Consider the following 56561-nt stretch of genomic DNA (forward strand, 5'->3'; position numbering starts at 1 on the left):
ACCCCGCGAAAACGTGTCGCTGGTGCGTACCAAACACGCACGCGTCACTTTCGTTTTGGCCGACGTGGCCGAAGCACGATGCAGATCCAGTCGCTGCGTTAACCAACACCACGTTCGCAATCAAGACACGCAATCGTCCGAATCATTGCGCCACCTCGAACATGCGCATCTGAGCGATGCGCGTGATCGTAGATGGGGCCGTGGACATCGATCACTGATGACGCAGGACCGCGACGACCACGCCATACGATGTGGCGATCTCGGATATCCACCCAACCAGCCAGACCCCGCGCAGATCTCGCTACAGTTGAGTAAATGGTGATTGCGACGAGAGTGTCGTGGAGATCGTTGCGGCACCGATGCAGCAGCGCAGTTTTGTAATCGTCTACGACACTTCATGCGTACATGGGCAGACAACTGCTCGCTCAACAATGCCGCAGGATGTGCGGCGCCGACGCGTACAACACGTGCGACTGCTTGTGTGCGTCACTTCAACGACACCCGAATTTAATGACTTTTTTTCGGTCCCAGATAACGCGTGCAGCCAGCGTGAAAGCAGAACTCATCAACGATCCAGCTGCGCCATCTGCATAATGTCAAAACACGACCAACGCACATGATCCCCTGTCGCCGCGCGAATGCGACGCGCATCGCATGGTGCGATGCGTGAGGCATCACTGACGCAACCTAGACGCAGCCGAGGCAAGCCCGCGTCAACCCCGCCCATTCAGCCAAGATTGTGTGATTGGCGCCTACCTTGCGCCAACTTTTTGACCCACCTCATTTGGTGGGCACCTTCGGTAGATCTCTCTTTCACCGAAGACCGGGCGGCCCGTGACAGGTCGCCTCCCCATGACGCCAAGCCTTTCGTACTGGTGCATCCACTTTGGATGCTCTACGAACCGGCCCATACGGAGCAAGGAGTTGTATGAAGATGATTTGGATATTCTGGCTGGCGCAGTTGATGCCGCAGCCAGCTGCAGATTCGCTGTGTTTGAGCACGACCGTTTATCTGGAAGCGCGCGACCAGACCTTGCGCGGCCAGCAGGCTGTTGCGGAAGTTGCGTTGCGTCGACTGGACAGCGGTTTGTGGGGCGACTCGATGTGCGAGGTAGTCACTGCACGCAAGCAGTTCGCACCGACAATCGTCGCGCCGGGCACGCAGTTGAAGAACGACGATGCCTGGAACAAGGCATTGGGCGTTGCACTCGCCGCAGAACGTAACTGGGCGTTGCCTGTGGGTCAGCGCGAGGAGATCGTGCCTGGCGCCAGCCACTTTGCCGCAAGCGCGATTGCTAGCCCGAGTTGGCGGAATGCGTACCAGGTTGCCACCATCGGCGATCACACGTTCTACCGTGTGCAGAAGTTAAGGCCGCGCACTGCGTCGTAAAGACGTAGTGGACCGATAGCGCGTTGCAACGTGTCCATACCGTTGCGATACCGCATTCGGCTAGTAACGCGGCGTTGTCGCACCAGCCGATCAGTGCGCTGTTCTACGCACGGTGTCTCGCGATGCACGCAAGCGCCACTTGTGCGCTGCCGGCAAATCGCTACTCGTATGACGCCGATGACGCGCAGCATTTGTGGCGCGACCGCGACAACAAGCACCCAACATCGGCGCCGGCCATGTGATCGGCTGCGTCGCGTAGCGAATGCTGTTCGCCCATGACAACGGCCGCGCCGCACGTGCGCGATTGCAGCACTGATGCGATCGCCATCGACGCGGCAACAGCGTCAGTGCACGCGGCCATGTCGTCTCGAACGAAAACGCTTTTCCACGTTACGCAGTGCGCTACACGTCGCGCTGCAGGTCGCAGTGCGCCGAGCGTTACAGCGCATTGCCGTTGATCTCATGGCAGCACAGCTGGCCGCCCAACCCGGCTAAGCTTGCATCCCCTAGTCCTCCCTGGATGCACATGAAGCTCTACACCAAGCCCGGCGCCTGTTCACTTGCAGACCACATTGTGCTGCGTTGGTCCGGGCTGCCGTTCGACCTGGTCGTGGTCGATGCAGCCACCATGAAGTCGCCCGAGTATCTGCAGCTCAATCCCGCAGGCGCCGTGCCGTTGCTGGTAGTCGATGATTGGGCGTTGACCCAGAACGCGGCCATCCTGAATTACGTCGCCGATGTTGCGCCGCTCACCAGCCTGGGCGGTGACGGCAGTGCGCGTAGCCGCGCCGAAATCAATCGCTGGATCGCCTTTTCGAATGCCGATGTGCATCCGACCTTCAAGCCGATCTTCGGCAGCACCGCGTATCTGCAGGACGAGGCATTGATCGCGCGCAGTCACGACGATGCACGCAGCAAGTTGCGCGCGCTCTACACGCGCGTCGATGCGCATCTGCAGGGCCGCGAGTGGTTGGCCGGCGACAGCCATACCGGCGCCGATGCCTATCTGTTCGTGACCTTGCGCTGGGCCAATAAGGCAGGCGTGGACCTCAGCGGCCTGACCGCACTGGATGCGTTCTTCAAGCGCATGCAGGCCGATGCGGATGTACAGGCCGCGCTGAACGCCGAAGGCCTGTCGTAATCGGCACTGCGGTGTAACGGGTGACGTGATGCCACGTCACACGATAAGGCAGCGCATCGCAGCGCGTGCAGATCATCGCGCTGTGTCGCCCGCAGACCATCGCAGCAGATCGAACTCCGCATGCACGTTCATCGCCTGCATGCAGACAAAAAAACGCCGGGCAGTGCCCGGCGTTCTTGTAGCAACTACAGCTGCGAACCTCAGCCCAGCAGGTGCGACACGCCGCTGCGCTCTTCTTCCAGCTCGGCCAGGGTCTTGTCGATGTACTTCTGGCTGAAGTCGTCGATCGGCAGATCCTTGACCAGGGTGTACTGGCCGTTTTCGGTGATCACCGGGAAGCCGAAGATCACGCCTTCCGGAATCCCGTAGGAGCCGTCGGACGGCACGCCCATGGTGACCCACTTGCCGTTGCTGCCCAGCACCCAATCACGCACGTGATCGATGGCGGCATTGGCAGCCGATGCGGCCGAGGACAGGCCGCGCGCTTCGATGATCGCCGCGCCGCGCTTGCCCACGGTCGGGATGAAGGTAGACGCGTTCCATTCCTGGTCGTTGATCGCATCGCCGATGGACGCGCCATCGGAGGTTGCGAAACGGTAGTCCGGGTACATGGTCGGGCTGTGGTTGCCCCACACCACCAGCTTTTCGATGCCGCCGACCGGCTTGCCAAGCTTGAGCGAGAGCTGGCTCAGGGCGCGGTTGTGGTCCAGACGCAGCATGGCGGTGAAGTTCTTCGGGTTCAGATCCGGCGCCGACTTCATCGCGATGTAGGCATTGGTGTTGGCCGGGTTACCGACCACCAGCACCTTGACGTCACGCTTGGCCACCTTGTTCAACGCCGCGCCCTGCGCGGTGAAGATCTTGGCGTTCTCCAGCAGCAGGTCCTTGCGCTCCATGCCCGGGCCGCGCGGACGCGCACCGACCAGCAGGGCGACGTCGATGTCCTTGAACGCCACTTCGGCGTCGTCGGTGCCGACCATGCCGGCCAGCAGCGGGAACGCGCAGTCTTCCAGCTCCATCATCACGCCCTTGAGCGCGGCCTGGGCCTTCTCGTTGGACAGTTCCAGCAATTGCAGGATCACCGGCTGATCCTTGCCCAGCATTTCGCCCGAAGCGATACGGAACAGCAGGGCGTAGCCGATCTGGCCGGCAGCGCCGGTCACAGCAACACGAACAGGTGCTTTCATGGGGTGTTTCCTCTGCTAAAAAGCGTTGGTGGGGGTCACGCGCTGGCGTGGCGCAAGGCCTGGCGGCGCGCTTTGACAAGCAAACGGCCGCACATGGCGGCCGTTCGATGGGGTGCGATCAGGCGGCGAGGATCTTGTTCCACTCCGCAACGCGGTCGGCCTTGGCGGCCAGCACGGCGTCGGTGTCGCCTTCGATGGTGAGCGTGTTGATGGTGTCGCCCTGGGCAACGCTATCCACCACGTCCAGGCCCTGGGTAACCTTGCCGAACACGGTGTGCTTGCCGTCCAGCCACGGGGTGGCGGTGTGGGTGATGAAGAACTGGCTGCCATTGGTGTTCGGGCCGGCATTGGCCATGGACAGCACGCCGCGCTCGTGGCCGACGCCATTGTTGGTTTCGTCTTCGAAGCGATAGCCCGGGCCGCCGCGGCCGGAACCTTCCGGGCAACCGCCCTGGACCATGAAGTCGGCGATGACGCGGTGGAAGCTCAGGCCGTTGTAGAAGCCGCGCTTGGCCAGGTTGACGAAGTTGGCGACGGTGAGCGGTGCCTTCTCCGGGTACAGCTCAACAACGATCGGGCCGCGGGACGTGTCGAAAGTGGCGATCAGGGACATGGAAATCCTTGCAGGTTCTGGGGTGATCAACAGCCCATTAGGATACACCCGGGCGCGTGGACGACCGCGCAGTTACGACCATGGTCCAAGGCCGTCGCCGGGCCTGGATCCGCCCGCCGTCACGCTGCCTGAATGGGGGATCTGAATTGCCTTCAGCTAATCCGCAACGGCAGCGCAACGAAACCGCTATAATATTCGGCTTACCTCATCTCAAGACTGGCGCCAGACAGGGGCCCTTTCCGCATGTCCATTGAAAAACTCCGCAATATCGCCATCGTCGCGCACGTCGACCATGGCAAGACCACCCTCGTCGACTGCCTGCTGAAGCAGTCCGGCACCCTGTCCGAACGCACCGTCTTGGCTGAGCGTGTGATGGACAGCAACGATCAGGAAAAGGAACGTGGCATCACGATCCTGGCCAAGAACACGGCCATCACCTGGCAGGGCAACCGCATCAACATCGTCGACACCCCGGGACACGCCGACTTCGGTGGCGAAGTCGAGCGCGTGCTGTCGATGGTGGATTCGGTGCTGATCCTGGTTGACGCGATGGACGGCCCGATGCCGCAGACGCGCTTCGTGACCCAGAAGGCCTTTGCGATGGGCTTCAAGCCGATCGTGGTGGTCAACAAGATCGACCGTCCCGGCGCACGTCCGGACTGGGTGATCGACCAGGTGTTCGACCTGTTCGACAAGCTCGGCGCAACCGACGAGCAGCTGGACTTCCCGATCGTCTATACCTCCGCATTGAACGGCTACGCCAGCCTGGATTCGGACGTGCGCGACGGCGACATGACCCCGCTGTACGAAGCGATCATGCAGCACGTGTCGGCACCGGACGTTGATCCGGACGGTCCGTTCCAGATGCGCATCAGCCAGCTGGATTACAACAATTTCGTCGGTGTGATCGGCATAGGCCGCATCCAGCGCGGCGTGTTGAAGAAGAACATGCCGGTCAGCGTGATCGACCGCGAAGGCAAGAAGCGTCAGGGCAAGGTGCTGCAGGTGCTGGGCTTCCTGGGCCTGGAGCGCATCGAGCAGGACACCGCCGAGGCCGGCGACATCGTCGCCATCTCCGGCGTGGCCGAGCTGACCATCTCCGACACCGTGTGTGCGCTCGACGCCCCGGAAGGCCTGCCGCCGCTGACCGTGGACGAGCCGACCATCTCGATGACCTTCCAGGTCAACAACTCGCCGTTCGCCGGCAACAAGGACCTGTCCGGTGGCAAGTTCCTGACCAGCCGCCAGCTGCGCGATCGTCTGGACCGCGAGCAGGTGCACAACGTGGCACTGAAGGTCGAGGAAGGTTCCGACGCCGACAAGTTCCTGGTCTCCGGCCGTGGCGAACTGCATCTGTCGGTGCTGATCGAAAACATGCGTCGTGAAGGCTACGAACTGGCCGTGTCGCGTCCGGAAGTGATCATCAAGGAGATCGACGGCAAGCAGATGGAGCCGATCGAACAGCTCGTGGTGGACATCGAAGAACAGCACCAGGGCGGCGTGATGGAAAAGCTGGGCAGCCGCAAGGGCCAGCTGAAGAACATGGAATCGGACGGCAAGGGCCGCGTGCGTCTGGATTACATGATCCCGGCGCGTGGCTTGATCGGCTTCCAGAACGAGTTCCGCACCCTGACCCAGGGCTCGGGCCTGCTGTTCCACGTGTTCGACCATTACGGCCCGAAGGAACAGGGCGCCATCGCCAAGCGCCAGAACGGCGTGATGATTGCCAACGCACCGGGCGCCACTCCGGCCTATGCGCTGGGGCCGTTGGAAGAGCGTGGCCGTCTGTTCGCCGCTGAAGGCGACAACGTGTACGAAGGTCAGCTGATCGGTATCCACTCCAAGGACAACGATCTGACCGTCAACGCGATCAAGACCAAGCCGCTGACCAACATGCGCGCTTCGGGCAAGGACGATGCGATCAAGCTGACCCCGGCGATCAAGTACACGCTGGAGCAGGCACTGGACTTCATCGAGGACGACGAGCTGGTCGAAGTCACCCCGAAGGAAATCCGTCTGCGCAAGAAGGGTTTGACCGAAAGCGACCGTAAGCGCTCTGGCCGTTCGGGCTGAGTTACTGACTAAGCCACAGTCGTGAGCAACAAGCCTTACAGCCCGGATCCGCGCGCGCATCCGGGTCTCCACGCGATCGCCTTGCTAGAGGCGGTCAAGGGCGGGCTTGCGCTATTGGCGGCGACGGGCCTGGAAATTCTGGGCCCGCTCCCGCTGCAACATGCGGTCAGTACGCTGATTCGCCGTTTCAATCTGGATCCGGACCACGGCGCATTGCCGTCGTTACTCAAGACCATCAGCCCCGATGCGGTGCATCTGGCGGCCGCCGCAATGCTGGCCTACGGCCTGCTGCATGTGGTGGAAGCCTGGGGTCTGTGGCGTGCCAAGGCCTGGGCCTCGGTACTGGGCTGCCTGTCGGCGGCCATCTATCTGCCCTTCGATATCTACGCCATCGTCCGCCATCCTGGCTGGACCGCTTGGGCCGTGCTGGCGATCAACCTGATCGTGGTCGGCGTACTGGCACGCGATCTGGTCAAGCGCCGACGTCGCTGACCCTGCCTGCCCGTCCACGGGCGCGCGATCACGTTGTCACCCCGACGCAGCGACGCTAGCCTGCGGAAGGTCCCCCGCGGAAAACCTCCCATGCGCTCCACCACCCTGTCTTTTGCGCTGCTGCTGGCGTTGTGCGGCTGTGCGCATGCCGATGACACGATGCGTCCGGCAACCGACGCCGCTTCGGCTGCCAAACCGCTCGACCTGATCGATGCCGACGTCGCCGGCCTGCAAGCGCGCATGGCCCGTGGCGACACCACCAGCCTGGCACTGACGCGCGCCTATCTGCAGCGCATCGACACCATCGACCGCGCCGGCCCAACGCTCAACGCCGTGATCGAGCGCAATGCGCAGGCCGAAACGGACGCCCGCACCCTGGACGCAGAGCGCGCCGCCGGCCGCGTGCGCGGACCGCTGCATGGCATCCCGGTGCTGCTCAAGGACAACATCGACGCGCTGCCGATGGTCAACAGTGCCGGCTCGCTGGCACTGGCCGAGTTTCGCCCTGCTCGCGATGCGTTTCTGGTGCAGCGCCTGCGCGCGGCCGGTGCGGTGATCCTGGGCAAAACCAATCTGAGCGAATGGGCCAACTTCCGTTCCACCCAATCCAGCTCCGGCTGGAGCGCCCGCGGCGGGCTGACCCGCAATCCCTATGCGCTGGATCGCAATCCGTGCGGCTCCAGCGCCGGCACCGGCGCAGCGATCGCTGCCAGTCTGGCCACGGTAGGCATCGGCACCGAAACCGACGGCAGCATCACCTGCCCTGCTGCGGTCAATGGCCTGGTCGGGCTCAAACCCACCGTCGGCCTGGTCAGCCGCGACGGCATCATTCCGATCTCGGCCAGCCAGGACACCGCCGGCCCGATGACCCGCAGCGTCGCCGACGCCACCGCGCTGCTGCAGGCGATCGCCGCGCCCGATCCGCAGGACCCGGCCACGCGCCATGCGCCGTCGTCCACACCAAACTATCTCGCCCACCTCAAGCCCGATGGCCTGCGCGGCGCGCGTCTGGGCCTGCTGCGCAATCCACTGCGCGAGGATCCCGCGATCGCCGCAGCTTTGGATCGCGCCGTACAGACCTTGCGCGCGGCCGGCGCCACGGTAGTTGAGACCGCCCTGGTCACGGATGGCAAGTGGGATGCTGCTGAGCAGACGGTCTTACTGGTCGAATTCAAGGCCGGTTTGAATGCCTATCTGCGCAGCCACGCTGCGCCGATCAAAGATCTGGACGCGCTGATCGCCTTCAATCGCGCCAATGCACAGCGTGAAATGCCCTACTTCGGACAGGAATTGTTCGAACAGGCGCAGACTGCGCCCGGCCTGAAGGACCCGGGCTATCTGAGCGCGCGCGCCAGCGCCAGGCGGCTCGCTGGCGAGCAAGGCATCGACGCAGCCCTGAAAGCCGATCGCCTGGACGCACTGATCGTGCCGACCACCGGCGCGGCCTGGGTCACCACGCTCGGCAAGGGCGACACCTTTCCCGGCGCCGGCTACGGCGCCGCGGCAGTGGCCGGGTATCCCAGCCTGAGCGTGCCGATGGGGCAGACACAGAGTCTGCCGCTCGGATTGCTGTTCATGGGCACCGCCTGGAGCGAGCCGCGCCTGATCGAACTGGCCTACGCCTATGAGCAACGCAGCCACGCGCGATTTGCGCCCAGCTACGCGCCCAGCGCACCGCTGGCGACACCGGCTGCACCGCAGCCGAAGGCGCCCGACTGACTGAGAATCTGCAAAGCAGCACTGGTCATCGATTGATACGCATGCCGCACGCCTCACAACCGAACCTGGCGCAGCCTGTCGGCAGGCACAGCTAGATCGAAGCCGCAGGCTCGCCGTCTTCTGCACCTGGCGAACGCACGCTGTCCGGTGCGATCGGCTTCTTCGCGCCTGATGACGGCTTTTCCTGCGTTGCAATTTCGGCGCGGATTCTGGGCAGCGCATAGGCGTGCTCGCGGGTCAGAAAATCGATCATGCGTTCGCGCACCAGACAACGCAGATCGAACGCATCGCCGGAATTGCGCGCGCTCACCAGCAAACGCACCTGGATGGTGTTGTCGCTGGTGTCGGTGATCTGGGTGACGCAGACGCGCCCATCCCATAGCGGCTCGCTGTGGCAGATGCGCTCCAGTTCCGCGCGCACTGCCGCAATCGGCGTGCGGTAATCCAGCCACAGGAACGCGGTACCGAGCAGGTCCGCACTGGCGCGCGTCCAGTTCTGAAACGGGTTTTCGATGAACCAGGTCAATGGGACCACCATGCGCCGTTCGTCCCAGATCCGCACCACCACGTACGAACTACCGATCTCTTCAATACGGCCCCATTCGCCTTCCACGATTACCACGTCGTCCAGGCGGATCGGCTGAGTCAGCGCAATCTGCAAGCCGGCGATCAGGTTGCCGAACACCGGCTTGGCCGCAATACCGGCCACCAGCCCGATGATCCCGGCCGACGCTAGCAGCGTCTTGCCGATCTGGCGCACCTGCTCAAAACCGAGCAGCACCACCGAGATACCGAGCAGGATCACCGTGCCCATCACCACGCGACTCAAGACCCGTGTCTGGGTCTGGATACGCCGCGCGGTGAGATTGTCCGATACCTCGATCGGATTGCTGCGCAGGATCGCCATTTCGCCGGCGGCAACCGCACGCACCAACAACCAGGTGACGCAGCCGACAATGCCGACATGCAACAAGTGCTGCACCGCGGCCAGCGCCTTGCCGGATAACGGCGTGGCCTCGGTGGCGATACCCAGAAACAGCAGCGGCAGAATGAAGGCCGCCGGCAGCGTGACCACGCGAATGATGCGTGCGCGGCGGTAATCGCGGCCCTGCATGCGGCGAAACAGCCACAGCATCAGCGACCAGGTAACGACGCCCGCCAGCAGCGCGGCGCCCAGCGGGATTGCGTATTCGCGGATGACGTTCCAATCGGCAGTCAAACCGTTCCTCCTGTGGGGGGAAAGAGGGATGGCTGCAAGAGCATGCCGCATGCGGCATGAGCGTCACGTCATACGCACACTGACTTCATGCGCCCAGCGGCTGCGATGCCACCTGTTGCTGCTTGCGTACGATCGCCATCGCGATTTCCAGCGACTGCTCATAGTTCAAGCGCGGGTCCACGCTGGAGCGATACGCACGCTCCAGATCGCGCTCGGTCAACTCGCGCGCACCGCCAGTGCATTCGGTGACATCTTCGCCGGTGAGTTCCAGATGCACGCCACCCAGCCGCGTGCCGGCCGCCGCATGCAGATCGAAAGAGGTTTCCACTTCGCTGCGAATATTGTCGAAACGCCTTGTTTTATAGCCATTTCCGGTGCTTTCGGTGTTGCCATGCATCGCATCGCAGACCCATAGCACGCGTCGGCCATCGCGCTTGACCGCATCCAGCAACGGCGGCAGTTTCTCGGCAATCTGCGTGGCACCCATGCGATGGATGAAGCTCAGGCGGCCAGGTTCGTCTTCCGGATTGAGCACATCGATCAGGCGCAGCAACTGGTCCGGCTGCACCGACGGCCCCACCTTGATCGCGATCGGATTGCGCACGCCACGCAGATACTCCACGTGCGCGCCATCCAGCGCCGCGGTACGCATGCCGATCCACGGGTAGTGCGTGCTGAGATTGAACCAGCCCCACTGGCGCGGCACCTGCCGGGTCAGGCCTTCTTCGTACGGCAGCAACAATGCTTCGTGAGACGTGTAGAAATCGATGCGATTGAGGTTGTACACCTCCGATCCGGACAGGGTTTCCATGAAGCGCACTGCGTCGCCGATCGACGCCACCATCTTCTGGTAGTCCGCCGCCAGCGGCGAATAGCCCACCCAATCCAGATTCCAGTATTCGGGGTGATGCAGGTCGGCGAAGCCGCCATCGATCAACGCGCGCACGAAGTTCATCGTCATCGCCGAACGCGAGTGCGCAGTGATCATGCGGCGCGGGTCAGGCACACGCGCCGCTTCGGTGAAGGCCGGCGCATTGATCACATCGCCGCGGTAGCTGGGCAAGGTCACGCCATCGCGCGTTTCGGTATCGGCCGATCGCGGCTTGGCGTACTGCCCGGCAAAGCGCCCTACCCGCACCACCGGCAGGTGCAGGCCATGCACCAGCACCAGGCTCATTTGCAGCAGCACTTTCAGCCGATTGGAAATCGTGCCCGACTCGCAATCGCTGAAGTTCTCCGCGCAATCGCCGCCCTGCAGCAGGAAGCGCTTGCCCTCCTGCGCTTCTGCCAGCTGGCGTTTGAGCGCGAAGATCTCCCAGGAGGTCACCAACGGTGGCAACTGCCCCAACTCGTCCATGGCGCTCTGCAATGCAGCTTGATCCGGATACACCGGCAGCTGCAGCGCGGGTTTGCCACGCCAGCTACCGGGCGCCCACACGGAGGCAGCGGAATCGGAAACGGGAGAAGGGGCGGAAAGATTCATGGCAACAGCACTCCTGGACAGCCTGCGATGGTGGCAGAGCCGGCGCGTCCCGCAAAGCGCTCTGCACCGATGCCGCCCAGGGACGAAAGCACTGTTGGCGCGGCAATGCCTGCCAAGCGGTCGCGAGCGACTGAACGGCAAGCAAAGCCGTCGGGACAGGCATGACTTTCGGCCTACGCTAGCGCCCGCCCGTAAGCAGAATGTTACGAGGTAACACCCTCCTCCCTAGCCGTCCTGCGACCGCCATGACCCCTCGCCGCCTCCCAGCCGCCATCGTTTCCATCCTGCTGTCTTCCTGTGCCGGTACCGCAATCGCCGCAGATGCCGTTGCCGACCAAACCACCGATCTGGACACCGTCAACGTCATCGCCAAGCTTGAGGCGGCGCGCAACGCCTTGTCCCCGGATATCGGCAGCAGCCAGTACACCATCACTGCCGAAGACATCGACCGCCTTCCACTCGGCGCCTCCACACCGCTCAACCAGGTGCTGCTGCAAGCGCCGGGCGTGGTACAGGACTCGTACGGCGGCATTCACGTGCGCGGCGATCATGCCAACCTGCAGTACCGCATCAATGGCGTGATGCTGCCCGAATCCATCTCCGGCTTCGGCCAGAGCCTGGAGCCACGCATCATCAAGAACCTCAAACTGCTCGATGGCGCCTTGCCCGCGCAGTTCGGCGACCGCACCGCCGCAGTTGTGGACATCACCACCAAGAACGGCGCCGAGCTGGGCAATGGCGGCAGCGTCGGCATCACCGGCGGCTCCTACGACACCGTCAATCCGAACGCCTCGCTGTGGGGCAGCAGTGGGCGCTGGAGCTGGTTTGTGACCGGCGACTACGAACAGAACAGCCACGGGCTGGAAAACCCGGTCGACAGCCGCTCGCCCGACCACGACAAGACCCATCAGGGCAAAGGCTTTGCCGATCTGAGCTATCTGATCGACGAAAACACCCGCCTCAGCCTGTTGGTCGGCTATGCCAACAATCGCTTTCAGATTCCCAATAATCCCGGCCAGACTCCGGCGTTCGATTACCTTGGCACCATCGATTTCGATTCCTCGCGTCTGGACGAAAACCAGCGCGAAACCACCCGTTTTGGCACCTTGGCACTGCAGGGCATGCTCGGCGACACCAGCTATCAGCTGTCGGCTGGCCAGCGTTACAGCAGCGTCGCCTTCTCGCCCGATGTGGCCGGCGATCTGATCTTCAACGGCATCGCCTCGCAGGTGGACCGCAGCAATCGCGCCAACACCGTGCAGGCAGATTTCTCCACGCCTTGGGGCAATGCGCACACGCTGCGCTATGGCCTGTACGGCAACTTTGAACATGCCATCGCCAGCAACAATTCCTTTGTTTTCCCGGCCGATGCCGACGGCAACCAGAGCAGCAACGTGCCGGTGTTCATTGCCGATGGCAGCCGCTTCCACGCCAGCACGTACGCGCTGTATCTGCAGGACGAATGGAAGATCGGCGACGACTGGACCGTCAACTACGGCGTGCGTGGCGACCGCTACAAGGCCTTCGGGGCAAGCGAGGGCCAGCTCAGTCCGCGCCTGGGCGTGGTCTGGACGGCAAGCGACAGCACCACCGTGCATGCGGGCTACGCGCGCTACTTCACGCCGCCTGCCAGCGAGCTGATCTCTACCAGCGATATCGCGCTGTACGACGGCACCACCAACCAGCAGTCCACCGGCGGCGGACCGACCACGCCGCTCAGCGAACGCAGCGATTACTACGACCTCGGCATCTCGCAAGTGGTGAGCGAGCACCTGACTTTGGGCCTGGACACTTACTACCGCAAAGCCGACCGGTTGCAGGACGAAGGCCAGTTCGGCGCCGCTTATGTCTATTCCACCTTCAACTACCGCAACGGCCGCATCCGTGGTGCCGAGTTCAGCGCTGACTACAGCAATGGCCCAGTCACCGCATATTTCAATCTGGCCTACAGCAAGGCGATGGGCAAACAGGTCCTGACCAGTTTGTACAACTTCGACCCGGACGCATTGGCGTACGCGCAAAACAACTGGATTCATCTGGACCACGACCAGAAGCTGACCTCCTCCGGCGGCATCAACTACGCCATCAGCGACAGTAGCCGGATCGGTGCGAATTACCTCTATGGCAGCGGCCTGCGTACCGATACCGACACCGTGCCTAATGGCGGCGAACTGCCCTCGTACTTCCAGTTGAATCTCAGCGCCGGGCACGATTTCGCGCTTACCGCGCATCCGCTGCACGCGCAGCTGGCCGTCCTCAACGTGCTCGATCGCAGCTACCAGCTACGCGACGGCGGCGGCATTGGCGTGTTCGCACCGCAATGGGCGCCGCGCCGTGGTGTTTATCTGAGTCTGCAGCAGACATTCTGAGCGCAACACGCGGCGCACCGGTAACTGCGCAACGCAGCAGAAGGAACCGGTCGATTCCGGGTCCTTCTGCTTTTTCAGGCACAACGAAAATCAGGGTATTGGATCTGAATGGTCAAACGCCTGTACCTGCCATGTCGTGGGCTCAAGCTCAGCGCTTCGGGGCGTCATAACGTCCATCAACGTAACGCCTTGCCCACGCCCCGACCAGCGCGTGCCGGTGCCATCGCTGACGCAATCGGCCGACCTCACGGAGGCGACATGCTCAACCAAACCAGCCGCATCACCTATGCGCAACCCACGGCACAGGCTCACGCCACGAGTAACGGCCAGCGAGCGGAGAGTGAGCGCGCAGCGGACTGCGCACAGAAGCGGACTGCTTACAGAACGCGATTTCGCGCATCTGCCCTACTGCCCCGGTCACCGGAGCAGTTCTATCGCCGGCAATCAACGCCCGTCAGTGATGCACAGACGTCCGGCGTGCTTTGAAGCCGGCGTACAGCGCCCACAAGGCAAGCGACACGAACCAGACCATGCTCCACATCGGCATGCTCAAGCCCAGAAACCGCCAGTCGATATTGCCGCAATCCCCGGTGCCGGTCAGCACGGTGCGGAACACTTCGAACGGCCCCATCGTCTCGCTCAGAAAGCTCAGCGGCGGGCCGCATGACGACATCATGTCCTTGGGCCGGATCTGCACCCACACGTGCCGTGCCGCGATACCCATACCCACACCGGCGGCGATGAAACTCAGCACGCCATACACCTTGCGCCCTCCGGCAGCACGCGGCCCATGCAGCGCACCCAGCAGGAAAAACACCGCCAGCGCCGCAAACGCGATCCGCTGAAAAATACACAGCGGGCAAGGCTCGAGCCCCAGGTGCAATTGCACATAGATCGCGTAGGCCAGCAGTCCTGCGCAAGCAACAAACCCCAACAGAAACTGTGCCCGGAAACCCCAACGGAATGGATTCATCGTGACCGCTTGCCTAGGACCAAGGCGTCGATTATCAGCCATGACCGCCGCCGTGACCACGGATGCATGCGTCTGACGGAGCGCCTGCTGCGAAGCGCTGCAACACCTCTGTGGTGCTGCCGGCCTTATCGCCTAGGTGCAGAGCACTCAGGCGAACCCAAAGATGGTGGAGCCATCCAGATCACTCGGCGTGGATGATGATCGGGGTCAGGCATGAACAGGTGCCGCACATTGACCACATCACCGCTAACTGCCTGACACGGACACAGATGAAGGCGCTACACGTGGAATCCGCCACATCCCCATCTCTGCGCTCTCCACTAGGTCCTTTGGAGTACAACGGATGTCGACAACAAGTCGACAACAAGCCGTCGACCCACGCCCGCCCGAGACGTCGGTGGCTCTCACTTGATCTGCGGCGCGTCGCTCCAGCGCCCCAATACGGCCTCGCCTATCCCCACACACCCCGACTTCCCCGGGTTCCAAACTCGCATTTCTGCCTTCAAACCCATGCGACACGAACTGGCGGATTCTTCAACCCACGCAGGCAGTACCGCAGCGCCGCGTAATTGCACCAAACCAGCCGCGCACCCCAAGCCGCGTCCATCGATAACCCAAACGCCCCAATAAAAAAGCCCGGCGTGAGCCGGGCTTTTTCGAGAATCTGTGTGAAGCGATCCGATTACTCGGCCACTTCTTCTGCCACGACCGGACGGTCGACCAGCTCGACATACGCCATCGGCGCATTGTCACCGGCACGGAAGCCGGCCTTCAGGATGCGCAGGTAGCCGCCGGGACGGGTCGCGTAACGCGGGCCCAGTTCGACGAACAGCTTGCCCACGGCTTCCTTGTCGCGCAGGCGAGCGAACGCCAGACGACGATTGGCCACGCCATCGACCTTGCCGATGGTGATCAGCGGCTCGGCGACGCGACGCAGTTCCTTGGCCTTCGGCAAGGTGGTCTTGATCAGCTCGTGCTTGAACAGCGAAGCCGCCATGTTGCGGAACATGGCTTCGCGGTGCGCGCTGGTGCGGTTGAACTTACGACCGGATTTCTGGTGACGCATGAGTGTGATTTCCTAAGGAATGTTGAGACTACTGAGAGACGTTGTCGCCATCCTGGCGCTGTTGAATGGACTGCGGTTGGTCCGAACCGGCCGTCCTTCGACCGGGTGTCATCGCGGGCTTTGGCCCGTCGATGTGGAAACACAAACATGGGCGCCCGAAGACGCCCATGCCTTGAAACATTAACCAAGCATGCCGTGCTGGGCGACACCGGCCGGCGGCCAGTTTTCCAGCTTCATACCCAATGCAAGGCCGCGCTGTGCCAGCACTTCCTTGATTTCGGTCAGCGACTTCTTGCCCAGATTCGGGGTCTTGAGCAGCTCCACTTCGGTCTTCTGGATCAGATCGCCGATGTAGTAGATGCTCTCGGCCTTGAGGCAGTTGGCCGAACGCACGGTCAGCTCGAGGTCGTCGATCGGGCGCAACAGCACCGGATCCACGCCGCTGGCAGCCGGCTTGGCCGCACCGCGATCGCGGTGGGTGAAGTCACCGAACACCGACAGCTGATCGCTGAGGATGTCGGCGGCGGTGCGCACGGCTTCCTCGGCATCGATCGTGCCGTTGGTTTCGATATCGATGACCAGCTTGTCGAGGTCGGTGCGCTGTTCGACGCGTGCAGCTTCCACGGCGTAGGCAACGCGACGCACCGGCGAGAACGACGCATCCAGCATCAGGCGACCGATGGTACGGGTCTCTTCGTCCGGACGACGACGTGCAGCAGCCGGCTGATAGCCGAACCCACGCTCGATCTTCAAACGCATGTTCAGTGCGGTGTCTTTGGTCAGGTGGCAGATCACGTGGTCACCGTTGATGATCTCAACGTTGTGATCGGTCCTGATGTCGGCCGCAGTGACCGTACCCGGACCCTGCTTGGACAGCGAAAGCGTGGCGCTGTCGCCACTGTGCATCCGAATCGCCACGTCTTTCAGGTTCAGCAGGACGTCAAGCACGTCTTCCTGCAAACCCTCGACCGTGGTGTACTCGTGCAGCACGCCGTCGATTTCGACCTCGGTAATCGCAAAACCGGGGATCGACGACAACAGCACACGACGCAGGGCATTGCCCAGCGTGTGCCCGTAACCGCGCTCCAAGGGCTCGATCACGACCTTGGCACGGTTGTCGGTAAGACGTTCGATCTGCGGACCACGAGGGCGCAGAACCTGGTTGGCGGTAACCGTCATGTTGCGGGGTCTCCTGCGAACCTCCGGCAGTGCCGGAGGCTCTCCAATGTGAATTACTTCGAATACAACTCGACGATCAGCGCTTCGTTGATATCCGAAGGCAGGTCAGCGCGATCCGGCACGGCCTTGAACACGCCGCTGAACTTCTTCGAATCGACTTCGACCCACGACGGCGTCATGTCGTGCTGCTCAGCCACGGTCAGGGCTTCCTGCACGCGGAGCTGCTTCTGTGCCTTTTCCGACAGCGTGATCGCATCGCCAGCCTTGATCTGGTAGGAAGCCAGATTCACCGACTTGCCATTGACCAGCACGCCACGGTGCGACACCAGCTGGCGCGCGGCCGGACGGGTGACGGCAAAGCCCATGCGGTAGCAGACGTTGTCCAGACGGGTTTCCAACAACTGCAGCAGGTTCTCGCCGGTGTTGCCCTTCTTGGTCGAGGCCTTCTTGTAGTAGTTGCGGAACTGACGTTCCAGCAGACCGTAAATACGCTTGACCTTCTGCTTTTCACGCAGCTGGGTAGCGTAGTCGGAGAGCTTGCCCTTGCGAGCCGCGCCGTGTTGGCCGGGCTTCTGCTCAAGCTTGCACTTGGAGTCCAGCGCACGCGCCGGGCTCTTGAGGGAAAGGTCGGCGCCTTCACGGCGCGCGAGCTTACAGGTAGGACCGATATAACGAGCCATTTCTTATCGCTCCCTTTAGACGCGACGCTTCTTCGGCGGACGGCACCCGTTGTGCGGGATTGGCGTCACGTCGATGATGTTGGTGATCTTGTAGCCCACGTTGTTCAACGAACGCACGGCCGACTCACGGCCCGGACCCGGACCCTTGATACGTACTTCCAGCGACTTCACGCCGTAGTCGAGCGCAGCGCGGCCAGCCTTTTCGGCGGCAACCTGAGCAGCGAACGGGGTCGACTTACGCGAACCACGGAACCCGGCGCCGCCGGACGTAGCCCACGACAAGGCATTGCCCTGGCGATCGGTGATGGTGACGATGGTGTTGTTGAACGAAGCGTGGACGTGAGCGACGCCGTCAGTGATGACGCGCTTGATCTTCTTCTTCGTTTTCTTTTCTGCTGGCTTTGCCATGATCTATCCCTTACTTCCTGATCGCCTTGCGCGGACCCTTACGGGTGCGGGCGTTGGTACGGGTGCGCTGACCACGCAGCGGGAGACCACGGCGATGACGCAGACCGCGATAGCAGCCCAGGTCCATCAGTCGCTTGATCGCGATACCGATTTCGCGGCGCAGGTCGCCTTCGACGACATACTTGCCGACTTCGGCGCGCAGGCGCTCGATTTCGGGTTCGGACAGATCACGAATCTTCGTGGTCGAGGTAACGCCTGCGGATTCGCAGAGCTTCTTCGAACGGGTACGGCCGATGCCGTAGATGCTTTGCAACCCGACCCAGACGTGCTTCTGGGCTGGCAGGTTGACGCCTGCAATACGCGCCATGACGCGATTCTCCAACTGAGTGATGGCCCGACAGCGCCCAGGCGCCATCCGGCAGGATGGATCAAAAAGTGAACTCGGAATTATAGCAAGGCCTCGGATTGCTTTGAAGCCCGTGGAACCAGAAGTTCCATGGACCCGGCGTGGGGAGTGTGCCCTCGCTCCGGCGCCGGACGGTGTTGATCCAGAAAACTTCTCCGAATCGCCTGTGCTACTCCCGCACAGGACCACCCCGTCACACCCGCGCGCGAGACGTCGCGCGAGCCGCCCTTCTGATCGGAAGATCGTGGCCCGGGAACCAGGCCGTCTTCACGTAATGAAGATCTAGTGTATCACTTAACCGCGAGCGAGACCGCCGCGCGAGCCGCCCTTCAGGTTGGCCTTCTTCAGCAAGCTCTCATATTGATGCGACATCAGGTGCGCCTGGATCTGCGCTATGAAATCCATCACCACCACCACCGCAATCAACAGCGAGGTGCCGCCGAAGTGAAACGACGTGCCGAGCTGCGTGCGCATAATTTCCGGCAGCAGGCAGACGATCACCAGGTACAACGAACCCGCCGCCGTCAGCCGCGTCAGCACGCCATCGACATAATCAGCCGTGGCCTTGCCCGGACGGATACCCGGAATCAACGCGCCAGACTTCTTGAGGTTGTCGGCGGTTTCCTGCGAGTTGAATACCAGCGCCGTGTAGAAGAACGCGAAGCCGATGATCAGTGCCGCGAACACCAACATGTGCACCGGCTCACCCGGCCCAAGCGCATTGGCGATCTTCTGCAGCCACGAACCAACACCACTACCCGATGCAGCCTGACCGGACCACATCGACAACGTGGCGGGAAATGCCAGGATGCTCGATGCGAAGATCGGCGGAATCACGCCCGCCATATTGAGCTTCAACGGCAGGAACGAGGTCTGATTCATGTACGCATTGCGACCGCCCTGACGGCGCGCGTAGTTGACAGTAATACGCCGTTGCCCGCGTTCGACGAACACCACAAACAGCGTAAACGCCAGGATGGTGATAACGATCAGCAACAGCGAGATGAAGCTCAGGTTGCCTTCGCGGAATGCTTCAACGGTTTGAATCGCGCCCGACGGCAGACCAGCAACGATGCCGGCAAAGATGATCAGCGACACGCCGTTACCGATACCGCGTTCGGTAACCTGCTCGCCAACCCACATCAAAAAGATAGTGCCGGCGGTCAACGCAATGACTGCGGTCAACACGAAGCCCATGCCTGGCGCGTAGACAACCGGAGCGCCGCCTGGCGCCGTCTGGTTCTGCAACGCGAGCGCGATACTGCCGCCCTGCACTACTGCCAGAAGCACCGCGCCGATACGCGAATATTGGGTGATCTTGCGTCGACCCGACTCGCCTTCCTTCTGCATCGCCTTGAGGGCGGGAAAGATGTGCGTAGCCAACTGAATCACGATCGATGCCGAAATGTACGGCATGACGTTCAATGCAAAAATGCTGAAACGGTGCAGGGCGCCGCCCGAGAACATGTTGAACATGTCCACGATGCCGCCACCCTGCGCCTGCATCAACGAAAGCATGGCATCGGGATTCACGCCCGGCACCGGCACATAGCAGCCGATGCGATAGACGATCAATGCCCCGAGGACGAACAGTAGCCGCTGACGAAGTTCCGTGAACTTGCCGAGCCCGCCACCGAGGTTACCAATGCCAGCCTGCGCCATCTGCCGATTACTCCTCTACGCTGCCGCCGGCAGCTTCGATTGCTGCCTTGGCGCCTGCGGTAGCCGCAACGCCCTTCAGCACGAACTTCTTGCTCAGCTCGCCCTTCAGCACGATCTTCGCCTTCTTGGCGCGGCTCGGGACCAGATTGGCCGCACGCAGCGCTGCAAAGTCGATTTCACCTGCTTCCAGCTTATCCAGCTGGTAGGACAGCACTTCTGCGCTGTCGCGCGCCATCTTGGAGCGGAAACCGATCTTCGGCAGACGACGCTGCATCGGAGTCTGGCCGCCTTCGAAGCCAGCCTTGATCTTGCCGCCGCCCTTACGCGCGAACGAGCCCTTATGGCCACGGCCACAGGTCTTGCCAAGGCCAGAACCGATACCGCGACCGACGCGCGTACGCTCGGTACGGGCGCCATCGGCGGGCTTGAGGTCATTGAGATGCATAGTCATTGGATTAGTCCTCAACCTTGACGAGGTAGTGAACCGTATTGATCAGGCCACGCACCTGCGGGCTGTCCTTGAGTTCACGCACATCGTTGATCTTATTCAGGCCCAACGCGTGCACCGACAGGCGGTGACGCGACTGGGTACCACGCAGGCCGCGCACCAGGCGCACCTTCACAGTCTTGCCAGTGTCCTTAGCCATGGTTGAGCTCCTCCACCTTCTTGCCGCGCTTGGCCGCAACACGCGCCGGCGACTGCACTTCCGACAGACCCTTCAGGGTTGCGCGGACCAGGTTGATCGGATTACGCGAACCAACTGCCTTGGCCAGCACGTTCTTCACGCCAACCGCTTCCAGCACAGCGCGCATGGCGCCACCAGCAATGACGCCAGTACCTTCCGACGCGGGCTGCATGTAAACACGCGCTGCGCCATGGCCGGACTTGACGGCGTGCCACAAGGTGCCGTTATTCAGATCGACGCTGGCCAGGTTCTTGCGCGCCTGTTCCATCGACTTCTGGATGGCGACCGGCACTTCGCGCGCCTTGCCATAACCGAAACCAACCTTGCCCAGACCATCGCCGACCACGGTCAGCGCGGTAAAGGTGAACTGACGACCGCCCTTGACCGTCTTGCTGACGCGATTAACCGCGACCAGCTTTTCGATCATGCCATCGTCGACTTTCTCTTCGCGGTTACGGTCGCGATCACGACCCCGCGGTGCACGTTCTTCTGCCATCTTGATTCCTTGATTGATTGAGTATGTACGGCTCTAGGCCGCTTATGGTTGTTGAGTGAAACGGTGTTCCCGTAGCCGTTGCAAAAGAACGGGACGGTCCGGCATCTCCCTGCCGGCGGAAACGCGGATGCAGCCGATGGCCACATCCGCAGCAGTGCTTAGAACTGCAAGCCGCCTTCGCGCGCTGCATCGGCCAGCGCCTTGATGCGGCCGTGGTAGCGGTAGCCCGAGCGATCGAATGCGACCTTCTCGATACCGGCAGCCTTGGCGCGCTCGGCGATCAACCTGCCAACCTTGACGGCTGCATCGCTGTTCTTGCCGTTCTTCAGACCATCCTTGACGTCGGCCTGCAGGGTATTCGCCGCAGCGATCACCTTGGAACCATCGGCAGTGAAGACCTGTGCATACAGGTGCTGACCGGTGCGCAGCACCGACAGACGGGCGACACCCAGTTCGCGGATGTGCGAGCGGGTGGATTTGGCGCGACGCAGACGGGCGATGTTCTTGTTGATGCTCATGATATTTATCCTACGGAAGCTGAAGGAAAAGCGCGCTCCTGTTAAAAGTCCGCACATGAATGTGCGGGCTCCTGCGAGGGACTCGCCATTAAGCCTTCTTGGCTTCCTTGCGAATGATGACTTCACCGGCGTACTTCACACCCTTGCCCTTGTAGGGCTCCGGCGGACGGAAACCGCGAATCTTGGCGGCGACTTCGCCGACGCGCTGCTTGTCGGCGCCCTGGACCAAAATTTCGGTCTGGGTCGGGGTCGACAGCGTGATGCCTTCCGGCGCCACAAACACCAGCGGGTGCGAGAAACCGAGCGCCAGGCTCAGATCCTTGCCCTGCATGGCAGCACGGTAACCGACGCCGACCAGCTCGAGCTTGCGCTCGAAGCCTTCGGACACACCCTTGACCATATTGGCAAGGATGGCGCGCACAGTGCCGGTGATGGCGAGCTGCGACGGATCGTTGGCCGACAGCGTTGCAACATCGCCGTCGATGGCGATTTCCACGCCCACCGGCTTCGGCAGGGTCAACGTGCCCTTCGGGCCCTTGACGCTAACCAGCTCAGGCTGGACGTTGAGCTCAACACCCTTCGGAAGGGACACAGGCTTCTTGGCTACACGGGACATGTTCGATTCCTTCCCTTAGGCCACGAAGCACAGGACTTCACCACCAACGCCGGCTTCGCGAGCCTGCGCATCGGTCATGATGCCCTTCGACGTGGAGATGATGGCGATACCCAGGCCACCGAGGACCTTGGGCAGCTCGGTCTTGCCGCGGTACTGACGCAGACCCGAGCGCGAGAAACGCTTCAGGGACTCGATGACCGGACGGCCTTCGAAATACTTCAGCACGATTTCCAGCTCCGATTTATTGTTCTCGGTGGCCGTTACGCGCAGGTCGGTGATGTAACCCTCGTCCTTCAGGACTTGGGCGATCGCAACCTTGATCTTGGATGACGGCAATTTCACCGTCTGTTTACCAACCGCGGCCGCATTCTTGATGCGAACCAGCAGGTCGGCGATGGGATCAGTCATGCTCATGTGAGTACCTTTGAGTGCACCGATATCCGCTTTCGCGAAAATCTTGTGTTTTCCTGGGGATGGGCCAGGACCCTTGACGCTACGCCGAGCCCGTACGGGCAAGACAGAAGCGGAAGTATACGACAAAAGAGCCCGACTTGCGTCGGACTCCCTTGTTGAACAGAACAATCCTGCTCAAACCGGCCGCGAACGGCTGGAATGCTGTTACCAGCTTGCCTTACGCAGACCCGGAACGTCACCGTTCATCGTGGCCTTGCGGAGCATGTTGCGACCCAGACCGAACTTGCGGTACACACCGCGCGGACGACCGGACAGCTCGCAACGGTTGCGGTGGCGGCTCGGCGACGAATCGCGCGGCAGCTTCTGCAACTTGGTCGAAGCATCGATCTTCTCTTCGTAGGACGCATCCTGACTGGAGAGGATCTTCTTCAGCGCATCACGCTTGCCGGCGAATTTCTTCGCCAACTTTGCACGCTTGATGTCGCGGTGGATCATGGAGGTCTTTGCCATTTCGGATGTCCTCGACGGTCAGTTACGGAACGGGAACTTGAACGCTGCCAGCAGCGCCTTCGCTTCCGCATCCGTCTTGGCGGTGGTGGTGATGGCGATATCCATACCGCGAATCGCGTCGACGGCGTCGAAGTCGATTTCCGGGAAGATGATCTGTTCCTTCACACCCATGTTGAAGTTGCCACGACCGTCGAAGGAACGACCGGACACACCACGGAAGTCGCGCACGCGCGGCAACGAGATGTTGATCAGGCGATCCAGGAACTCGTACATCTTGGCGCGACGCAAGGTGGTCTTGCAGCCGATCGGCCAACCGTCACGAATCTTGAACGATGCGACCGAAACGCGCGACTTGGTGACCACCGGCTTTTGACCGGAGATCTTGGACATGTCGGCGACCGCATTTTCAAGAATCTTCTTGTTGGTAGCCGCCTCACCCACGCCCATGTTGAGCGTGACCTTGACCAGCTTCGGCACTTCCATCGGATTGGAGTAGCCGAATTCCTTCATCAGGGCCGGCACCACGTTTTCCTTGTAAAACTTTTCGAGACGAGTGTTCATGATCTCATTCCTCAGGCGTCGAGCGCCTCACCGCTGGAGCGGAACACACGCAATTTGCGTCCATCCTCCAGCACCTTGAAGCCAACGCGCTCGCCCTTGCCCGTTGCCGGGTTGACGATATTGACGTTGGAGATATGGATCGACGCTTCACGCTCGACCACGCCGCCGGCGACACCCGCCTGCGGGTTCGGCTTGGTGTGGCGCTTGATGATGTTGGCATTGGAGACGATCACGCGATCGCCATCCACACGCACAACTTCACCCTGCTTACCCTTGTCCTTGCCGGTGTTGATGACGACCTGGTCGCCCTTCTTGATACGGTTAGCCATGTGTATGTCCTCCGCTCACAGCACTTCGGGAGCGAGCGAGACGATCTTCATGAACTTCTCGGAACGCAGCTCGCGCGTCACCGGCCCGAAGATGCGGGTCCCGATCGGCTCCTGCTTATTGTTCAACAGCACAGCGGCATTGCCATCGAAGCGGATCAACGAACCGTCGGGACGGCGCACACCCTTGCGGGTACGCACCACGACGGCGTCGTAGACTTCGCCTTTCTTGACCTTGCCACGCGGAATGGCGTCCTTGACGGTCACCTTGATGATGTCACCAATGTGTGCGTAGCGGCGCTTCGAGCCGCCCAGCACCTTGATGCACATCACTTCCTTGGCACCCGAATTGTCGGCCACATCGAGGTAGCTCTGCATCTGGATCATGATTCAGATCTCCCTTAGCCGGCCGAACGGGTGACGATTTCGACCACCCGCCAGTTCTTGGTCTTGGACATTGGAGCAATCTCGGTCACACGCACGACGTCGCCTTCATTACAGGCATTGTCGGCATCGTGTGCGTGCAGCTTGGTCGAGCGCTTGATGTACTTACCGTACAGAGCATGCTTGACCTGGCGCTCCACCAACACGGTGACCGTCTTGTCCATCTTGTTGCTGACGACACGGCCTTCGACCGTGCGCAGCGCTTGCTTTTCGTTGTTGTCGCTCATCGCGGCCGTCCTTACTTGGTGCTGCCGAGCAGGTGCTTGACGCGAGCAATCTCGCGGCGCACCCGGCGGGTATCGTGGGTCTTCGGCAGCTGGCCGGTGACCTGCTGCATGCGGAGCGAGAACTGCTCCTTACGCAGATCGGTCAGGTGGGCCTTCAGTTCGTCAGCCGACTTCTCGCGGAGTTGTTTGATATCCATCAGCGCACCGTCCGGGTCACGAAAGTGGTCGTCACCGAAAGCTTGGCAGCGGCAAGGCGGAACGCCTCACGTGCAGTCTCTTCGGGAATACCCTCGATTTCATAGATCATGCGGCCCGGCTGAATCTGCGCGACCCAGTACTCCACGTTGCCCTTACCGGAGCCCATGCGGACTTCGATCGGCTTCTTGGTGATCGGCTTGTCGGGGAACACACGGATCCACATCTTGCCGCCCTTTTTGACGTGGCGGCTGATCGTGCGGCGTGCTGCTTCAATCTGGCGTGCGGTCAGCTGACCGTGCGCCGTGGCCTTGAGACCGTATTCGCCGAAGCTGACGGCGTTTCCGCTCCATGCCAGGCCGTCATTGCGGCCCTTGTGCATCTTGCGATATTTGGTTCGCTTGGGTTGCAACATTGCCGTTACCTCGCTTCACGAGCCGGGCGCGACGGGCGGTCACCACGGTCGCCGCGATCGTTACGATCGTTGCGCGGGCTGTCGTCCTGCTTTTCCTGGCCAACCTGAGAGAAGTCGAAGACTTCGCCCTTATAGATCCAGACCTTGATGCCGATGATGCCGTACGTCGTGGACGCCTCGGCAAAACCGTAATCAATGTCGGCACGTAGCGTGTGCAGCGGCACGCGGCCTTCGCGGTACCACTCCGAACGGGCGATTTCTGCACCGTTGAGGCGGCCAGCCACATTGACCTTGATGCCCAGGGCACCCAAGCGCATCGCGTTACCGACCGAGCGCTTCATTGCGCGGCGGAACATGATGCGACGCTCAAGCTGCTGCGCGATTGATTCAGCGACCAGCTGCGCATCCAGCTCCGGCTTGCGCACTTCGGTGACGTTGATGTGGGCCGGAACGCCCATCAGCTCGCTCACTTCCTTACGCAGCTTTTCGATGTCCTCGCCACGCTTGCCGATCACCACGCCCGGACGGGCAGTGTGAATCGTCACGCGGGCGGTTTTGGCAGGGCGCTCGATCAAGATCTTGCTGACACCTGCCTGCGCGAGCTTCTTGCGCAGCATTTCACGCACTTTCAGGTCGGCTGCCAGATAGGCAGCGAAATCGCCCTTGTTTGCGTACCACTTGGAATTCCAGTCTTTGGAGATACCAAGACGGATTCCAGTCGGATGAACTTTATGACCCATGGTCTTTTCCTTTCCGCTTACTTGGCGGCGCCAACAATCACAGTGATGTGACTGGTGCGCTTGAGGATGCGGGTACCGCGGCCTTTCGCCCGCGCCATGAAACGCTTCAGGGACGGACCTTCATCAACCATGATGGTCTTGACCTTCAGCTCGTCGACATCCGCGCCCTGATTGTTCTCGGCATTGGCAATAGCCGACTCCACAACCTTTTTGATCAGGTGTGCAGCCTTTTTGTCCGAGAACTTCAGCAGATTGACCGCACGCTCGGCGGACAAACCACGCACCTGGTCAGCGACCAGGCGGGCCTTCTGCGGGGAGATGCGCGCGGTGCGCAGGATTGCTTTCGCTTCCATCGTCATCTCTCCTTACCTGCTCGACTTCTTGTCGCCACCGTGACCCTTGAAGGTCCGGGTGACGGCAAATTCGCCGAGCTTGTGGCCGACCATATTCTCGTTGACGAGCACCGGAATGTGGTTCTTGCCGTTATGCACGGCGATGGTGATGCCTACCATTTCCGGCAGGATCATCGAACGGCGCGACCAGGTCTTGATCGGCTTCTTGCTACCCGCAGCGGACTCCACCTTCTTTGCAAGGTGGTGATCGACGAACGGGCCCTTCTTAAGTGAACGTGCCATGGTCGATTAGCCCCTACGATCGCGGACGATGAATTGCTGGGTGCGCTTGTTCTTGCGCGTCTTGTAACCCTTGGTCGGAACACCCCACGGGGTGACCGGATGCGGATTACCCTGACCAGCCTTCGCTTCACCACCACCGTGCGGGTGATCGACCGGGTTCATGGCCGCACCGCGAACGGTCGGGCGAACACCGCGCCAACGCTTGGCGCCGGCCTTGCCCAACTTCTCGAGGTTGTGCTCGTCGTTGCCGACTTCACCGATGGTGGCACGGCATTCGACAGGCACTTTGCGCATTTCGCCCGAGCGCAGACGCAGCGTGGCATAGATGCCTTCGCGAGCGACCAGCTGGACAGCTGCACCGGCAGCACGTGCGATCTGAGCGCCCTTACCCGGCTTCAGCTCGATACCGTGCACCGTCGTACCGACCGGGATGTTACGCAGCGGCAGCGTGTTACCGGTCTTGATCGGTGCATTGGCACCGGCAATAACCTGGTCGCCAGCCTTCAGGCCCTTGGGGGCGATGATGTAGCGACGCTCGCCGTCGACGTAGCACAGCAGGGCGATATGAGCGGTACGGTTCGGATCGTATTCGATCCGCTCCACACGCGCCGGAATACCTTCCTTGTTGCGCTTGAAGTCGATGATGCGGTAGTGCTGCTTGTGGCCACCACCGACGTGACGCACGGTGATGCGGCCATGGTGGTTACGACCACCGGACTTGCTCTGCGAATCGAGCAGCGCCGCGTGCGGTGCGCCCTTGTGCAGATCGGGAGTAACCACGCGCACGGCGGAACGACGGCCGGGAGAGGTGGGTTTGAACTTCATCAATGGCATGGGATGGACCTCAGGCCTTGGCCGTTACGTCGATGGACTGACCATCAACCAGGCGGACGTACGCCTTGCGCCAATTGCCACGGCTGCCAGCACGGTTACGGAAGGACTTGCTCTTGCCCTTGACGTTGACCACGTTGACTGCCTTGACCTTGACGTCGAACAGCTGCTCAACCGCGGCCTTTACATCGGCCTTGGTGGCTTCGTTCGAAACTTCGAAGACATACTGGTTGGAGATTTCCTGCAGGCGCGCGGTCTTTTCAGAGACTCGCGGAGCACGCAGCACGCTGAAGATTTTTTCGTTGCTGCTCATGCCAGCCACTCCTCGATCTTCTTGACCGCATCGGCGGTGATCACGACCGTATCGGCCCCGACCAAAGCGACCGGATCCAGACCCTGCACATCACGCACCTGCACATACGGCAGATTGCGAGCGGACAGATACAGGTGCTCGGAAGCTTCTTCGGTGACGATCAGCGGGCGCTTGCCCACATCCAGTCCCTTCAACTTCTCGATCAGACCCTGGGTCTTGGTGGTTTCGACGTCAAACGCATCGACGATCATCAGGCGACCCTGGCGATTAAGCTCAGAGAAGATCGCGCAGATGGCCGCACGGTACATCTTGCGGTTGACTTTCTGCTCGAAGCTGCGCGGCTTGGCCGCGAAGGTCACGCCGCCGCCGACGAAGATCGGAGCCGTCAACGCGCCGTGACGCGCGCCGCCGCCCTTCTGCTTCTTCGACTTCTTGGTCGTGCCCGCAACTTCCGAACGCGTCTTCTGTGCCTTGGTACCAGCGCGACCGGCATTGCGATAAGCGACGACGACCTGGTGAACCAGATCTTCGCTGAATTCGCGACCGAACACGGCATCGGAGACCGAGACCTTGTTATTGCTACCCGTGATAACGAGTTCCATCGTCATCTCTCCTTATGCCTTGCTCGCCGGACGGACGATCACGTCGCCACCAGCTGCGCCAGGCACGGCGCCGCGGATAGCAATCAGACCACGCTCGACGTCGACCTTGACCACTTCCAGGTTCAGCGTGCTTTGCTGCACGGCGCCCATGTGGCCCGACATCTTCTTACCCGGGAAAACGCGACCCGGGGTCTGGCGCTGACCCAGCGAACCCGGCGCGCGATGCGACAGCGAGTTACCGTGAGTTGCATCGCCCATACGGAAGTTGTAGCGCTTGATGGTGCCCTGGAAACCCTTACCCTTGGTGACGCCCTGGACGTCGACCTTTTGGCCGACCTCGAAGATGTCCGCCTTGATTTCGCCGCCGACGGCGAAATCGCCGAGCTGCGCATCTTCAACGCGGAATTCCCACAAGCCGCGACCCGCTTCGACCTTCGCCTTGGCGAAGTGACCGGAGGCCGGCTTGTTGACCAGTGCGGCGCGACGCGCGCCAACGGTAATCTGCACTGCGCTGTAGCCGTCGGTTTCAACGGTCTTGATCTGCGCGATGCGGTTCGGAGTTGCTTCGATCAGCGTAACCGGCACGGAGCGGCCATCTTCAGTGAAGACGCGGCTCATGCCAGCCTTGCGGCCTACGAAGCCCAACGAATATTTCTTCGTCATGGTCGTAGTCCTCAGGTCAACTTGATCTGTACGTCGACGCCAGCCGCGAGTTCGAGCTTCATCAGCGCGTCCACGGTCTTGTCGTTCGGGTCGACGATATCGAGCACACGCTTGTGCGTGCGGGTTTCGTATTGGTCACGCGCATCCTTGTCGGCATGCGGGGATACGAGGATGGTGTAACGTTCGATCTTGGTCGGCAACGGGATCGGGCCACGCACTTGCGCGCCGGTCCGCTTAGCCGTTTCGACGATCTCGCTGGCCGAACGGTCGATCAAACGATGATCGAACGCCTTCAACCGAATCCGGATCTTTTGTTCCGACATGACGGAAGCTTCCTTCGTTAAAAGAGCGACGGGCAAGGCCTCTGGGATACCTGCCCCGGTATTCCTGCATTGGTGAAATCGCCAGGCATCCTGCCGACGAGGGCTTTCCTCCGCCCAAAAACTGAGGCAGCCCGGTAAACCGGCCTGCCCAGACGGAAAAGTATAATGCGCAGCTAGAGCACGGTCAACAACGACTGAGTTGTTGAGTGCTCCATGCAACGCGACCTTCCCGGTCTGGCGAACACGAGCGGCTTCCTGCCGTTCTTTTCGCTGTGAACTCAGCGCCCTACCCAGGGACACCGAGCCGCGCATTATAGCGAGCGATGCTTAGCTGCGCAAGCGTCCATTCAATTAATCCTGCTTCTCGCCCACCTCGCCCACCTGCAGCCAAAAAAAAGGGCCGGCTTACGCCGACCCTTTTTGATTGCGCCGGCGACCAGAGTCGCCGAACTGCAGGCATTGCTTACTTGACGATCTTGGCAACCACGCCGGCGCCGACGGTCCGGCCGCCTTCGCGAATTGCGAAGCGCAGACCTTCATCCATCGCGACCGGGTTGATCAGCGTCACGACCATCTTCACGTTGTCGCCCGGCATCACCATCTCCACGCCTTCCGGCAGCTGGCAGGCGCCAGTGATGTCGGTGGTACGGAAGTAGAACTGCGGACGGTAGCCCTTGAAGAACGGGGTATGACGACCACCCTCATCCTTGGACAGCACGTAAACTTCGGCTTCAAACTCGGTATGCGGCTTGATCGAACCCGGCTTGCACAGCACCTGGCCGCGCTCGACGTCGTCACGCTTGGTGCCGCGCAGCAGCAGACCGGCGTTGTCGCCTGCCTGACCCTGATCCAGCAGCTTGCGGAACATTTCCACGCCGGTGACGGTGGTCTTCTGCGTATCGCGGATACCGACGATTTCAATTTCGTCGCCAACCTTGATGATGCCGCGCTCGATACGACCGGTCACCACAGTGCCGCGGCCGGAGATCGAGAACACGTCTTCGACCGGCATCAGGAACGGGCGGTCCACATCGCGGGTCGGATCCGGAATGAAGCTGTCCAGTGCATCGACCAGCTTCAGGATCGCCGGCACGCCGATTTCGCTCTGATCACCGTCCAGCGCCAGACGCGCAGAACCATGAATGATCGGGGTGTCGTCGCCCGGGAAGTCGTACTTGCTCAGCAGCTCGCGCACTTCCATTTCGACCAGCTCGAGCAGCTCGGCGTCGTCGACCATGTCAGCCTTGTTCAGGAACACCACGATGTGCGGCACGCCGACCTGACGCGACAGCAGGATGTGCTCACGGGTCTGCGGCATCGGGCCGTCAGCGGCCGAACACACCAGGATCGCGCCGTCCATCTGCGCAGCACCGGTGATCATGTTCTTGACGTAGTCGGCGTGGCCGGGGCAGTCAACGTGTGCGTAGTGACGGTTCGGGGATTCGTATTCGACGTGTGCGGTCGAGATCGTGATACCACGCGCCTTCTCTTCCGGCGCTGCGTCGATCGCGTCGTACGCCTTGAACTCACCACCGAAGCGCTCAGCACCGATCTTGGTCAGCGCAGCGGTCAACGTGGTCTTGCCATGGTCAACGTGACCAATGGTGCCGACATTGACGTGCAGCTTGTTGCGCTCGAATTTAGCTTTTGCCATGACTTGCTACCTCTAATTAGAAAATTTTTGAAGCGGCTGAGCGAACTCAGCCCTTCTTGGTGACGGCGTCGGCGATGTTGGTCGGCGCCTCTTCGTAATGGTCGAATTCCATCGAGAACGTTGCACGCCCCTGGCTCATCGAGCGCAGCGAGGTCGCGTAACCGAACATCTCACCCAGCGGAATCATCGCATTGATGATCTTGCCCGACGGGCTGTCGTCCTGACCCTGCAACACGCCGCGACGGCGGCTCACGTCGCCCATCACGTCGCCCAGGTAATCCTCCGGGCTGACGATCTCGACCTTCATGATCGGCTCGAGCAATACCGGGCTAGCTTTCGCAAAGCCCTGCTTGAACGCCATCGACGCGGCCAGCTTGAACGCCATTTCCGAGGAGTCGACATCATGGTACGAGCCGAACACCAGCTTGACCTTGACACCCACCACCGGGAAGCCAGCGATCGGACCACTAGTGATCGTTTCGCGCAGGCCCTTCTCGACCGAGGGGATGAATTCCTTCGGAATGATGCCGCCGGTGATGTCGTTGATGAAGAGGAAATCGTCCTTGACGCTATCGTTCTTACGATCTTCTTCGGTCATCGGCGACAGCTCGATCACGACGTGACCGTACTGACCCTTACCACCGGACTGCTTGGCGTGCTTGTAGTCGGACTTGACGTCGGTCTTGCGGATCGTTTCGCGATACGCAACCTGCGGCTTGCCAACGTTGGCCTCGACATTGAACTCGCGACGCATGCGGTCGACGATGATGTCCAGGTGCAACTCGCCCATGCCGGAGATGATGGTCTGGCCGGATTCTTCGTCGGTCTTGACGCGGAACGAGGGATCTTCCTGCGCCAGGCGACCCAGCGCCGTACCCATCTTTTCCTGGTCCGACTTGGTCTTGGGCTCCACCGCCATCGAGATCACCGGCTCCGGGAAAATCATGCGCTCCAGGGTGATGATCTTGTCCTGCGCACACAGCGTGTCGCCGGTGGTGACGTCCTTCAGACCCACGGCCGCGGCGATGTCACCAGCGCGCACTTCCTTGATCTCTTCGCGATTGTTGGAATGCATCTGCAGGATGCGGCCCACGCGCTCTTTCTTCGACTTGACCGGGTTATAGACCTGGTCGCCGGAGTTCAGCGTGCCTGAGTAGACACGGAAGAACGTCAGCGAGCCCACGAACGGATCGGTCATGATCTTGAACGCCAACGCCGAGAACGGCGCGGTGTCGGTCGCAGGACGGCTGTCTTCCTTCTCGTCTTCGTCGATGCCGGCAACCGGCGGACGGTCGGCCGGCGAAGGCAGCAGATGCACGACGCCGTCGAGCATGGCCTGCACGCCCTTGTTCTTGAACGCCGAGCCACAGAACACCGGCACGATCTCGACCTTCAGGGTGCGCTCGCGCAGACCCACCAGGATCTCTTCTTCGCTCAGGTCGCCTTCGTTGAGGTACTTGTCCATGAGTTCTTCGCTGGCTTCTGCAGCCGCTTCGACCATGAACGAACGCGCCTCGGTCGCAATCTCGACCAGGTCGGCCGGGATGTCGCCGTATTCGAAGGTGGTGCCCTGCGACGCGATATCCCAATGAATCGCCTTCATCTTCAACAGGTCGACCACGCCCTCGAAACCGTCTTCGGCGCCGATCGGCACCTGCATCGGCACGGCATAGGCACCCAGACGGGCCCTCAGCTGCTCAACGACCTTGTCGAAGTTGGCACCGGTACGGTCCATCTTGTTGACGAAGGCCATGCGCGGCACGGAATACTTGTTGGCCTGGCGCCACACAGTCTCGGACTGCGGCTGCACGCCACCCACGGCGCACAGCACGAACACCGCACCGTCGAGCACGCGCAAGGAGCGCTCCACTTCGATGGTGAAGTCGACGTGCCCAGGGGTGTCGATGATGTTCAGGCGATGCTGCGGCATGGACTTGTCCATGCCCGACCAGAACGCAGTGGTCGCAGCGGAGGTGATGGTGATACCACGCTCCTGCTCCTGCTCCATCCAGTCCATCACTGCAGCGCCGTCATGGACTTCGCCGATCTTGTGACTGACACCGGTGTAGAACAGGATGCGCTCGGAAGTGGTGGTCTTGCCGGCATCGATGTGGGCCATGATGCCGAAGTTGCGGTAACGCTCGATAGGGGTGGTGCGGGCCACGGGGAGCCTCTCAATTTCTTGGATTTCGGATGGCCGAACGCCGCCTTTCGGCGGCCTTCGGATTGAATGCGACGCGAGACGCGTCGCAAACAGCACTCATATGGTGCTGAAGGGCCCCGTTACCAAGGCCCCCGAGGTCACCAGCGGTAGTGTGCGAACGCCTTGTTCGCTTCCGCCATACGGTGAGTCTCTTCGCGCTTCTTTATCGCGCCACCACGGCTTTCCGAGGCGTCCAACAGTTCTGCAGCCAGCTTGCGCGGCATGGTGTTCTCGCCACGCTTGCGCGCGGAATCGATCAACCAGCGCATTGCCAGCGCCGTGCGACGGGAGGAGCGCACTTCGACGGGCACCTGATAGGTAGCACCACCAACGCGACGCGATTTAACTTCGACAGCCGGGGCCACGTTGTCCAGTGCTTTCTGCACTAGCTCGACGGCATTCGGATTCTTTTCGCCAATGACGTCCATCGCGCCATAGACAATTTTCTCAGCAACCGACTTCTTGCCACTTTGCATCACCATATTGATGAAGCGGGCAATGGTTTCGCTGCCATGCTTTGGATCAGGCAGGACGGTGCGCTGCGGAGTAGAACCTTTACGGGACATTGGAGTATTTCCTTAGCTCTTCGGGCGCTTGGCGCCGTACTTGGAACGACCTTGACGGCGCTTTGCGACGCCGGCGGCGTCCAGCGAACCACGGACGGTGTGATAACGCACACCGGGAAGATCCTTGACGCGGCCACCACGAATCAGGACCACGGAGTGCTCCTGCAGGTTGTGACCTTCACCACCGATGTAGCTGATGACCTCTTCCTGATTGGTCAGGCGCACTTTGGCAACCTTACGCAGGGCCGAGTTCGGCTTCTTCGGGGTAGTGGTATAGACGCGTGTGCAGACGCCGCGGCGCTGCGGACACTTGTCCAGTGCCGGGGAGGCACTCTTGTAGGTGGTCGCTTGCCGAGGCTTGCGGACCAGCTGATTGATCGTCGTCATCAGTTGATTCTTCTGATTAGAGAGGCCGAGACGGCCTTGCACGAAAACGAAGGCAGGCCGAAAAACGGCCCGCCGAGACAGGGAAGTATAGCTGGCAGGACGAAACTCCGTCAACTTCACGGAAACCCAACCCTGCTGGCCCGTCCAAAGGCCGGAAAACGGAAGGCCTCCTGCCCTCCTCTCGCTTGGCTGACGGCGCTCTCGCGAGCGCCGTCGCAAGCGCTTACTCCTCGTCCGCGCCGGCGTCCGCCACCGCGACGACCGGTTCGGCAACCGTCGGCTTGCCCGACAAGGTTTCCATTTCCGAGTCGGTCAGACCGGACGATTTACGACGCCCGGCGTGGTAGGCCAGACCGGTACCGGCCGGGATCAGGCGACCCACGATCACGTTTTCCTTCAGGCCGCGCAGGTTGTCGCGGGTACCGCGCACGGCAGCCTCGGTCAACACACGCGTGGTCTCCTGGAACGAGGCCGCCGAGATGAACGACTCTGTGGCCAGCGAGGCCTTGGTGATACCCAGCAGGACCGGATCGTACTTGGCCGGCAGTTCGTTGCGCTTGACCAGGCGGACATTTTCCTCGATGACGCGCTGGCGCTCGACCTGCTCGCCATTGAGGAACTTGCTGGTGCCCTGGTCGGTGATCTCGACCTTGCGCAGCATCTGGCGAGTGATCACCTCGATGTGCTTGTCGTTGATCTTCACGCCCTGCAGGCGATAGACGTCCTGGATTTCCTTGACCAGATACGCGGCCAGCGGTTCGACACCCAGCAGACGCAGGATGTCCTGCGGGCTCGGCTCGCCGTCCACCACGGTCTCGCCCTTGGTCACATGCTCGCCTTCGAACACGATGATCTGGCGGTACTTCGGGATCAGCTCTTCGTGTTCGCTGCCATCGGTGTCCTTGATGATCAGACGCTGCTTGCCCTTGGTGTCCTTACCGAAGCTGATGATGCCCGAGCGCTCGGCCAGGATCGCCGGATCCTTCGGCTTGCGTGCTTCGAACAAGTCGGCAACGCGCGGCAGACCACCGGTGATGTCGCGGGTCTTGGACGCTTCCTGCGGGATCTTGGCGACCACGTCGCCCACGCCGACAGCGGCGCCGTCCTGCAGGTTGACGATGGAGCGCGGCGGCAACAGGTACTGCGCCGGCAGATCCGTATTGGGGATCGTCAGGTCGTTGCCCTTGCCATCGACGATGCGCACGATCGGGCGCAGTTCCTTGGCATGCGCACCGCGACGCTTCGGGTCGGTGATTTCGCGCGAGGCCAGGCCAGTCAGTTCGTCGGTCTTCTCGATGACGGTGACGCCGTCGACGAAGTCGATGAAGCGAATGAAACCGGCCACTTCCGACACGATCGGGTGGTTATGCGGATCCCAGTTGGCAACGCCCTGCCCGGCCTTGACTGCATCGCCGTCTTTGGCGGTGATGGTGGCGCCATACGGCAGCTTGTAACGCTCGCGCTCGCGGCCATGGCCATCGAGCACGGACAGTTCGCCAGAACGCGAGACCGCAACCAGTGCGCCGCTGGCATGCGCCACCGACTTGAGGTTGTTGAACTTCACCGAACCGGTGGTCTTGACGGTGATGTTGTCCACCGCTGCCGCACGCGATGCCGCACCACCGATGTGGAACGTACGCATGGTCAGCTGGGTACCCGGCTCACCGATGGACTGGGCGGCGATGACGCCGACCGCTTCACCGATGTTGACCTGGTGACCACGTGCAAGATCGCGACCGTAGCAACGTGCGCACACGCCGAACGACGATTCGCAGCTGATGGTCGAACGCACCTTCACCGACTGCACGCTGGCGTCTTCCAGCTTGGCAACCCAGGCTTCGTCGAGCAGCGTATTGCGGGTGACGATCGGCTCTTCGTCGTTGCCCGGCAGGTACACGTCCTCGGCCACGACACGGCCCAGCACGCGCTCCTTCAACGGCTCCACCACGTCGCCGCCTTCCACGATCGGGGTCATGATCAACCCTTCGGTGGTGCCGCAATCGACTTCGGTGATCACCACGTCCTGCGCGACGTCGACCAGACGACGGGTCAGGTAACCCGAGTTCGCGGTCTTCAACGCGGTATCGGCCAGACCCTTACGCGCACCGTGGGTGGAGTTGAAGTACTCCTGCACGTTCAAGCCTTCGCGGAAGTTCGCCTTGATGGGCGTCTCGATGATCGAGCCGTCCGGACGCGCCATCAGGCCACGCATACCAGCCAGCTGACGGATCTGCGCCTGGCTACCACGCGCACCGGAGTCGGCCATGATGTAGAGCGAGTTCATCGACTTCTGGTCGATGGTTTCGCCCTTGGCATTTTCGACCTTCTCGGTACCGATGGTGTCCATCATCGCCTTGGCGATGCGCTCGCTGGTACGCGACCAGATGTCCACGACCTTGTTGTAACGCTCGCCGGCGGTGACCAGGCCCGACTGATACTGCTCCTGGATTTCCAGCACTTCGGCTTCTGCCTCGGTGAGGATGCCCTTCTTCTCGTCCGGGATCAGCATGTCGTCGATACCGATCGACACGCCTGCGCGGGTGGCGTAGGCATAGCCGGTGTACATCAGCTTGTCGGCGAACACGACGGTGTCCTTCAAGCCCAGCAGACGGTAGCTGGAGTTGATCAGACGCGAGATGTTCTTCTTGGTCATCTCGGTGTTGGCCAGCTGGAACGGCAGACCTTCCGGCAGGATTTCGCTCAGCAACGCACGACCGACCGTGGTGTCCACGATCGAGGTGCCGCTGGTGCGCTTGCCGTCGACAGCATCGACGTCCACCTGGGTGATGCGAACCTTGACCTTGGCGTGCAGTTCCACCACGCGGTTGTCGTAGGCGCGCTTCACTTCGCTGGTGTTCGCAAACACCATGCCCTCGCCCTTCTTGTTCTCCAGGGCGCGGCTCATGTAGTACAGGCCCAACACCACGTCCTGCGACGGCACGATGATCGGCTCGCCGTTGGCCGGCGACAGGATGTTGTTGGTGGACATCATCAGCGCACGCGCTTCCAGCTGGGCTTCCAGCGAGAGCGGCACGTGGACAGCCATCTGGTCACCGTCGAAGTCGGCGTTGAAGGCGGTACATACCAGCGGATGCAGCTGGATGGCTTTGCCTTCGATCAACACCGGCTCGAACGCCTGGATGCCCAGACGGTGCAGGGTCGGCGCACGATTCAACAGCACCGGATGCTCGCGAATGACTTCTTCGAGGATGTCCCACACCTCGGCCTCTTCGCGCTCGACGAGCTTCTTGGCGGCCTTGATGGTGGTGGCCAGGCCACGACGCTGCAGCTTGGCGAACACGAACGGCTTGAACAGCTCAAGCGCCATCTTCTTCGGCAGGCCGCACTGGTGCAGCTTGAGGTACGGACCGACGGTGATGACCGAACGACCGGAGTAGTCCACGCGCTTGCCGAGCAGGTTCTGACGGAACCGGCCCTGCTTGCCCTTGATCATGTCGGCCAGCGACTTCAGCGGACGCTTGTTGGTGCCGGTGATGGCACGGCCGCGACGGCCGTTGTCCAGCAGCGCATCGACCGATTCCTGCAGCATGCGCTTTTCGTTGCGCACGATGATGTCCGGAGCGTTGAGCTCCAACAGGCGACGCAGACGGTTGTTGCGGTTGATCACGCGGCGGTACAGATCGTTCAGATCCGAGGTCGCGAAGCGGCCGCCGTCCAGCGGCACCAGCGGACGCAGGTCCGGCGGCAGCACGGGAAGCACGGTCATGACCATCCACTCCGGACGGTTACCCGATTCCAGGAAGGCTTCGATCAACTTGATGCGCTTGGTCAGACGCTTGAGCTTGGTTTCCGAACCGGTGCTGGCGATTTCTTCGCGCAGGCGGGTCATTTCCGACTGCAGGTCGATCGTGCGCAGCAGCTCATACACGGCCTCGGCGCCCATGGCGGCGTCGAAGTCGTCGTTGTACTCCTGGCGTGCGGTCAGGTACTGCTCTTCGGTCAGCAGCTGGCGGCGCTCGAGCGGGGTCAGGCCCGGCTCGGTGACCACGTAGGCTTCGAAGTACAGCACGCGCTCGATGTCACGCAGGGTCATGTCCAGCATCAAACCGATACGCGAGGGCAGCGACTTGAGGAACCAGATGTGCGCGACCGGCGAGGCCAGGTCGATGTGACCCATGCGCTCGCGACGCACCTTGGCCAGGGTGACTTCGGTGCCGCACTTTTCGCAGACCACACCGCGGTGCTTCATGCGCTTGTACTTGCCGCACAGGCACTCGTAATCCTTGATCGGGCCAAAGATCGCGGCGCAGAACAGGCCGTCACGCTCCGGCTTGAAGGTGCGGTAGTTGATGGTTTCGGGCTTCTTCACTTCGCCGTAGGACCACGAACGGATCAGGTCAGGCGATGCCAGCGCGATCTTGATCGCGTCGAAATCCAGCGTCTGGCGCTGTTGATTGAAGAGGTTGAGCAGGTCTTTCATTGGATATCTCCGGGTCGGAGGAATTTCGTATCTGAGATGAAACCGAGGGCATTACGTTCCGGATCCAGGCACCGCATTACGGCGCCTGGATCCAGCTCGATCACTCTTCCAGTTCCATGTTGATCGCCAGCGAGCGGATTTCCTTCACCAACACGTTGAAGGACTCCGGCATGCCCGCGACCATCTCGTGCTCACCATCGACGATGTTCTTGTACATCTGGTTACGGCCCTGCACGTCGTCGGACTTCACCGTCAGCATTTCCTGCAGGGTGTAGGCCGCGCCGTAGGCTTCCAGCGCCCAGACTTCCATTTCGCCGAAGCGCTGACCACCGAACTGCGCCTTGCCGCCCAGCGGCTGCTGGGTCACGAGCGAGTACGGGCCGGTCGAACGGGCATGCATCTTGTCGTCGACCAAGTGGTTCAACTTCAGGTAATGCATGTAGCCGACCGTGGTCTTGCGATCGAACGCTTCGCCAGTGCGACCGTCGTACAACTGGGTCTGACCGCTCTGCGGCAGTTCGGCCAGTTCCAGCATGCGCTTGATTTCCGCTTCGCTGGCGCCGTCGAACACCGGGGTGGCCATCGGCACGCCGTCGATCAGGTTCTTGCCCAGGTTGAGCAGTTCCTCATCGCTGAACTGCGACAGATCCACACGCTGCGCATTGATCGCGCTGTCGTGGTTGTAGATGTCGTCCAGGAACTTGCGCAGCTCGCTGACCGCGGTCTGCGCTTCCAGCATGCGCTGGATCTTGCGACCCAGGCCCTTGGCGGCCCAGCCCAGATGCACTTCCAGAATCTGGCCGATGTTCATACGCGACGGCACGCCGAGCGGGTTCAGCACGATGTCCACCGGCTCGCCGGTCGCCATGTACGGCATGTCTTCGACCGGCACGACGTTGGAGACCACACCCTTGTTGCCGTGGCGGCCTGCCATCTTGTCGCCGGGCTGGATGCGGCGCTTCACCGCCAGGAACACCTTGACCATCTTCAGCACGCCCGGTGCGAGGTCGTCGCCCTGGGTGATCTTGCCGCGCTTGTCGGCAAAGCGTGCTTCGAATTCCTTCTCGTGCGCCTGGACCTGCTTCTGCGCGCGTTCGATGGCGTCGGCAGCGTCTTCGTCCTTCATGCGCAGCTGGAACCAATCGGACTTCTTCAGCCCGTCCAGATACGCGTCGGTGACGTTGTCGCCCTTCTTCAGGTTCGGACCGCCATTGGCGACCTTGCCCACGATCTGCGAGCGCAGACGTGCGTAGATGGCCGCTTCCAGAATGCGGAACTGGTCGTCGAAGTCCTTCTTGACGCGCTTGATCTCGGATTCTTCGATCTGGCGCGCACGCTTGTCCTTCTCGATGCCGTCGCGGGTGAAGACCTGCACGTCGATGACGGTGCCGTCCATGCCCGGGGGCACGCGCAGCGAGCTGTCCTTCACGTCGGACGCCTTCTCACCGAAGATCGCACGCAGCAGCTTTTCTTCCGGGGTCAGCTGGCTTTCGCCCTTCGGCGTGACCTTGCCGACCATGATGTCGCCAGCGCGCACTTCCGCACCGATGTACACCACGCCGCTTTCGTCCAGACGGTTCAAAGCCTGCTCGGACACGTTCGGGATGTCGGCGGAAATTTCCTCCGGACCCAGCTTGGTGTCGCGTGCAACGCAGGTCAGTTCTTCGATGTGGATCGTGGTGTAACGATCCTCTTCCACCACGCGCTCGGAGAGCAGGATGGAGTCTTCGAAGTTGTAGCCGTTCCACGGCATGAAGGCGATCAGCATGTTCTGACCCAGCGCCAGCTCACCGATGTCGGTGGACGGGCCGTCGGCCAGCACGTCGCCGCGCGCGATCACGTCGCCCACATTCACCAGCGGACGCTGGTTGATGCAGGTGTTCTGGTTGGAGCGGGTGTACTTGATCAGGTTGTAGATATCCACGCCGGCATCGGTGCCGCCGCCAATTTCTGCCTCGTTGACCTTGACCACGATGCGGGCCGCATCGATCTGCTCGATCACGCCACCACGCAGCGCGTTGACGGTCACGCCCGAGTCGCGCGCAACCGCACGCTCGATGCCGGTACCGACCAGCGGCTTCTGCGAACGCAACGTCGGCACGGCCTGGCGCTGCATGTTGGCGCCCATCAGTGCGCGGTTCGCGTCATCGTGTTCCAGGAACGGCACCAGCGCCGCTGCGACCGACACGGTCTGCATTGGCGAGACGTCCATGAAGTGGACTTCTGCCGGCGGCTTGAGCAGCGACTCGCCCTGGAACCGGCACGGCACGAACTGCTCGGTGAGCATGTTCTTGACGTCGGTCAACGCGTTCGCCTGGGCGATCACGTACTCGTTTTCTTCGATCGCCGACAGGTATTCGACGTCGTCGGACACCTTGCCATCCAGCACCTTCCGGTATGGCGTTTCGAGGAAGCCGTACTGATTGGTGCGGGCGAACACGGCCAGCGAGTTGATCAGGCCGATGTTCGGGCCTTCCGGCGTTTCGATGGTGCAGACGCGGCCGTAATGGGTCGGATGCACGTCGCGCACTTCGAAGCCTGCACGCTCGCGGGTCAAACCGCCCGGGCCCAGTGCGGACACGCGACGCTTGTGCGTCACTTCCGACAGCGGGTTGTTCTGGTCCATGAACTGCGACAGCTGCGAGGAGCCGAAGAATTCCTTGATCGCGGCGGCCACCGGCTTGGCGTTGATCAATTCCTGCGGGGTCAGACCTTCCGACTCCGCCATCGACAGACGCTCCTTGACCGCGCGCTCGACGCGGACCAGGCCCACGCGGAACACGTTCTCGGCCATTTCGCCGACCGAACGCACGCGACGGTTGCCCAGGTGATCGATGTCATCGACCACGCCGCGACCGTTACGGATTTCGGTGAGCACCTTGATCACTTCCAGGATGTCGGAGGTGTCGGTGTGCTCGGCGACCAGACGCTTGGATTCTTCGTCGTTACGCTCGGCAAAGTACTTCTTGTCGTACAGCACCGACTCGCCCAGCACTTCCTTGCGGCCGACGCGACGGTTGAACTTCATGCGGCCGACCGTGGACAGGTCGTAGCGCTCGAAGGTGAAGAACAGGTTGTGGAACAGGTTCTGCGCGGCTTCCTTGGTCGGCGGCTCGCCCGGACGCATCATGCGGTAGATTTCGACCAGCGCTTCGAGCTGCGTCTTGGTCGGATCGATGCGCAAGGTGTTGGACAGGTACGGACCGCGATCCAGGTCGTTCACCCACAGGGTGCCGACCGCGTCGACGCCGGCCTTACGGAAGGCAGCCAACTGGTCTTCGCTGATTTCGTCGTTGGCATTGGCCAGCAGTTCGCCGGTCGAACCATCGACCACGTCGTGCGACAGGATGCGGCCGACCAAATAGTCGTCCGGCACGGCCAGCGCGGCAACGCCGGCGGCTTCCAGCTGCTTGACGTGACGGGCGGTGATGCGCTTGCCCGCTTCCACGATGACCTTGTCGCCATCGGCCAGGTCGAAGTTCAGCGTTTCACCACGCAGACGCTCCGGCACCAGCTCCAGCTGCACGCCTTCGTCCGGATTGATATGGAACGTGTTGATCTCGAAGAACTCGGCCAACATCTCTTCGTTGTTGTAGCCAAGCGCGCGCAACAGGATCGACACCGGCAGCTTGCGGCGACGGTCGATACGGGTGAACAGCGCGTCCTTCGGGTCGAACTCGAAGTCCAGCCAGGAACCGCGGTACGGAATGATGCGGGCGCTGTACAGCAGCTTGCCCGAGCTGTGGGTCTTGCCACGGTCGTGGTCGAAGAACACGCCCGGCGAGCGGTGCAGCTGCGACACGATCACGCGCTCGGTGCCGTTGACGATGAAGGTACCGTTGCCGGTCATCAGCGGGATTTCGCCGAGATAGACCTCCTGCTCCTTCACGTACTTGATGGCCTTGGTCGACGACTCGCGGTCGTAGATCACCAAACGCACGGTCACGCGCAGCGGCGCGCCATAGCTCATGCCGCGCTGACGGCATTCGCGCTCGTCAAACACCGGCTGACCCAGCTTGTAGCCCACGTACTCGAGCGCAGCGTTGCCGCTGTAGCTGGAGATCGGGAACACCGACTTCAGAGCAGCATGCAGACCGAGGTCTTTGCGCTTGGTCGGCTCCACATCTTCCTGCAGGAATTCGCGATAGGAATCCACCTGGATGGCAAGCAGAAACGGCACTTCGAGAATCGAGCGCTGCTTACCGAAATCCTTGCGGATACGCTTTTTTTCGGTGAACGAATAAGACGTCATGAGGTCTTCACCCTAGGCTGCGGGGGCCGCGTCGCGGCGGCCCTGAAATAACAAAATTGTCAGTTGGAAGTCGCTGGTATTGCCGGCACCAGCACGCCTTCTCTTGCTACTTCCAACTACCAACTCGGTGAGGCCGCGAATCGGGAGTGGAGATGCGGGGTTCGGAAAAGCGCAACCTCGCAGTTGCAGATCTCCAACTCCCATTCCCGACTCACGTCCGAAACGGCCAAAGGCCGGGGGCTTTGGGCCCCCAGCCTTCAGTGCATCACCGTAAAACGCTGGCGATGCAAGATGCTGCTTACTTGACTTCGACGGTCGCGCCGGCTTCGGTCAATTCCTTCTTGATCTTCTCGGCTTCGTCCTTGGACGCGCCTTCCTTCAGGATGCCACCGGCTTCGGTCAGATCCTTGGCTTCCTTCAGACCCAGGCCGGTCACGGCACGGACGGCCTTAATGACGCCGACCTTATTGGTGCCGCAGTTGACCAGCACCACGTTGAACTCGGTCTGCTCTTCGACCACAGCAGCCGGACCAGCTGCAGCGGCAGCGACCGGAGCGGCGGCGGAGACGCCGAACTTCTCTTCGATGGCCTTGACCAGCTCCATCACTTCCATCAGGGACTTCTCGGCGATGGCGTCGACGATCTGTTCGTTGGTAAGGGACATTGTGATTACCTTTTAGAAATTAATTCTGGAATGGTTTCTAGCAGACGCTAGGACATCAAGCTTCGGCAGTCTCGGCGACCGGCTCGGCGGCTTCGTCGCCACCGCCCTGCTTGTCGCCAACGGCCTTGACGGCACGGGCGAACATGGCAGCCGGTTCGGACAGCACGCGGGCCAGCATGGCCAGAGCCTGGTCACGGGTCGGCAGCGAAGCCAACACGTCGACGTGGCTCGCCGGGAACAGTTCCCCGCCGATTGCCACAACCTTGGCCTGCAGCTTGTCGTTGCTCTTGGCGAATTCCTTGATCAGGCGACCGGCAGCGCCGGGCTCCTCCATCGAAAACGCATACACCAAAGGACCGACCAGCTTGTCAGACGCGACAGCAAATTCGGTACCTTCGACGGCACGCACAGCCAGGGTGTTCTTGACAACTTTCAAGAACACACCGGTTTCGCGGGCCTGCTTGCGCATCGCGGTCATCTGGGAGACCGTGGTGCCAGCGTATTCGGCGGCGATCAGGGAGTGGGCCTTGGCGGCGATGTCTGCCAGCTCGGCGACTACTTCTTGCTTCTGGGACAGATTGAGAGCCATTGCACTCCTCCGTTAAAGCTGGGACGCGAGATTTGCGATTCGGGATTCGCCGAAGGCCATGCAGCAGCCCTGAAAATCCCCAATGCCGACCCTTTCATCCCCGCTTCAAACTACTCCGCTCGCGGCTCCTGCCGGTTGCGGTCCAGGGCAGCTTCCATCCTGGAAGCCGGGAACATCGACCGATGTTCCTTTGGTGGCCGTTCTAGACCTGGAGTGGACTCGATCCGGGATGTCCCAGACGCGCGTAAACCAGAAAACTCCAGAAGGGCGACACCATCTACGCCGGCCAGTTCGAAACGAACCAATTAAGCGATCCCGCTGCATCGACGGCGACTCCATGCCAGTGCGAGCATCCCTGCCCGTCGTCGATCTGCGCTGACCGCGCCTGCGGTCTTTGACGGCTACCGCCGGACATGCCGGCGATCGCCTTCAAAATGTCCGTTACCCCAAAGGAGGGAACGGACTCCCAGCACACGGTTACCCGGGCCGGAAAAACAATGCAGTACTGCACAAACACGTCAGGCGCATGACGCCCGACGAATTCAATTACTTCAGCGACAGGCTCGACTGATCAACCGTCACGCCCGGACCCATGGTCGAGCTGACCGATACCTTCTGCAGGTAGGTCCCCTTCGAGGTGGCCGGCTTGGCCTTGATCAGGTCCAGCAGCAGCGCCTGCAGGTTCGACTTCAGCGCTTCGTCGTCGAAGCTGGCCTTGCCGATGGTGCAGTGGATGATGCCGGCCTTGTCGGTGCGGTAACGCACCTGGCCCGACTTGGCGTTCTTGACCGCTTCGCCCGGGTTCGCCGACACGGTGCCGACCTTCGGATTCGGCATCAGACCGCGCGGACCCAGCAGGGTGCCGAGCTTACCGACAACGCGCATGGCATCCGGGGTCGCGATGACCACGTCGTAGTTCAGATCGCCGGCCTGCATCTTCTCGGCCAGGTCGTCCATGCCCACTGCCTCGGCGCCTGCAGCCAGGGCTTCGTCAGCCTTGGCGCCCGCCGGTGCGAACACCGCAACGCGCACGCTCTTGCCGGTACCGGCCGGCAGCACGGTCGAACCGCGCACCTGCTGGTCGGACTTCTTGGCGTCCACGCCCAGGCGCACAGCAACGTCGATGGATTCGACGAACTTGGCCTTGGTGGCGGTCTTCAGAATCTTGATTGCGTCTTCGAAGGCATAGTTCTTGCCCGGGACGACAGCGGCCGCAATGGCCTTAACGCGCTTATTCTGTGCCATGTCTTAGCCCTCCACCGTCAAACCCATGCTGCGGGCAGTACCCGCAATCGTGCGAACTGCCGCTTCGAGCTCGGCTGCCGTCAGATCGGCTTCCTTGGTCTTGGCGATCTCTTCCAGCTGCTTGCGTGTCACCTTGCCGACCTTGTCGGTATTGGGACGCTTCGAACCGGAAGTAACACCTGCCACCTTCTTGAGCAACACGCTGGCGGGCGTGCTCTTGGTGACGAAGGTGAAGGTACGGTCGGAATACGCGGTGATGATCACTGGCGTCGGCAGACCCGGCTCCAGCTTGGAAGTCGCAGCGTTGAACGCTTTGCAGAATTCCATGATGTTCAAACCACGCTGACCCAGTGCAGGGCCGACCGGCGGTGCAGGATTGGCCTGGCCGGCCTTGACCTGCAGCTTGATGTAGCAAGTGATCTTCTTAGCCATTTCGATGCTCTCCGGGTGCTAACGCCTGACAACAGGCTCCCCATCGGACCGGGAGAATCACGCGTCCCGGCGTCGCGCTGTGTACCACACGCAGATGGCTGCCATGCGGCAGCCATTATTTCCCGGCGGTCGCCAGGTCAGCGAGCCGCGCACTATAGCAGTATTTAGAGCAGGCGCCTAGCAGGCGCCCGCCCAGGTCAACCCTTCTCGACCTGGCCGAACTCGAGCTCGACCGGCGTGGAGCGACCAAAGATGAGCACGGCGACACGCAACCGACTCTTCTCGTAGTTGACTTCTTCGACAACGCCATTGAAGTCGTTGAACGGACCATCGGTGACGCGCACCATCTGACCCGGCTCGAACAGCACCTTCGGGCGCGGCTTTTCGACGCCATCCTGCACACGCTGCAGGATCGCATCAGCCTCTTCGTCGCGAATCGGCAATGGACGATCCGCCGTACCGCCGATGAAACCCATGACCTTGGAAGTTTCCTTCACCAAGTGCCAGCTTTCATTGTCGATGCGCGGAATACCGGCTTCTTCGTGGGTTTCGATCTGCACCAGCACGTAGCCGGGGAAGAACTTACGCTCGGACCGACGCTTCTGGCCGGCGCGCATTTCAATCACTTCTTCGGTCGGCACCAGCACGCCACCAAAACGATCTTCCATTTCGGTGCGGACGATGCGATCGCGCAGTGCCTGCGCAACCGATTTTTCAAAGCCTGAATAGGCGTGAACGACATACCAACGCTTCACTGCTTGATTCTCCTTAACGAGCCAGGAACCACTGCGTGAGCTTCTGGATGACGAAGTCGAAGCCGCCCAACAGCAAACTCAGAATGATCACAACAACAATCACCACCCAGGTAGTGCGAATGGCTTCCTGCCGCGTCGGCCAGACCACCTTGCGCAACTCAAACCTGGATTCGGACATGAATTCGCGGGTTTCCCGGCCTTTGCCAGTCCCCAAAAACACAAATGCACCCGCCGCCAATCCGACAATGACAGCCAGCGCGCGCAACTGCGGCGTCCAGGCTCCCAACTGCGTGGCGCGCTCGGGCGCAGAAAACCAGAACCACACAAACAACCCCGCAACCACCAGGATCGCGGAGAGAACGTATTTCACAATATCAGCGCTGGCAGAAGACGCGCTTTTGGAAGGCTCGATTTTGCTATTCATCCGGCTCTAGTTACCGATCTGACCCGAGTCGCTGGGCCGGAAAGAGGAGTGGCACGCCAGGAGGGACTCGAACCCCCAACCTGCGGTTTTGGAGACCGCTGCTCTGCCAATTGAGCTACTGGCGTATGTACTCGTTTACCGCAAACCCCAAGACAACGAAGGCGGACCGATGTTCAGCCGGCCCGCCATTCGCGCAGTGTCGGCGGCCAAAGCCGCCGAACTGCAGGCATTGCTTACTTGACGATCTTGGCAACCACGCCGGCGCCGACGGTCCGGCCGCCTTCGCGAATTGCGAAGCGCAGACCTTCATCCATCGCGACCGGGTTGATCAGCGTCACGACCATCTTCACGTTGTCGCCCGGCATCACCATTTCCACGCCTTCCGGCAGCTGGCAGGCGCCAGTGATGTCGGTGGTACGGAAGTAGAACTGCGGACGGTAGCCCTTGAAGAACGGGGTATGACGACCACCCTCATCCTTGGACAGCACGTAAACTTCGGCTTCAAACTCGGTATGCGGCTTGATCGAACCCGGCTTGCACAGCACCTGGCCACGCTCGACGTCGTCACGCTTGGTGCCGCGTAGCAGCAGACCGGCGTTGTCGCCTGCCTGACCCTGGTCCAGCAGCTTGCGGAACATTTCCACGCCGGTGACGGTGGTCTTCTGCGTATCGCGGATACCGACGATTTCGATTTCGTCGCCAACCTTGATGATGCCGCGCTCGATACGACCGGTCACCACGGTGCCGCGGCCGGAGATCGAGAACACGTCTTCGACCGGCATCAGGAACGGGCGGTCCACGTCGCGGGTCGGATCCGGAATGAAGCTATCCAGTGCATCGACCAGCTTCAGGATCGCCGGCACGCCGATTTCGCTCTGATCACCGTCCAGCGCCAGACGCGCCGAACCATGAATGATCGGGGTGTCGTCGCCCGGGAAGTCGTACTTGCTCAGCAGCTCGCGCACTTCCATTTCGACCAGCTCGAGCAGCTCGGCGTCGTCGACCATGTCAGCCTTGTTCAGGAACACCACGATGTGCGGCACGCCGACCTGACGCGACAGCAGGATGTGCTCACGGGTCTGCGGCATCGGGCCGTCAGCGGCCGAACACACCAGAATCGCGCCATCCATCTGCGCAGCACCGGTGATCATGTTCTTGACGTAGTCGGCGTGGCCGGGGCAGTCAACGTGTGCGTAGTGACGGTTCGGGGATTCGTATTCGACGTGTGCGGTCGAGATCGTGATACCACGCGCCTTCTCTTCCGGCGCTGCGTCGATCGCGTCATACGCCTTGAACTCACCACCGAAACGCTCAGCACCGATCTTGGTCAGCGCAGCGGTCAACGTGGTCTTGCCATGGTCAACGTGACCAATGGTGCCGACATTGACGTGCAGCTTGTTGCGCTCGAATTTAGCTTTTGCCATGGGTGCAGGTCTCGGTAATCGTTTGGAGTTTAAGACGATTGAGTAATGGTGCTCACGAAAGGAATCGAACCTTCGACCTCCTCCTTACCAAGGAGGTGCTCTACCGACTGAGCTACGTGAGCGAGTTTTGCATTATGCCATGCATTTGCGTTCAATGGAGCGGGAGACGGGAATCGAACCCGCACCATCAGCTTGGAAGGCTGAGGTTCTACCGTTGAACTACTCCCGCGCCGGGAACTGCATGCCACAACGTGAAACTGGTGGAGGGAGGTGGATTCGAACCACCGAAGGCGTAAGCCAGCAGATTTACAGTCTGCCCCCGTTGGCCGCTTGGGTATCCCTCCAGCTTTTACTACCGGACCGTTGCGCCGTGAGGCGAATCGGTTCGGGGTGAAGCAGCCCGTTATTTTGTTGTGGGACGCACCCGGTGTCAACAAAAATTTTGAACTCTTCGTCACCACTGAATACGCGCGACGCTCAGCGCCGCGCGCACCGGATCAGACGTTGAAACGGAAGTGCAGCACGTCGCCTTCCTGGACCCGGTATTCCTTGCCTTCCAGGCGCAGACGACCCGCGTCGCGCGCGCCAGCTTCGCCGCGATACTTGATGAAATCATCGAAGCCGATCGTCTCGGCGCGAATGAAGCCCTTCTCGAAATCGGTATGGATGACCGCCGCCGCCTGCGGTGCAGTGGAGCCGGCCCTGACCGTCCACGCGCGCACTTCCTTGACGCCTGCAGTGAAGTAGGTCTGCAGGCCGAGCAGTTTGTAGGCCGCGCGAATGACGCGATTCAGGCCGGGCTCGCTCAGGCCGAGATCGGCAAGGAAGGTGTCGCGGTCCTCGTCGTCAAGCTGGGACAGCTCTTCTTCGATGGCGGCCGAGACCGGCACCACTTCTGCACCTTCGGCGGCGGCATGCGCGCGCACTGCGTCCAGGTGCGGATTATTTTCAAAGCCGTCTTCGAGCACATTGGCGATGTACAGCACCGGCTTGAGCGTCAACAGGAACAGATCGCGCACCAGCGCCTTCTCTTCCTCGTCCAGACCCGCTGCACGGCCGGATTTACCCTCGGCCAGCGCGGCCTGCAACTTGGCCAGCACCGGCTTGCGTGCCGCTGCGTCCTTGTCGCCGCCCTTGGCACTGCGTTCGGCGCGATTGAGCGCTTTTTCCACGCTGTCCAGGTCGGCCAACGCCAGCTCGGTATCGATGGTTTCGATATCGGCGATCGGGTCGACCTTGTTGTTGACGTGGATGACGTCGTCATTCTCGAAGCAACGCACCACGTGGGTGATCGCATCGACCTCGCGAATGTGCGCCAGGAACTTGTTACCCAGCCCTTCGCCGCTCGCCGCACCGGCAACCAGGCCGGCGATATCGACGAACTCGACCGCGGTGGGAATCAACTTTTGCGGCTTGACGATCTCGGCCAGCTGGTTAAGGCGCGGATCCGGCACCGGCACGATGCCGACGTTCGGCTCGATGGTGCAGAACGGAAAGTTGGCCGCAGCGATGCCCGCCTTGGTCAGCGCATTGAACAGAGTCGACTTGCCGACGTTGGGCAGGCCGACGATGCCGCATTTGATACCCATGGGTCACATCCGGGATTCGGGATTCGGGAGTGGAGATTCGTCGCCTACGGCTGCGAATCCCCACTCCCCAATCACGCGTCCCTGGCGGTATGCAGCCGCTTCATCGCTTCGTTGAAATTGCCGTCCATCGCCAGCGGCAGGACATCGATGGCCGCATCCACCGCACTACCGATCGCAGCATCGTCGTCACGCCCTGCCCGTCCCAGCACCCACGGCACCACACGGTCCTTGTGACCAGGGTGACCGATGCCGACGCGCAAGCGGTGAAATTTGCCGTGCCCGAGCAGGCGGATCGTGTCACGCAGGCCGTTCTGACCACCGTGTCCGCCGTCGAACTTGAGCCGTGCCGTGCCCGGCGCCAGATCCAGTTCGTCGTGTGCGACGAGCATCTGCTCCGGTTCGATCTTCCAGAACCGCAGGGCGGCGGTGATCGATTTGCCACTGAGATTCATGAAAGTGGCCGGCTTGAGCAGCCAGACCGGCTGTCCTGCGATATCGACCTTGGCCGTTTCGCCGAACAACTTACTGTCCAGACCCCAGCGGGCGCCACTGCGCTCGATGAGGGCATCGACGAAACGAAACCCGGCGTTATGCCGGGTTTGCGCGTGTTCCGGGCCCGGATTCCCGAGCCCGACGATCAGCCGAAGTGCAGACATGCCAGTCACCGCAGCCAATTCCCCGCGCATGCGAGGAATCGGCCGACGGATTACTTGGTTTCTGCGCCTTCGCTGCCTTCTTCACCGGCAACGTCTTCTTCTTCGATACGCACGTGCTTGGCAGCAACCACGGCGACATCGTGTTCCTTGCCCAGCTTCAGCTCGGGGATTTCCACACCGGCCGGCAGCTTGATTTCGGACAAGTGGATCACGTTGCCCACTTCCAGCGCACCGAGGTCGACTTCGATGAACTCCGGCAGATCCTTCGGCAGGCAGACCACCTGGACTTCGTTGAGCTCGTGGGTCACGACCACTTCGCTCGACTTACCAGCCGGCGAAGTTGCTTCGTTGACGAAGTGCAACGGCACCGCGGCGCTGAGCTTCTCGTTGGCACTGACGCGCTGGAAGTCGATGTGGATGATCAACTGCTTGAACGGATGGCGCTGCATGTCACGCAGCAGCACCTGCTGCACGTCGCCATTGAGGTTCAGGTCCAGGATCGACGAGTAGAACCACTCGTTCTGCTGGGCGAGCCAGATCTGCTCGTGGTTGAGCTGGATGCTGACCGGCTCGAGTTCGCCACCGTAGACGATGGCCGGAATGACGCCAGCGTGACGTAGGCGGCGGCTCGCACCCTTCCCCTCGTTCGCGCGGCGCTCGACCTTGATTTCGTGAGTCTTTGCCATGTTGTTTCACTACCTAGATTGGAATACCGCCTCGCGGCGATGAAGCGTCTCACCCGCGACCAGGAGAGACGTAGTACGGCACCCGGAGATCCGGGCGCCGAATGGGATATCAGTCGACGTAGAGCGAGCTGACCGATTCGCCGAAGGCGATGCGGCGGATGGTCTCTGCCAGCAGTTCGGCCACGCTCAGCTGACGAATCTTCGGGCAGGTGCGCGCCGCTTCGTTCAACGGGATCGTGTCGGTGACCACCAGCTCGTCGAGCTGCGAATTATTGATGTTGTCCACCGCCGGGCCGGACAGCACCGGGTGGGTAATGTAGGCCACCACCTTGAGCGCGCCGCGCTGCTTTAGCGCTGCGGCGGCCGCACACAAGGTGCCGGCGGTATCGACCAGGTCGTCGACCAGTACACAGGTCTTGCCCTGCACGTCGCCGATGATATTCATCACGGTGGCGACATTGGCGCGCGGACGGCGCTTGTCGATGATGGCCAGATCGGCGTCGTCCAGACGCTTGGCGACGGCGCGCGCGCGCACCACACCACCCACGTCGGGCGAGACCACGATCAGGTTGTCGGTGCCGTAGGCGCGCCAGATGTCGGCCAGCAGCAGCGGCGAGGCGTAGACGTTGTCGACCGGGACATCAAAGAAGCCCTGGATCTGGTCGGCATGCAGGTCGACCGTCAACACGCGGTCGGCCTCCATCGCGCAGATCATCTTGGCGGCGACCTTGGCGGTGATCGGCACGCGCGAGGAGCGCATGCGACGGTCCTGACGCGAATAGCCGAAATACGGAATCACCGCAGTCACCGAGGCGGCGCTGGCGCGCTTGAGCGCATCGATCAGCACCAGCAGCTCCATCAGGTTTTCCGCGCTCGGCGCGCAGGTCGGCTGGATAACGAACACTTCCTGCCGGCGCACGCTTTCTTCGATCTCAACCTGCACTTCGCCATCGGAAAAGCGCGTGACCAGCGCCTTGCCCATGCGAACGCCCAGCTCCTTGCAGATGCTCTGGGCAAGCGGCTTGTTGGCATTGCCGGAGAACACCAGCAGATTACGTTGGTCTTGCATGGGATCTCTCAGGCGGCGGCGATAGAGCGTGCGGGTGGGTGAAAGAGCAGACGAGCCAAGCCGTTGCCCGGCCGTTCCTCGATCTCCGCACGTGGATGTGCGGGCGTTTGCAGAAGAATCTGCGTCTACAACTCTTGCAGGGCGACCTGCATCGGTACATTGGCAGGGGCGGTAGGATTCGAACCTACGAATGCCAGGATCAAAACCTGGTGCCTTGGGCCTCTTGGCGACGCCCCTGCATCAAACCTTTGTTGCGTCCAGTGCGTCGAGCAATGGCGAGTGCGCTGCACCCTCCACCACCCACGCCCGCAGGCTGTCCGGCAATTGCGCCAAGGCCTGCTCTGCAGCAGCGCGCGTGGCGAATTCGACGAAACACCCACTCCCCGACCCGGTCAAACGTGGCGTGCCGATCTGGGACAACGCCTGGAACACGGCCTCGACGGCAGGTTCGCGGCGCCGCAGGACCGGCTCGAACGCATTGTCGAGCAGAGAACCGGAAGCGAAGTCCGCTATTTTCACGGGCGCAGCATCCCGCGTCAATTCCTGTGATTGAAATAACGCCGGCGTCGGCACGTGAACGCCTGGATCGACCAGCACATACGCGGCGTCGGGAAGCGCAATCGGGGTGAGTTGCTCGCCCACGCCTTCGGCCCAGGCGTTGTGTCCGCGGACGAACACCGGCACGTCCGCGCCCAACTGCAGGCCCATCGCGGCCAATGCATCGACGGGCAAGCCCAGGCGCCATAAGGCATTGAGCGCGACCAGCACGGTTGCCGCGTCCGACGAGCCGCCGCCAAATCCGCCACCAGCGGGAATGCGCTTGTCGACGCGGATCTCCGCGCCCGCCGGTGTGCCGGTAGACGATTGCAGCAGGCGCGCGGCGCGGATCACCAGGTCATCGTCTTCGGCAACACCGGGCAAACTGTCGCCGATGCGCCGGATCAGACCGTCGCTGCGCAAACGAAGATGAATGGTGTCCCCCCAGTCCAGCAGCCGGAACACGGTCTGCAGGAGATGGTAGCCATCAGCGCGGCGCCCGACGATCTGCAGAAACAGGTTCAGCTTGGCCGGCGCGGGCCACGCCGACCAGCCGTCCAGCGCTGCCATCAGGGCGATACCGTCCATTGATCGACCAACAGGCGGACCTTGGCGGTGCCGTTATGCGCTTCGATGCGCTGCGGCAGCGCGGGCTGGCCGTCGCTGGCCGGCGCCCAGGCGAGAAATTCGATGGTCCAGCCATCCTGTTGCACGGTGCGCGGGCGCCCGGCAGCGTCGAGATCGACGCGCTGCGCGCCGGCATCGGCAATGCGCAGCGCGCGCACCCAGTCCGGCATCTGATTGACCGGGATAGTCCAGCCGGTCGCTTCCAGCAAGACCTGTTCGGCATCTGGGCCGCTGCGCGGACCGCCGTCCAGCCCTTCGAGCCGACCGGCGCCGGTGGTGGTATCGCCGGTGAGCACCCAGCTCTGCCGGGTCACCGGGGCACTGAGCTGCACGCGGTACTGCGGGCCGTTCTGCTGCCAGTCGATGCGCCCGCTGCCGCCGTTGCGGTCCTTGCTGATCGCCACCCGCCCCTGGAACGACCACTGTGGGTGGGCCTGCAACCAGGCCTGGCGCGCAGCTTCGGCATTACGTGCTTCATCGGAGACGCGCTCGACCACCGCCGCGCCGCCGCCCTGCCCGCGCGGCACGCTGACGCAGCCGGACAGGCCGACCAGCACCAGCCCGCTCAGGGCCAGCGCGCGTCGTGCAGCGCTCATAGCCCGAACTTTTCCACGGCGCGTTGCAGCGCGCGGTTGTCAGGATCCAACCGGCGGGCTTCGTCGAAGTAGCGCCGCGCCTCGTCCTGCTTGCCGCTGACCCACAGCACCTCGCCCACGTGCGCGGCAATCTCCGGGTCCTTGACCAGCGCCCAGGCACGGCGCAGCTGCACCAGCGCTTCCTTGTTGCGGCCCATGCGATACAGCACCCAGCCATAGCTGTCGACGATAGCCGGGTTGTCCGGGTCGGCGGTGCGGGCGCGATCGATCAGCGCCAGCGCTTCCTTATAGCGGGTGGTGCGGTCGGCCAGGGTGTAGCCCAGCGCGTTCAAGGCCGCCACGCTTTCCGGCTCGGCGACCAGGATCTTGCGCAGGTCGGCCTCGGCGCGCGCCACGTCGTCGCGCCGCTCCCAGGCCAGGCCGCGGGCGTACAGCAGCGCGCTGTCGTCCGGATAGGCGGCCAAGCCACGTTCGAAGGCATCCAGCTCGCCCGGGGCGTCGTCGGCACGCTGATGCAGCTCGGCTTCCAGCACATAGGCATCGCGACGGGCATCGTCGTCGGCGCTGGCATCGCCCTGCAATGCACGCACTTCGGCCAAGGCTTCGGGTTTGCGGCCCAGTTCGTACAGCGCGCTGGCGGCGCGCAAGCGCGCTTCGCTCATCTGCGGCCCGCCGGGTACGCCGCGGTACCACTCCACCGCTTCGTCGTAGCGCTTGAGGAATTCGGCGATCTTGCCCAGCAGCAGGCGGCGATCCGGGTCTGGCTTGGTGGCGTTGCTCTTGAGCTCGCCATACAGCGCTTCCAACGCGGTGCGGTCCTTCTCTTTGGCGAGCATGGACGCGCGCAGCCCGTAGGTCTGGGTGTCCTGCGGCCCGGTGGACAGCACGCGCGCGGCCGCCTCGGTCTGGCCCATGGCGTCGTAGGCGAAGGCCAGCGCGCCGCGCAGTTCGGAATCCTTCACTGCCTGCGGTTCGACGTTCTTCAGCAGCGCCAGCGCTTCGTCGTTCTTGCCTTCCTGCTGCAGCTGGGTGGCATGCAGCAAGGCCACGCGCGGCTCCTCGGGGAAGCGGCGCACCACTTCGTCGACGATGCGCTTGGCCAGCGCCGGGCGCTCCATGCGCAGCGCGAGCCGGCCGAATTCCTGCCACACCTCGATCTGGTTGGGAATGGCGCCGGCCTTGACCAGGTCTTCGAGCACGTCGGCCGAGGCTTCCGGCTCGCGGCCGCCATTGGCCAGCGCGATCAATGCAAAGCGCCAGCCGCGCGGGTCGGGTTCTTTGAGCAGGCCGAGCAAGTCGCGGCGCGCGGTGCGCAGATCGTTGCGGCGCAGGGCCAGCGAGGCTTCGGTGCTGCGCATCGACATCGAGGCCGGCGCGCGGGCGCGCCACAGCGCCAGGGCTTCGATGGCACGCGGGTCGTCATTGGCCAGCATGGCGATACGGGCGGCGCGTTCGGCCAGCCCGGCGTCGCCGGCTTCGGCCTTGGCGGCGTCCAGATAGGCGCGGGCGGCTTCGTCCAGCTGCCCGGCCTGCAAGGCGAATTCGCCGGCAAGCACAGGTTCCAGCGAGGTGGCGCCGGCACTGCTGGCGGGTGGAGCGGACGGTGCTTTTTTGGGTGCTGCCGTGGCGTTGGCGGACACTGCTACCAGCAAAAGAACACTCAGGATGCGAATCGGTACAGGCATCGGGGGCAACCGGGCCGTAAAATGGGGCCCTGAATGGCCGCCAGCTTATCGCAAGCAACTGAACAATGACGTTGTGGGTGCTCGGACTGAATCACCAGACCGCACCTGTGGACCTGCGCGAACGCGCGGCGTTCGCAGGTGAGGCGCTGCCGCGTGCGCTCGAATCGTTGCGGGCCTTGCCGCAGGTGCGTGAGGCCGCGCTGCTGTCCACCTGCAACCGCACCGAGCTGTATGCGATGGCGGACGACGTGCAGGCGCTGGCCGGCTGGCTGGACGCGCATGCGCCGGGACTGAGTAGCTATCTGTACCAGCATCAGGATGCTGACGCGGTGCGCCACTTGTTCCGGGTCGCTACCGGGCTGGATTCGATGGTGCTGGGCGAGCCGCAGATCCTGGGCCAGGTGAAGGATGCCTGGGCGGTGGCGCGTGCGCATGGCGCACTGGGCAGCGGGTTGGATCGGTTGTTCCAGCAGACCTTTTCGGTAGCCAAGCGCGCGCGGACCGA

At 62.0% G+C, this 56561-nt stretch carries 59 protein-coding genes and 5 tRNA genes (1 of these 64 cut by a window edge); 7 read left to right on the forward strand and 57 right to left on the reverse strand.

The annotated features are described in order from the left end of the window. Positions 1–928 precede the first annotated feature (928 nt). Together ABQZ00_RS15205 and ABQZ00_RS15210 are read left to right on the forward strand one after the other, a co-directional pair. A complete protein-coding gene (locus tag ABQZ00_RS15205; protein ID WP_323538846.1) occupies positions 929–1390 on the forward strand; it encodes a cell wall hydrolase in 462 nt (153 codons plus the stop codon). Positions 1391–1916: 526 nt separating this feature from the next. Further along, complete coding sequence (locus ABQZ00_RS15210; protein WP_311239729.1) at positions 1917–2531, forward strand: glutathione S-transferase family protein; 615 nt, start codon at positions 1917–1919, stop codon at positions 2529–2531. A 200-nt stretch (positions 2532–2731) separates the two neighbouring features. Here the strand turns inward: ABQZ00_RS15210 and ABQZ00_RS15215 are convergent, their stop codons facing one another. Beyond that, positions 2732–3718: a malate dehydrogenase gene (locus ABQZ00_RS15215; RefSeq protein WP_115512404.1), complete on the reverse strand. Its 987-nt coding sequence runs from the start codon at positions 3716–3718 to the stop codon at positions 2732–2734. 118 nt (positions 3719–3836) lie between these two features. After that, positions 3837–4331, reverse strand: coding sequence for a peptidylprolyl isomerase (locus ABQZ00_RS15220; RefSeq protein WP_055846084.1), 495 nt, complete (start codon positions 4329–4331; stop codon positions 3837–3839). 243 nt (positions 4332–4574) lie between these two features. Here ABQZ00_RS15220 and typA point away from each other — a divergent pair, with 243 nt between their 5' ends. From typA to ABQZ00_RS15235, 3 genes are all read left to right on the forward strand, one after another. Next, complete coding sequence (gene typA / locus ABQZ00_RS15225) at positions 4575–6404, forward strand: translational GTPase TypA (RefSeq protein WP_055846087.1); 1830 nt, start codon at positions 4575–4577, stop codon at positions 6402–6404. Between the two features lie 21 nt (positions 6405–6425). Then, positions 6426–6896 carry a DUF2127 domain-containing protein gene (locus tag ABQZ00_RS15230; protein WP_055846090.1) on the forward strand — a complete coding sequence of 157 codons (471 nt, stop codon included), beginning with the start codon at positions 6426–6428 and terminating at the stop codon, positions 6894–6896. 105 nt (positions 6897–7001) lie between these two features. Then, positions 7002–8615 carry an amidase gene (locus ABQZ00_RS15235; protein ID WP_323538874.1) on the forward strand — a complete coding sequence of 538 codons (1614 nt, stop codon included), beginning with the start codon at positions 7002–7004 and terminating at the stop codon, positions 8613–8615. Between the two features lie 91 nt (positions 8616–8706). Here the strand turns inward: ABQZ00_RS15235 and ABQZ00_RS15240 are convergent, their stop codons facing one another. Together ABQZ00_RS15240 and ABQZ00_RS15245 are read right to left on the reverse strand one after the other, a co-directional pair. After that, entirely contained in the window at positions 8707–9834 is a 1128-nt protein-coding gene (locus ABQZ00_RS15240) for a mechanosensitive ion channel family protein (RefSeq protein ID WP_323538845.1), read from the reverse strand. An 85-nt stretch (positions 9835–9919) separates the two neighbouring features. After that, complete coding sequence (locus ABQZ00_RS15245; RefSeq protein ID WP_115512407.1) at positions 9920–11317, reverse strand: class II 3-deoxy-7-phosphoheptulonate synthase; 1398 nt, start codon at positions 11315–11317, stop codon at positions 9920–9922. A gap of 245 nt (positions 11318–11562) precedes the next feature. On the opposite strand from ABQZ00_RS15245, the gene ABQZ00_RS15250 reads away from it, so the two are divergent. Further along, complete coding sequence (locus ABQZ00_RS15250; RefSeq protein WP_323538844.1) at positions 11563–13686, forward strand: TonB-dependent receptor; 2124 nt, start codon at positions 11563–11565, stop codon at positions 13684–13686. 454 nt (positions 13687–14140) lie between these two features. Here the strand turns inward: ABQZ00_RS15250 and ABQZ00_RS15255 are convergent, their stop codons facing one another. From ABQZ00_RS15255 to ABQZ00_RS15515, 53 genes are all read right to left on the reverse strand, one after another. Continuing rightward, positions 14141–14659, reverse strand: coding sequence for a disulfide bond formation protein B (locus ABQZ00_RS15255; protein ID WP_055846102.1), 519 nt, complete (start codon positions 14657–14659; stop codon positions 14141–14143). 682 nt (positions 14660–15341) lie between these two features. After that, on the reverse strand, positions 15342–15725 hold the full coding sequence (gene rplQ / locus ABQZ00_RS15260) for a 50S ribosomal protein L17 (protein ID WP_003486665.1): 384 nt from the start codon (positions 15723–15725) through the stop codon (positions 15342–15344). A gap of 180 nt (positions 15726–15905) precedes the next feature. Then, a complete protein-coding gene (locus tag ABQZ00_RS15265; RefSeq protein WP_002811635.1) occupies positions 15906–16904 on the reverse strand; it encodes a DNA-directed RNA polymerase subunit alpha in 999 nt (332 codons plus the stop codon). Between the two features lie 53 nt (positions 16905–16957). Beyond that, positions 16958–17584 (reverse strand): 30S ribosomal protein S4, encoded by a 627-nt coding sequence (gene rpsD / locus ABQZ00_RS15270; protein ID WP_002811641.1) that lies wholly within the window; start codon positions 17582–17584, stop codon positions 16958–16960. Positions 17585–17599: 15 nt separating this feature from the next. After that, positions 17600–17992, reverse strand: a complete 393-nt coding sequence (gene rpsK / locus ABQZ00_RS15275) for a 30S ribosomal protein S11 (protein WP_003486671.1) — start codon at positions 17990–17992, stop codon at positions 17600–17602. Between the two features lie 10 nt (positions 17993–18002). Beyond that, positions 18003–18359, reverse strand: coding sequence for a 30S ribosomal protein S13 (gene rpsM, locus ABQZ00_RS15280; RefSeq protein ID WP_003486672.1), 357 nt, complete (start codon positions 18357–18359; stop codon positions 18003–18005). Between the two features lie 333 nt (positions 18360–18692). Then, positions 18693–20060, reverse strand: a complete 1368-nt coding sequence (secY, locus tag ABQZ00_RS15285) for a preprotein translocase subunit SecY (protein ID WP_023902825.1) — start codon at positions 20058–20060, stop codon at positions 18693–18695. Positions 20061–20067: 7 nt separating this feature from the next. Continuing rightward, positions 20068–20511, reverse strand: a complete 444-nt coding sequence (gene rplO, locus ABQZ00_RS15290) for a 50S ribosomal protein L15 (RefSeq protein WP_012439114.1) — start codon at positions 20509–20511, stop codon at positions 20068–20070. 4 nt (positions 20512–20515) lie between these two features. After that, the gene (gene rpmD, locus ABQZ00_RS15295; protein ID WP_006450646.1) at positions 20516–20707 is read right to left on the reverse strand and encodes a 50S ribosomal protein L30; all 192 of its coding nucleotides are present in this window, start codon (positions 20705–20707) and stop codon (positions 20516–20518) included. Continuing rightward, positions 20700–21242, reverse strand: coding sequence for a 30S ribosomal protein S5 (rpsE, locus tag ABQZ00_RS15300; RefSeq protein WP_104532918.1), 543 nt, complete (start codon positions 21240–21242; stop codon positions 20700–20702). Before rpsE ends, rpmD begins: the two co-directional genes overlap by 8 nt. 158 nt (positions 21243–21400) lie before the next feature. Next, positions 21401–21760, reverse strand: coding sequence for a 50S ribosomal protein L18 (gene rplR / locus ABQZ00_RS15305; RefSeq protein WP_082473395.1), 360 nt, complete (start codon positions 21758–21760; stop codon positions 21401–21403). 88 nt (positions 21761–21848) lie between these two features. Beyond that, positions 21849–22376, reverse strand: a complete 528-nt coding sequence (gene rplF / locus ABQZ00_RS15310) for a 50S ribosomal protein L6 (RefSeq protein WP_055846112.1) — start codon at positions 22374–22376, stop codon at positions 21849–21851. Positions 22377–22391: 15 nt separating this feature from the next. After that, positions 22392–22790: a 30S ribosomal protein S8 gene (gene rpsH, locus ABQZ00_RS15315; protein ID WP_055846115.1), complete on the reverse strand. Its 399-nt coding sequence runs from the start codon at positions 22788–22790 to the stop codon at positions 22392–22394. Between the two features lie 204 nt (positions 22791–22994). Next, complete coding sequence (gene rpsN / locus ABQZ00_RS15320) at positions 22995–23300, reverse strand: 30S ribosomal protein S14 (protein ID WP_005917137.1); 306 nt, start codon at positions 23298–23300, stop codon at positions 22995–22997. Positions 23301–23318: 18 nt separating this feature from the next. Continuing rightward, positions 23319–23861 (reverse strand): 50S ribosomal protein L5, encoded by a 543-nt coding sequence (gene rplE, locus ABQZ00_RS15325; protein WP_055846118.1) that lies wholly within the window; start codon positions 23859–23861, stop codon positions 23319–23321. Positions 23862–23872: 11 nt separating this feature from the next. Beyond that, a complete protein-coding gene (rplX, locus tag ABQZ00_RS15330; RefSeq protein ID WP_006450639.1) occupies positions 23873–24190 on the reverse strand; it encodes a 50S ribosomal protein L24 in 318 nt (105 codons plus the stop codon). Between the two features lie 15 nt (positions 24191–24205). Further along, positions 24206–24574, reverse strand: a complete 369-nt coding sequence (gene rplN, locus ABQZ00_RS15335) for a 50S ribosomal protein L14 (protein ID WP_003486699.1) — start codon at positions 24572–24574, stop codon at positions 24206–24208. 14 nt (positions 24575–24588) lie between these two features. Further along, positions 24589–24858: a 30S ribosomal protein S17 gene (gene rpsQ / locus ABQZ00_RS15340; protein ID WP_005993374.1), complete on the reverse strand. Its 270-nt coding sequence runs from the start codon at positions 24856–24858 to the stop codon at positions 24589–24591. An 11-nt stretch (positions 24859–24869) separates the two neighbouring features. After that, entirely contained in the window at positions 24870–25055 is a 186-nt protein-coding gene (rpmC, locus tag ABQZ00_RS15345) for a 50S ribosomal protein L29 (RefSeq protein WP_055846121.1), read from the reverse strand. Continuing rightward, positions 25055–25468, reverse strand: a complete 414-nt coding sequence (rplP, locus tag ABQZ00_RS15350; protein ID WP_003486706.1) for a 50S ribosomal protein L16 — start codon at positions 25466–25468, stop codon at positions 25055–25057. Before rplP ends, rpmC begins: the two co-directional genes overlap by 1 nt. A 5-nt stretch (positions 25469–25473) precedes the next feature. Next, positions 25474–26208, reverse strand: coding sequence for a 30S ribosomal protein S3 (gene rpsC, locus ABQZ00_RS15355; RefSeq protein ID WP_005993372.1), 735 nt, complete (start codon positions 26206–26208; stop codon positions 25474–25476). Between the two features lie 17 nt (positions 26209–26225). Continuing rightward, positions 26226–26561, reverse strand: coding sequence for a 50S ribosomal protein L22 (gene rplV / locus ABQZ00_RS15360; protein WP_002811686.1), 336 nt, complete (start codon positions 26559–26561; stop codon positions 26226–26228). A 12-nt stretch (positions 26562–26573) separates the two neighbouring features. Continuing rightward, positions 26574–26843, reverse strand: a complete 270-nt coding sequence (gene rpsS, locus ABQZ00_RS15365; RefSeq protein WP_005993369.1) for a 30S ribosomal protein S19 — start codon at positions 26841–26843, stop codon at positions 26574–26576. 6 nt (positions 26844–26849) lie between these two features. Beyond that, positions 26850–27677 (reverse strand): 50S ribosomal protein L2, encoded by an 828-nt coding sequence (rplB, locus tag ABQZ00_RS15370; RefSeq protein WP_003486715.1) that lies wholly within the window; start codon positions 27675–27677, stop codon positions 26850–26852. Positions 27678–27687: 10 nt separating this feature from the next. After that, positions 27688–27987, reverse strand: coding sequence for a 50S ribosomal protein L23 (gene rplW, locus ABQZ00_RS15375; protein WP_002811694.1), 300 nt, complete (start codon positions 27985–27987; stop codon positions 27688–27690). Beyond that, positions 27984–28589 carry a 50S ribosomal protein L4 gene (rplD, locus tag ABQZ00_RS15380; protein ID WP_055846344.1) on the reverse strand — a complete coding sequence of 202 codons (606 nt, stop codon included), beginning with the start codon at positions 28587–28589 and terminating at the stop codon, positions 27984–27986. The genes rplW and rplD overlap by 4 nt, the downstream gene beginning before the upstream one ends. A 12-nt stretch (positions 28590–28601) precedes the next feature. After that, positions 28602–29252 carry a 50S ribosomal protein L3 gene (gene rplC / locus ABQZ00_RS15385; protein ID WP_055846123.1) on the reverse strand — a complete coding sequence of 217 codons (651 nt, stop codon included), beginning with the start codon at positions 29250–29252 and terminating at the stop codon, positions 28602–28604. A gap of 11 nt (positions 29253–29263) precedes the next feature. Beyond that, positions 29264–29575 carry a 30S ribosomal protein S10 gene (gene rpsJ, locus ABQZ00_RS15390; protein ID WP_003486723.1) on the reverse strand — a complete coding sequence of 104 codons (312 nt, stop codon included), beginning with the start codon at positions 29573–29575 and terminating at the stop codon, positions 29264–29266. A gap of 463 nt (positions 29576–30038) precedes the next feature. After that, positions 30039–31229, reverse strand: a complete 1191-nt coding sequence (gene tuf / locus ABQZ00_RS15395; RefSeq protein ID WP_115527199.1) for an elongation factor Tu — start codon at positions 31227–31229, stop codon at positions 30039–30041. A gap of 46 nt (positions 31230–31275) precedes the next feature. Further along, positions 31276–33393 (reverse strand): elongation factor G, encoded by a 2118-nt coding sequence (gene fusA, locus ABQZ00_RS15400; RefSeq protein WP_055846638.1) that lies wholly within the window; start codon positions 33391–33393, stop codon positions 31276–31278. 137 nt (positions 33394–33530) lie between these two features. After that, on the reverse strand, positions 33531–33998 hold the full coding sequence (rpsG, locus tag ABQZ00_RS15405) for a 30S ribosomal protein S7 (RefSeq protein ID WP_006450629.1): 468 nt from the start codon (positions 33996–33998) through the stop codon (positions 33531–33533). Positions 33999–34010: 12 nt separating this feature from the next. Beyond that, positions 34011–34385 (reverse strand): 30S ribosomal protein S12, encoded by a 375-nt coding sequence (gene rpsL, locus ABQZ00_RS15410; RefSeq protein ID WP_002811712.1) that lies wholly within the window; start codon positions 34383–34385, stop codon positions 34011–34013. A gap of 223 nt (positions 34386–34608) precedes the next feature. After that, the gene (gene rpoC / locus ABQZ00_RS15415) at positions 34609–38826 is read right to left on the reverse strand and encodes a DNA-directed RNA polymerase subunit beta' (protein ID WP_055846634.1); all 4218 of its coding nucleotides are present in this window, start codon (positions 38824–38826) and stop codon (positions 34609–34611) included. A 100-nt stretch (positions 38827–38926) separates the two neighbouring features. Next, the gene (rpoB, locus tag ABQZ00_RS15420; RefSeq protein ID WP_323538843.1) at positions 38927–43078 is read right to left on the reverse strand and encodes a DNA-directed RNA polymerase subunit beta; all 4152 of its coding nucleotides are present in this window, start codon (positions 43076–43078) and stop codon (positions 38927–38929) included. Positions 43079–43376: 298 nt separating this feature from the next. Then, positions 43377–43742: a 50S ribosomal protein L7/L12 gene (gene rplL / locus ABQZ00_RS15425; RefSeq protein WP_055846628.1), complete on the reverse strand. Its 366-nt coding sequence runs from the start codon at positions 43740–43742 to the stop codon at positions 43377–43379. 55 nt (positions 43743–43797) lie between these two features. Continuing rightward, on the reverse strand, positions 43798–44331 hold the full coding sequence (rplJ, locus tag ABQZ00_RS15430) for a 50S ribosomal protein L10 (protein ID WP_055846625.1): 534 nt from the start codon (positions 44329–44331) through the stop codon (positions 43798–43800). 546 nt (positions 44332–44877) lie between these two features. Then, a complete protein-coding gene (rplA, locus tag ABQZ00_RS15435) occupies positions 44878–45576 on the reverse strand; it encodes a 50S ribosomal protein L1 (protein WP_055846624.1) in 699 nt (232 codons plus the stop codon). Between the two features lie 3 nt (positions 45577–45579). After that, entirely contained in the window at positions 45580–46008 is a 429-nt protein-coding gene (gene rplK, locus ABQZ00_RS15440; RefSeq protein WP_323538842.1) for a 50S ribosomal protein L11, read from the reverse strand. Positions 46009–46205: 197 nt separating this feature from the next. After that, complete coding sequence (gene nusG, locus ABQZ00_RS15445) at positions 46206–46763, reverse strand: transcription termination/antitermination protein NusG (RefSeq protein ID WP_323538841.1); 558 nt, start codon at positions 46761–46763, stop codon at positions 46206–46208. Between the two features lie 13 nt (positions 46764–46776). Continuing rightward, positions 46777–47187 carry a preprotein translocase subunit SecE gene (gene secE, locus ABQZ00_RS15450; protein ID WP_055846620.1) on the reverse strand — a complete coding sequence of 137 codons (411 nt, stop codon included), beginning with the start codon at positions 47185–47187 and terminating at the stop codon, positions 46777–46779. Between the two features lie 49 nt (positions 47188–47236). Continuing rightward, positions 47237–47312, reverse strand: a tRNA-Trp gene (locus ABQZ00_RS15455). A gap of 108 nt (positions 47313–47420) precedes the next feature. Beyond that, the gene (tuf, locus tag ABQZ00_RS15460) at positions 47421–48611 is read right to left on the reverse strand and encodes an elongation factor Tu (protein ID WP_115527199.1); all 1191 of its coding nucleotides are present in this window, start codon (positions 48609–48611) and stop codon (positions 47421–47423) included. A gap of 46 nt (positions 48612–48657) precedes the next feature. Then, a tRNA-Thr gene (locus ABQZ00_RS15465) sits at positions 48658–48733 on the reverse strand. A 33-nt stretch (positions 48734–48766) separates the two neighbouring features. Beyond that, a tRNA-Gly gene (locus ABQZ00_RS15470) sits at positions 48767–48840 on the reverse strand. 29 nt (positions 48841–48869) lie between these two features. Further along, positions 48870–48955, reverse strand: a tRNA-Tyr gene (locus ABQZ00_RS15475). Positions 48956–49108: 153 nt separating this feature from the next. Further along, a complete protein-coding gene (gene ychF / locus ABQZ00_RS15480) occupies positions 49109–50200 on the reverse strand; it encodes a redox-regulated ATPase YchF (RefSeq protein ID WP_055851351.1) in 1092 nt (363 codons plus the stop codon). A gap of 71 nt (positions 50201–50271) precedes the next feature. Next, positions 50272–50856, reverse strand: coding sequence for an aminoacyl-tRNA hydrolase (gene pth, locus ABQZ00_RS15485; RefSeq protein ID WP_115527197.1), 585 nt, complete (start codon positions 50854–50856; stop codon positions 50272–50274). A gap of 50 nt (positions 50857–50906) precedes the next feature. Next, entirely contained in the window at positions 50907–51542 is a 636-nt protein-coding gene (locus ABQZ00_RS15490) for a 50S ribosomal protein L25/general stress protein Ctc (RefSeq protein WP_323538840.1), read from the reverse strand. A gap of 109 nt (positions 51543–51651) precedes the next feature. After that, positions 51652–52611 carry a ribose-phosphate diphosphokinase gene (locus ABQZ00_RS15495; protein WP_055851346.1) on the reverse strand — a complete coding sequence of 320 codons (960 nt, stop codon included), beginning with the start codon at positions 52609–52611 and terminating at the stop codon, positions 51652–51654. A 160-nt stretch (positions 52612–52771) separates the two neighbouring features. Next, positions 52772–52848, reverse strand: a tRNA-Gln gene (locus tag ABQZ00_RS15500). Between the two features lie 3 nt (positions 52849–52851). Beyond that, positions 52852–53736: a 4-(cytidine 5'-diphospho)-2-C-methyl-D-erythritol kinase gene (gene ispE / locus ABQZ00_RS15505; RefSeq protein WP_323538839.1), complete on the reverse strand. Its 885-nt coding sequence runs from the start codon at positions 53734–53736 to the stop codon at positions 52852–52854. Further along, on the reverse strand, positions 53718–54371 hold the full coding sequence (gene lolB / locus ABQZ00_RS15510; protein ID WP_311240292.1) for a lipoprotein insertase outer membrane protein LolB: 654 nt from the start codon (positions 54369–54371) through the stop codon (positions 53718–53720). The genes ispE and lolB overlap by 19 nt, the downstream gene beginning before the upstream one ends. Then, on the reverse strand, positions 54368–56056 hold the full coding sequence (locus ABQZ00_RS15515) for a tetratricopeptide repeat protein (protein WP_323538838.1): 1689 nt from the start codon (positions 56054–56056) through the stop codon (positions 54368–54370). Before ABQZ00_RS15515 ends, lolB begins: the two co-directional genes overlap by 4 nt. 65 nt (positions 56057–56121) lie before the next feature. Here ABQZ00_RS15515 and hemA point away from each other — a divergent pair, with 65 nt between their 5' ends. Then, a protein-coding gene (gene hemA / locus ABQZ00_RS15520) for a glutamyl-tRNA reductase (protein WP_323538837.1) crosses the window boundary here: on the forward strand, positions 56122–56561 show its 5' end (the start). Its footprint extends 859 nt past the window's final position; the window shows 440 of its 1299 coding nt (coding positions 1–440); the start codon lies at positions 56122–56124; its stop codon lies off the right edge, out of view.

The organism is Xanthomonas sp. WHRI 10204, assembly GCF_040202875.1.
Lineage (GTDB): Bacteria > Pseudomonadota > Gammaproteobacteria > Xanthomonadales > Xanthomonadaceae > Xanthomonas.

Coding starts and splice junctions, on each gene's coding strand:
- ychF (WP_055851351.1), bottom strand. CDS start 50,200: ATGGGTATCAAATGCGGCATCGTCGGCCTGCCCAACGTCGGCAAGTCG.
- ABQZ00_RS15495 (WP_055851346.1), bottom strand. CDS start 52,611: ATGCAAGACCAACGTAATCTGCTGGTGTTCTCCGGCAATGCCAACAAG.
- tuf (WP_115527199.1), bottom strand. CDS start 31,229: ATGGCAAAAGCTAAATTCGAGCGCAACAAGCTGCACGTCAATGTCGGC.
- secY (WP_023902825.1), bottom strand. CDS start 20,060: ATGGCGCAGGCTGGCATTGGTAACCTCGGTGGCGGGCTCGGCAAGTTC.
- rplD (WP_055846344.1), bottom strand. CDS start 28,589: ATGGAACTCGTTATCACGGGTAGCAATAACAAGGTCTCGGTCTCCGAT.
- rpsS (WP_005993369.1), bottom strand. CDS start 26,843: ATGGCACGTTCACTTAAGAAGGGCCCGTTCGTCGATCACCACCTTGCA.
- rplV (WP_002811686.1), bottom strand. CDS start 26,561: ATGGAAGCGAAAGCAATCCTGCGCACCGCGCGCATCTCCCCGCAGAAG.
- rpsL (WP_002811712.1), bottom strand. CDS start 34,385: ATGACGACGATCAATCAGCTGGTCCGCAAGCCTCGGCAAGCGACCACC.
- rplQ (WP_003486665.1), bottom strand. CDS start 15,725: ATGCGTCACCAGAAATCCGGTCGTAAGTTCAACCGCACCAGCGCGCAC.
- rplR (WP_082473395.1), bottom strand. CDS start 21,760: ATGAGCATCAACAAGAACATCGCCCGTCTGCGTCGCGCCAAATCCACC.
- rplX (WP_006450639.1), bottom strand. CDS start 24,190: ATGGCTAACCGTATCAAGAAGGGCGACCAGGTCGTCATCAACACCGGC.
- ABQZ00_RS15515 (WP_323538838.1), bottom strand. CDS start 56,056: ATGCCTGTACCGATTCGCATCCTGAGTGTTCTTTTGCTGGTAGCAGTG.
- rpsH (WP_055846115.1), bottom strand. CDS start 22,790: ATGAGCATGACTGATCCCATCGCCGACCTGCTGGTTCGCATCAAGAAT.
- ispE (WP_323538839.1), bottom strand. CDS start 53,736: ATGGACGGTATCGCCCTGATGGCAGCGCTGGACGGCTGGTCGGCGTGG.
- ABQZ00_RS15490 (WP_323538840.1), bottom strand. CDS start 51,542: ATGGCAAAGACTCACGAAATCAAGGTCGAGCGCCGCGCGAACGAGGGG.
- rpsM (WP_003486672.1), bottom strand. CDS start 18,359: ATGGCGCGTATTGCAGGCGTCAACCTGCCAGCCCAGAAGCACGTCTGG.
- rplL (WP_055846628.1), bottom strand. CDS start 43,742: ATGTCCCTTACCAACGAACAGATCGTCGACGCCATCGCCGAGAAGTCC.
- rplO (WP_012439114.1), bottom strand. CDS start 20,511: ATGACTATGCATCTCAATGACCTCAAGCCCGCCGATGGCGCCCGTACC.
- rpoB (WP_323538843.1), bottom strand. CDS start 43,078: ATGACGTCTTATTCGTTCACCGAAAAAAAGCGTATCCGCAAGGATTTC.
- ABQZ00_RS15255 (WP_055846102.1), bottom strand. CDS start 14,659: ATGAATCCATTCCGTTGGGGTTTCCGGGCACAGTTTCTGTTGGGGTTT.
- rplP (WP_003486706.1), bottom strand. CDS start 25,468: ATGTTGCAACCCAAGCGAACCAAATATCGCAAGATGCACAAGGGCCGC.
- rpsN (WP_005917137.1), bottom strand. CDS start 23,300: ATGGCAAAGACCTCCATGATCCACCGCGACATCAAGCGTGCAAAGTTG.
- secE (WP_055846620.1), bottom strand. CDS start 47,187: ATGAATAGCAAAATCGAGCCTTCCAAAAGCGCGTCTTCTGCCAGCGCT.
- pth (WP_115527197.1), bottom strand. CDS start 50,856: ATGTCTGCACTTCGGCTGATCGTCGGGCTCGGGAATCCGGGCCCGGAA.
- ABQZ00_RS15215 (WP_115512404.1), bottom strand. CDS start 3,718: ATGAAAGCACCTGTTCGTGTTGCTGTGACCGGCGCTGCCGGCCAGATC.
- ABQZ00_RS15210 (WP_311239729.1), top strand. CDS start 1,917: ATGAAGCTCTACACCAAGCCCGGCGCCTGTTCACTTGCAGACCACATT.
- rplN (WP_003486699.1), bottom strand. CDS start 24,574: ATGATCCAGATGCAGAGCTACCTCGATGTGGCCGACAATTCGGGTGCC.
- lolB (WP_311240292.1), bottom strand. CDS start 54,371: ATGAGCGCTGCACGACGCGCGCTGGCCCTGAGCGGGCTGGTGCTGGTC.
- typA (WP_055846087.1), top strand. CDS start 4,575: ATGTCCATTGAAAAACTCCGCAATATCGCCATCGTCGCGCACGTCGAC.
- rplB (WP_003486715.1), bottom strand. CDS start 27,677: ATGCCATTGATGAAGTTCAAACCCACCTCTCCCGGCCGTCGTTCCGCC.
- rpsQ (WP_005993374.1), bottom strand. CDS start 24,858: ATGAGCGACAACAACGAAAAGCAAGCGCTGCGCACGGTCGAAGGCCGT.
- rpsD (WP_002811641.1), bottom strand. CDS start 17,584: ATGGCTCGTTATATCGGTCCTACCTGTAAGCTCGCGCGCCGTGAAGGC.
- rplJ (WP_055846625.1), bottom strand. CDS start 44,331: ATGGCTCTCAATCTGTCCCAGAAGCAAGAAGTAGTCGCCGAGCTGGCA.
- ABQZ00_RS15250 (WP_323538844.1), top strand. CDS start 11,563: ATGACCCCTCGCCGCCTCCCAGCCGCCATCGTTTCCATCCTGCTGTCT.
- rplF (WP_055846112.1), bottom strand. CDS start 22,376: ATGTCCCGTGTAGCCAAGAAGCCTGTGTCCCTTCCGAAGGGTGTTGAG.
- rplK (WP_323538842.1), bottom strand. CDS start 46,008: ATGGCTAAGAAGATCACTTGCTACATCAAGCTGCAGGTCAAGGCCGGC.
- ABQZ00_RS15265 (WP_002811635.1), bottom strand. CDS start 16,904: ATGACGGTTACCGCCAACCAGGTTCTGCGCCCTCGTGGTCCGCAGATC.
- rpsC (WP_005993372.1), bottom strand. CDS start 26,208: ATGGGTCATAAAGTTCATCCGACTGGAATCCGTCTTGGTATCTCCAAA.
- rpsG (WP_006450629.1), bottom strand. CDS start 33,998: ATGTCCCGTAAAGGTTCTACTCCGCAGCGCACCGTCCTGCCTGATCCA.
- rpmD (WP_006450646.1), bottom strand. CDS start 20,707: ATGGCTAAGGACACTGGCAAGACTGTGAAGGTGCGCCTGGTGCGCGGC.
- ABQZ00_RS15245 (WP_115512407.1), bottom strand. CDS start 11,317: ATGAATCTTTCCGCCCCTTCTCCCGTTTCCGATTCCGCTGCCTCCGTG.
- rplC (WP_055846123.1), bottom strand. CDS start 29,252: ATGACGAAGAAATATTCGTTGGGCTTCGTAGGCCGCAAGGCTGGCATG.
- rpoC (WP_055846634.1), bottom strand. CDS start 38,826: ATGAAAGACCTGCTCAACCTCTTCAATCAACAGCGCCAGACGCTGGAT.
- ABQZ00_RS15205 (WP_323538846.1), top strand. CDS start 929: ATGAAGATGATTTGGATATTCTGGCTGGCGCAGTTGATGCCGCAGCCA.
- tuf (WP_115527199.1), bottom strand. CDS start 48,611: ATGGCAAAAGCTAAATTCGAGCGCAACAAGCTGCACGTCAATGTCGGC.
- rplA (WP_055846624.1), bottom strand. CDS start 45,576: ATGGCACAGAATAAGCGCGTTAAGGCCATTGCGGCCGCTGTCGTCCCG.
- rplW (WP_002811694.1), bottom strand. CDS start 27,987: ATGAGCAGCAACGAAAAAATCTTCAGCGTGCTGCGTGCTCCGCGAGTC.
- rpsE (WP_104532918.1), bottom strand. CDS start 21,242: ATGGCAGAAGAACGTGCACCGCGGGGTCGTGATCGCGACCGTAACCGC.
- rpmC (WP_055846121.1), bottom strand. CDS start 25,055: ATGGATATCAAACAACTCCGCGAGAAGTCGGCTGACGAACTGAAGGCC.
- rpsJ (WP_003486723.1), bottom strand. CDS start 29,575: ATGTCGGAACAAAAGATCCGGATTCGGTTGAAGGCGTTCGATCATCGT.
- ABQZ00_RS15220 (WP_055846084.1), bottom strand. CDS start 4,331: ATGTCCCTGATCGCCACTTTCGACACGTCCCGCGGCCCGATCGTTGTT.
- rpsK (WP_003486671.1), bottom strand. CDS start 17,992: ATGGCAAAGCCAGCAGAAAAGAAAACGAAGAAGAAGATCAAGCGCGTC.
- rplE (WP_055846118.1), bottom strand. CDS start 23,861: ATGAACACTCGTCTCGAAAAGTTTTACAAGGAAAACGTGGTGCCGGCC.